The organism is Thauera sp. AutoDN2 (genome assembly GCF_051280715.1).
GTDB lineage: Bacteria > Pseudomonadota > Gammaproteobacteria > Burkholderiales > Rhodocyclaceae > Thauera.
This window is the reverse complement of the sequence record NZ_JBNCAR010000005.1, coordinates 1-56,516: the sequence shown is the minus strand read 5'-3', so window position 1 is coordinate 56,516 and position 56,516 is coordinate 1. Positions and strand designations below refer to the sequence as shown.

56 protein-coding genes and 2 pseudogenes (1 of these 58 running past the window's edge) are annotated in these 56,516 nt (G+C 64.1%); 49 read left to right on the top strand and 9 right to left on the bottom strand.

The genetic code is table 11. The features are described 5' to 3' along the window. Positions 1-876, bottom strand: partial view of a PHA/PHB synthase family protein gene (locus ACPT9U_RS04770; RefSeq protein ID WP_435750074.1) — the 5' portion only. 885 nt of this gene lie to the left of the window's left edge; only the first 876 of its 1,761 coding nucleotides appear in the window; it begins with the start codon at positions 874-876; the stop codon falls past the left edge of the window. Positions 877-1,212: 336 nt separating this feature from the next. Here ACPT9U_RS04770 and ACPT9U_RS04765 point away from each other — a divergent pair, with 336 nt between their 5' ends. The 17 genes and pseudogenes from ACPT9U_RS04765 (at position 1,213) to ACPT9U_RS04685 (ending at position 16,363) form a co-directional block, all read left to right on the top strand. Next, positions 1,213-1,821 (top strand): TetR/AcrR family transcriptional regulator, encoded by a 609-nt coding sequence (locus ACPT9U_RS04765; RefSeq protein ID WP_435750073.1) that lies wholly within the window; start codon positions 1,213-1,215, stop codon positions 1,819-1,821. 187 nt (positions 1,822-2,008) lie between these two features. Further along, a complete protein-coding gene (locus tag ACPT9U_RS04760; protein WP_435750072.1) occupies positions 2,009-2,434 on the top strand; it encodes a hypothetical protein in 426 nt (141 codons plus the stop codon). A gap of 27 nt (positions 2,435-2,461) precedes the next feature. Further along, on the top strand, positions 2,462-3,496 hold the full coding sequence (hlyD, locus tag ACPT9U_RS04755; RefSeq protein ID WP_435750071.1) for a secretion protein HlyD: 1,035 nt from the start codon (positions 2,462-2,464) through the stop codon (positions 3,494-3,496). Position 3,497: 1 nt separating this feature from the next. Then, on the top strand, positions 3,498-5,270 hold the full coding sequence (locus ACPT9U_RS04750) for an ATP-binding cassette domain-containing protein (protein WP_435750070.1): 1,773 nt from the start codon (positions 3,498-3,500) through the stop codon (positions 5,268-5,270). After that, positions 5,267-6,436 (top strand): ABC transporter permease, encoded by a 1,170-nt coding sequence (locus ACPT9U_RS04745; protein ID WP_435750069.1) that lies wholly within the window; start codon positions 5,267-5,269, stop codon positions 6,434-6,436. The genes ACPT9U_RS04750 and ACPT9U_RS04745 overlap by 4 nt, the downstream gene beginning before the upstream one ends. Positions 6,437-6,440: 4 nt before the next feature. Beyond that, positions 6,441-7,559, top strand: coding sequence for an ABC transporter permease (locus ACPT9U_RS04740; RefSeq protein ID WP_435750068.1), 1,119 nt, complete (start codon positions 6,441-6,443; stop codon positions 7,557-7,559). Continuing rightward, a complete protein-coding gene (locus ACPT9U_RS04735) occupies positions 7,556-9,094 on the top strand; it encodes an efflux transporter outer membrane subunit (protein ID WP_435750067.1) in 1,539 nt (512 codons plus the stop codon). Before ACPT9U_RS04740 ends, ACPT9U_RS04735 begins: the two co-directional genes overlap by 4 nt. Before the next feature lie 20 nt (positions 9,095-9,114). Then, positions 9,115-9,324: a YgaP family membrane protein gene (locus tag ACPT9U_RS04730; RefSeq protein WP_435750066.1), complete on the top strand. Its 210-nt coding sequence runs from the start codon at positions 9,115-9,117 to the stop codon at positions 9,322-9,324. A 188-nt stretch (positions 9,325-9,512) separates the two neighbouring features. Next, positions 9,513-9,853, top strand: a pseudogene (locus ACPT9U_RS04725) (ATP-binding cassette domain-containing protein); the annotation flags it as partial. Between the two features lie 25 nt (positions 9,854-9,878). Further along, positions 9,879-10,469: a TetR family transcriptional regulator C-terminal domain-containing protein gene (locus ACPT9U_RS04720; RefSeq protein ID WP_435750065.1), complete on the top strand. Its 591-nt coding sequence runs from the start codon at positions 9,879-9,881 to the stop codon at positions 10,467-10,469. Positions 10,470-10,503: 34 nt separating this feature from the next. After that, positions 10,504-10,935: a hypothetical protein gene (locus ACPT9U_RS04715; RefSeq protein ID WP_435750064.1), complete on the top strand. Its 432-nt coding sequence runs from the start codon at positions 10,504-10,506 to the stop codon at positions 10,933-10,935. Then, positions 10,932-11,792, top strand: coding sequence for a hypothetical protein (locus ACPT9U_RS04710; protein ID WP_435750063.1), 861 nt, complete (start codon positions 10,932-10,934; stop codon positions 11,790-11,792). Before ACPT9U_RS04715 ends, ACPT9U_RS04710 begins: the two co-directional genes overlap by 4 nt. 66 nt (positions 11,793-11,858) lie before the next feature. Continuing rightward, positions 11,859-12,353: a type 1 glutamine amidotransferase gene (locus tag ACPT9U_RS04705; protein ID WP_435750062.1), complete on the top strand. Its 495-nt coding sequence runs from the start codon at positions 11,859-11,861 to the stop codon at positions 12,351-12,353. Next, positions 12,350-13,786, top strand: a complete 1,437-nt coding sequence (locus ACPT9U_RS04700) for an MBL fold metallo-hydrolase RNA specificity domain-containing protein (protein ID WP_435750060.1) — start codon at positions 12,350-12,352, stop codon at positions 13,784-13,786. The genes ACPT9U_RS04705 and ACPT9U_RS04700 overlap by 4 nt, the downstream gene beginning before the upstream one ends. Next, entirely contained in the window at positions 13,773-14,645 is an 873-nt protein-coding gene (locus ACPT9U_RS04695; protein ID WP_435750059.1) for a TIGR00730 family Rossman fold protein, read from the top strand. The genes ACPT9U_RS04700 and ACPT9U_RS04695 overlap by 14 nt, the downstream gene beginning before the upstream one ends. A gap of 77 nt (positions 14,646-14,722) precedes the next feature. After that, a complete protein-coding gene (locus ACPT9U_RS04690) occupies positions 14,723-15,841 on the top strand; it encodes a lipid A deacylase LpxR family protein (RefSeq protein ID WP_435750058.1) in 1,119 nt (372 codons plus the stop codon). Between the two features lie 60 nt (positions 15,842-15,901). Continuing rightward, entirely contained in the window at positions 15,902-16,363 is a 462-nt protein-coding gene (locus ACPT9U_RS04685) for a cytochrome c (protein WP_435750057.1), read from the top strand. On the opposite strand, the gene ACPT9U_RS04680 is transcribed toward ACPT9U_RS04685, so the two are convergent. The 7 genes from ACPT9U_RS04680 to ACPT9U_RS04650 are packed head-to-tail and all read right to left on the bottom strand — an operon-like array spanning position 16,360 to position 22,288. Continuing rightward, positions 16,360-16,737, bottom strand: a complete 378-nt coding sequence (locus tag ACPT9U_RS04680) for a LysR family transcriptional regulator (protein WP_435750056.1) — start codon at positions 16,735-16,737, stop codon at positions 16,360-16,362. The two genes, ACPT9U_RS04685 and ACPT9U_RS04680, sit on opposite strands and share 4 nt — an antisense overlap. A 14-nt stretch (positions 16,738-16,751) precedes the next feature. Beyond that, positions 16,752-18,023, bottom strand: a complete 1,272-nt coding sequence (gene glyA / locus ACPT9U_RS04675) for a serine hydroxymethyltransferase (RefSeq protein ID WP_435750055.1) — start codon at positions 18,021-18,023, stop codon at positions 16,752-16,754. 12 nt (positions 18,024-18,035) lie between these two features. Further along, on the bottom strand, positions 18,036-18,893 hold the full coding sequence (gene trpA, locus ACPT9U_RS04670; protein ID WP_435750054.1) for a tryptophan synthase subunit alpha: 858 nt from the start codon (positions 18,891-18,893) through the stop codon (positions 18,036-18,038). Continuing rightward, positions 18,890-20,125, bottom strand: a complete 1,236-nt coding sequence (gene trpB / locus ACPT9U_RS04665; RefSeq protein WP_435750053.1) for a tryptophan synthase subunit beta — start codon at positions 20,123-20,125, stop codon at positions 18,890-18,892. Before trpB ends, trpA begins: the two co-directional genes overlap by 4 nt. Beyond that, entirely contained in the window at positions 20,122-20,295 is a 174-nt protein-coding gene (locus ACPT9U_RS04660; RefSeq protein WP_435750052.1) for a hypothetical protein, read from the bottom strand. Before ACPT9U_RS04660 ends, trpB begins: the two co-directional genes overlap by 4 nt. 2 nt (positions 20,296-20,297) lie before the next feature. Continuing rightward, entirely contained in the window at positions 20,298-21,104 is an 807-nt protein-coding gene (locus ACPT9U_RS04655) for a YggS family pyridoxal phosphate-dependent enzyme (RefSeq protein ID WP_435750051.1), read from the bottom strand. After that, positions 21,104-22,288 carry a benzoate/H(+) symporter BenE family transporter gene (locus ACPT9U_RS04650; RefSeq protein WP_435750050.1) on the bottom strand — a complete coding sequence of 395 codons (1,185 nt, stop codon included), beginning with the start codon at positions 22,286-22,288 and terminating at the stop codon, positions 21,104-21,106. Before ACPT9U_RS04650 ends, ACPT9U_RS04655 begins: the two co-directional genes overlap by 1 nt. A gap of 95 nt (positions 22,289-22,383) precedes the next feature. Between ACPT9U_RS04650 and ACPT9U_RS04645 the strand changes: the two genes are divergently transcribed. From ACPT9U_RS04645 to ACPT9U_RS04520, 26 genes are all read left to right on the top strand, one after another. Next, positions 22,384-23,949: a PLP-dependent aminotransferase family protein gene (locus ACPT9U_RS04645; protein WP_435750049.1), complete on the top strand. Its 1,566-nt coding sequence runs from the start codon at positions 22,384-22,386 to the stop codon at positions 23,947-23,949. A gap of 360 nt (positions 23,950-24,309) precedes the next feature. Next, positions 24,310-25,221 (top strand): LysR family transcriptional regulator, encoded by a 912-nt coding sequence (locus ACPT9U_RS04640; RefSeq protein ID WP_435750047.1) that lies wholly within the window; start codon positions 24,310-24,312, stop codon positions 25,219-25,221. Between the two features lie 552 nt (positions 25,222-25,773). After that, positions 25,774-26,529: a hypothetical protein gene (locus ACPT9U_RS04635; protein ID WP_040435547.1), complete on the top strand. Its 756-nt coding sequence runs from the start codon at positions 25,774-25,776 to the stop codon at positions 26,527-26,529. 124 nt (positions 26,530-26,653) lie between these two features. After that, the gene (locus ACPT9U_RS04630; RefSeq protein WP_004255100.1) at positions 26,654-26,872 is read left to right on the top strand and encodes an AlpA family transcriptional regulator; all 219 of its coding nucleotides are present in this window, start codon (positions 26,654-26,656) and stop codon (positions 26,870-26,872) included. 40 nt (positions 26,873-26,912) lie between these two features. Then, entirely contained in the window at positions 26,913-27,779 is an 867-nt protein-coding gene (locus ACPT9U_RS04625; RefSeq protein WP_435750046.1) for a ParA family protein, read from the top strand. After that, positions 27,763-27,999, top strand: a complete 237-nt coding sequence (locus tag ACPT9U_RS04620) for a hypothetical protein (protein ID WP_012584779.1) — start codon at positions 27,763-27,765, stop codon at positions 27,997-27,999. The genes ACPT9U_RS04625 and ACPT9U_RS04620 overlap by 17 nt, the downstream gene beginning before the upstream one ends. Beyond that, complete coding sequence (locus tag ACPT9U_RS04615; protein WP_435750045.1) at positions 27,992-29,632, top strand: ParB family protein; 1,641 nt, start codon at positions 27,992-27,994, stop codon at positions 29,630-29,632. Before ACPT9U_RS04620 ends, ACPT9U_RS04615 begins: the two co-directional genes overlap by 8 nt. A gap of 17 nt (positions 29,633-29,649) precedes the next feature. Next, entirely contained in the window at positions 29,650-30,210 is a 561-nt protein-coding gene (locus ACPT9U_RS04610; protein WP_324569155.1) for a DUF2857 domain-containing protein, read from the top strand. Between the two features lie 3 nt (positions 30,211-30,213). Next, entirely contained in the window at positions 30,214-31,398 is a 1,185-nt protein-coding gene (locus tag ACPT9U_RS04605; protein ID WP_435750044.1) for an STY4528 family pathogenicity island replication protein, read from the top strand. Between the two features lie 238 nt (positions 31,399-31,636). After that, positions 31,637-32,389, top strand: coding sequence for an OST-HTH/LOTUS domain-containing protein (locus ACPT9U_RS04600; protein WP_435750043.1), 753 nt, complete (start codon positions 31,637-31,639; stop codon positions 32,387-32,389). A gap of 188 nt (positions 32,390-32,577) precedes the next feature. Continuing rightward, the gene (locus tag ACPT9U_RS04595; protein ID WP_424938778.1) at positions 32,578-33,366 is read left to right on the top strand and encodes a PFL_4669 family integrating conjugative element protein; all 789 of its coding nucleotides are present in this window, start codon (positions 32,578-32,580) and stop codon (positions 33,364-33,366) included. Beyond that, positions 33,363-33,911, top strand: coding sequence for a DUF3158 family protein (locus ACPT9U_RS04590; protein ID WP_435750042.1), 549 nt, complete (start codon positions 33,363-33,365; stop codon positions 33,909-33,911). Before ACPT9U_RS04595 ends, ACPT9U_RS04590 begins: the two co-directional genes overlap by 4 nt. After that, complete coding sequence (locus ACPT9U_RS04585) at positions 33,908-34,291, top strand: single-stranded DNA-binding protein (RefSeq protein WP_004362284.1); 384 nt, start codon at positions 33,908-33,910, stop codon at positions 34,289-34,291. Before ACPT9U_RS04590 ends, ACPT9U_RS04585 begins: the two co-directional genes overlap by 4 nt. Positions 34,292-34,585: 294 nt before the next feature. Further along, complete coding sequence (locus ACPT9U_RS04580; RefSeq protein ID WP_435750041.1) at positions 34,586-36,580, top strand: DNA topoisomerase III; 1,995 nt, start codon at positions 34,586-34,588, stop codon at positions 36,578-36,580. A gap of 780 nt (positions 36,581-37,360) precedes the next feature. Next, positions 37,361-37,597: a hypothetical protein gene (locus ACPT9U_RS04575; protein ID WP_010792170.1), complete on the top strand. Its 237-nt coding sequence runs from the start codon at positions 37,361-37,363 to the stop codon at positions 37,595-37,597. Positions 37,598-37,622: 25 nt separating this feature from the next. Continuing rightward, positions 37,623-38,015 (top strand): hypothetical protein, encoded by a 393-nt coding sequence (locus tag ACPT9U_RS04570; protein ID WP_435750040.1) that lies wholly within the window; start codon positions 37,623-37,625, stop codon positions 38,013-38,015. 250 nt (positions 38,016-38,265) lie between these two features. Then, positions 38,266-38,982, top strand: a complete 717-nt coding sequence (locus tag ACPT9U_RS04565; RefSeq protein WP_435750039.1) for an ABC transporter substrate-binding protein — start codon at positions 38,266-38,268, stop codon at positions 38,980-38,982. A 290-nt stretch (positions 38,983-39,272) separates the two neighbouring features. Further along, positions 39,273-40,070 carry a GTPase gene (locus ACPT9U_RS04560; protein WP_435750038.1) on the top strand — a complete coding sequence of 266 codons (798 nt, stop codon included), beginning with the start codon at positions 39,273-39,275 and terminating at the stop codon, positions 40,068-40,070. A gap of 66 nt (positions 40,071-40,136) precedes the next feature. After that, positions 40,137-40,502 carry a DUF3085 domain-containing protein gene (locus ACPT9U_RS04555; protein WP_435750037.1) on the top strand — a complete coding sequence of 122 codons (366 nt, stop codon included), beginning with the start codon at positions 40,137-40,139 and terminating at the stop codon, positions 40,500-40,502. Between the two features lie 344 nt (positions 40,503-40,846). Beyond that, a complete protein-coding gene (locus ACPT9U_RS04550) occupies positions 40,847-41,398 on the top strand; it encodes an STY4534 family ICE replication protein (RefSeq protein ID WP_435750036.1) in 552 nt (183 codons plus the stop codon). A gap of 55 nt (positions 41,399-41,453) precedes the next feature. After that, the gene (locus tag ACPT9U_RS04545) at positions 41,454-42,065 is read left to right on the top strand and encodes a DUF3275 family protein (RefSeq protein WP_033990364.1); all 612 of its coding nucleotides are present in this window, start codon (positions 41,454-41,456) and stop codon (positions 42,063-42,065) included. A gap of 89 nt (positions 42,066-42,154) precedes the next feature. Then, a complete protein-coding gene (locus ACPT9U_RS04540) occupies positions 42,155-42,520 on the top strand; it encodes a hypothetical protein (protein WP_435750035.1) in 366 nt (121 codons plus the stop codon). Positions 42,521-42,604: 84 nt separating this feature from the next. Further along, a complete protein-coding gene (locus tag ACPT9U_RS04535) occupies positions 42,605-43,255 on the top strand; it encodes a hypothetical protein (RefSeq protein WP_279870458.1) in 651 nt (216 codons plus the stop codon). A gap of 65 nt (positions 43,256-43,320) precedes the next feature. Further along, positions 43,321-44,430, top strand: a complete 1,110-nt coding sequence (locus tag ACPT9U_RS04530; RefSeq protein ID WP_435750034.1) for a DUF6094 domain-containing protein — start codon at positions 43,321-43,323, stop codon at positions 44,428-44,430. Between the two features lie 101 nt (positions 44,431-44,531). Then, positions 44,532-44,837: a hypothetical protein gene (locus ACPT9U_RS04525; RefSeq protein ID WP_435750033.1), complete on the top strand. Its 306-nt coding sequence runs from the start codon at positions 44,532-44,534 to the stop codon at positions 44,835-44,837. Between the two features lie 110 nt (positions 44,838-44,947). After that, the gene (locus ACPT9U_RS04520) at positions 44,948-47,218 is read left to right on the top strand and encodes a helicase-related protein (protein ID WP_435750031.1); all 2,271 of its coding nucleotides are present in this window, start codon (positions 44,948-44,950) and stop codon (positions 47,216-47,218) included. 212 nt (positions 47,219-47,430) lie between these two features. On the opposite strand, the gene ACPT9U_RS04515 is transcribed toward ACPT9U_RS04520, so the two are convergent. Next, positions 47,431-47,904: a very short patch repair endonuclease gene (locus ACPT9U_RS04515; RefSeq protein WP_435750030.1), complete on the bottom strand. Its 474-nt coding sequence runs from the start codon at positions 47,902-47,904 to the stop codon at positions 47,431-47,433. A 104-nt stretch (positions 47,905-48,008) separates the two neighbouring features. Here ACPT9U_RS04515 and ACPT9U_RS04510 point away from each other — a divergent pair, with 104 nt between their 5' ends. From ACPT9U_RS04510 to ACPT9U_RS04485, 6 genes and pseudogenes are all read left to right on the top strand, one after another. After that, positions 48,009-48,230 carry a hypothetical protein gene (locus tag ACPT9U_RS04510; RefSeq protein ID WP_435750029.1) on the top strand — a complete coding sequence of 74 codons (222 nt, stop codon included), beginning with the start codon at positions 48,009-48,011 and terminating at the stop codon, positions 48,228-48,230. A gap of 20 nt (positions 48,231-48,250) precedes the next feature. After that, positions 48,251-49,285 (top strand): DNA cytosine methyltransferase, encoded by a 1,035-nt coding sequence (locus ACPT9U_RS04505; RefSeq protein WP_043743331.1) that lies wholly within the window; start codon positions 48,251-48,253, stop codon positions 49,283-49,285. Between the two features lie 22 nt (positions 49,286-49,307). Beyond that, on the top strand, positions 49,308-51,077 hold the full coding sequence (locus ACPT9U_RS04500; RefSeq protein ID WP_435750028.1) for an ATP-dependent nuclease: 1,770 nt from the start codon (positions 49,308-49,310) through the stop codon (positions 51,075-51,077). Between the two features lie 47 nt (positions 51,078-51,124). Continuing rightward, complete coding sequence (locus ACPT9U_RS04495) at positions 51,125-52,351, top strand: hypothetical protein (protein WP_435750027.1); 1,227 nt, start codon at positions 51,125-51,127, stop codon at positions 52,349-52,351. Between the two features lie 46 nt (positions 52,352-52,397). Next, entirely contained in the window at positions 52,398-56,084 is a 3,687-nt protein-coding gene (locus ACPT9U_RS04490) for an ORC-CDC6 family AAA ATPase (RefSeq protein WP_435750026.1), read from the top strand. Between the two features lie 103 nt (positions 56,085-56,187). Then, positions 56,188-56,361, top strand: a pseudogene (locus tag ACPT9U_RS04485) (hypothetical protein); the annotation flags it as partial. Positions 56,362-56,516 lie beyond the last annotated feature (155 nt).

Sequence of the window (56,516 nt, the reverse complement as noted above, 5' to 3'; positions counted from 1 at the left end):
CTCCAGGCCGAGGTCGCGATCGGCCGCGGTCGGGTTCTTCCATGAAAGGATGAACACCGTATGCCCCTGGTCGACCAGGTACTTCACCATCGAGTTGTGCGGTGACAGGTCGAGGATGTAGTACTTCATGATCCAGGAGGGCACGATCAGCACCGGCTCGGCATACACATCGGGGGTCGTGGGTGTGTACTGGATCAGCTCGATCAGGTGGTTGCGAAACACCACCTTTCCTGGCGTGACCGCCACGTCCTGGCCGACTTTGAAGCCTTCGACACCGGCCGGTTCATCGTCAAGCGCAAAGCGCTGTGCATCGTCGAGGAAGTTCATCGCGCCGCGCCACAGGTTGGCGCCGCCGCTGGTTCTGATGGCTTCCAGCACTTCCGGGTTGGTCCAGATGAAATTCGATGGCGACCACATGTCCAGCCACTGCCGCCCGGCGAAAGTGACCATGTTCTCGTGATGGCGCGACACGCCGCGCACGCCGGTGGTGGCGTTGTGCCACCACTGCTGCTGCAGCAAAAAGCCCTGGTGGATCACGTTGAACGGCCATTGCTGCCAGGCCGGCGCCTCGAAGCGCCGATCCTGCTCCAACGGCTCGATGCACGTGGGGCAGCCGCGGGCACTTGCAACGTGCGCGACGTAACGCGCCAAGCGTCGCTGCTTGTGCAACCCCTTTTCGATCAGGCTGCGCTGCTTGCCCGGTGAAAGGCTCAGGTGCAGCGCCCAGTCGTACCAAGCCAGCAAACCCGCCGCCGGTGACAACCCGCCAGTGCCGCGTGCCCGGCACGCGTTCGCAAGCGTATCCAGGACATCGGGGCGACAGACGACTTCGGACGGTGCCGGCGCGGGCTTGTCAGGTATGGCAAGGGTGTCCACCTTTGATCTTCCCATGTTGTAAGTAACCTATTACTATCATAATGCCTACGGGAAAAGATGCAAGGCCTTGCAGAACGCCTGGGGGAATTTCCGCCTTCGCTCGAACGAAATCGCTTCTTTTGTTCTGACTGGGGTGGCCGACCTGCCGACCGATTACTCATGAGCCGCATAAGAAGTTCGTTCGCTTCCTGGGTCTCGTCAGCTCACTTGGCCACGACCCATGGATGGGGCGGGAACCATCCTTTCCCGTGCAATGAACCGTATTCCCGATCTTGCGACGCGGACGTTTTGCATGTTAGGCTAGTAATAGGTCACTTACTTTAAGGAGTCTGATCGGTGAGCGAACGTCCTCAACATCTGTCCGCTGAAGAGCGGCGTGCTGCCACAGTGCAAGCGGTGGTGGACTTGGCCGCGGAGCAAAACCCGGCCGAGATCACGACCACGGCCATCGCTGATCGAATGGGTTTGACGCAGGGCGCGCTGTTTCGCCACTTCCCCACCAAGGACGCGATCCTGGAGGCAACGATGACCTGGGTCGGTGAGCGTCTGCTGGTGCGCGTGGACAAGGCGGCCGAAGGCGCCGCGTCGCCTGCCGCGGCGCTCGAAGCCATGTTCATGACGCACATCGACTTCGTGGCAAAGCATCCCGGCGTGCCTCGCATGCTGTTCGGAGAACTGCAGCGCTCTGGCGAGACGCTCGCCAAGCGGATGGTGCAGACCTTGCTCCGTCAATACGAACAGCGCCTGCGTCGCCTGATGGAAGCCGGCAAGGCGCAGGGCGACCTGGATGCGGAACTGGACGTAGATGCCGCCGCCGTGTTGTTCATCGGCACGATCCAGGGACTGGTCATGCAGTCGCTGTTGGCCGGCAAGGTCAGTCGCATCCGTCGTGACGCGCCAGCCGTGTTTGCCATCTATCTCCGTGGCATCACGCACACCCGATGAAACGCCGTCCATCCTGCCGCCACGCAGTTGCTCGGTCAGCCGAGAGGCACACCACGGTCATGCGATCGCGTCGCGCCTCCAGCGCGAATCCGCGTCATTCAACACTCAGCCCGACCGCCCGGCGGAATGCACACGCGCGCCGCGACGACGGCGAAGGCCTGGGAGTTTCCCCGATCAAGCAAAGGCCATGAAGATGACCACTCATCCACAACGCAGCATCTGGCACTGGCTGATCTCCCTGCTCGCGATCGGCTTCGGCCTGCTCACTATTCGGGAGGGTGGCGCCGTTCTGTTTGTCGACGGCGCAGCGCGCCAAGCCGCCGGCCACTATGTGCCTTTCGTGCTCTGGTTCAATTTTCTGGCCGGGTTCGCCTACATCGTCGCCGGCGTCGGCTTGTGGATGCGCCGGAGCTGGGCCGCGTGGTTGGCGATTGTCATCACGGTGGGGACCGCACTCGTGTTCCTGGCTTTCGGAGTGCATGTGGCTCTGGGTGGCGCCTGGGAGCGGCGCACGGTGGTCGCCATGACGCTGCGCACGTTGGTGTGGGCTGGCATAGCGGCCATAGCCTGGCGCCGGTCAGCGGCGAATGCGCCGGTCGCACGCGAGCACTGAGCACCTTTATCCAGCGGAAACCCATCGATGACAACTCCAAACCTCTTCAGAAAAACCCGTTGGGTCGTGATCGCCGTCGTCGTGCTCGCTCTTGGCGGCGCACTGGCGTTCTGGCTGTCGCGCGACCATGGACAACAAGATGCATTGCGCCTCTACGGCAACGTCGACATCCGCGAGGTGCAACTGGCCTTCCGTCAGCCCGGGCGCGTGATGCAAATGGCTTTCGATGAGGGCGATACCGTCAGCGCCGGCGAGCGCCTGGCGGCGCTCGATGCGCAACCCTATCGGGAAGCCCTTGCAGCAGCGCAGGCCCAGGTGCAGGTGGCGCAGGCGGAACTGACCAAGCTGCGCCGCGGCCTGCGACCGCAGGAAATCACCCAGACGCGCGAGGCCCTCAGGCAGGCCCAGGCGCTCGCCACCGAAACCGAGCGCAATTTCAAGCGCCAGAGTGGCCTGCTGGCATCGGGCGCCAGCAGCCAGCGCACGGTCGATGCCGCCCGCACGGCGCGAGACCAGGCAGCCGCTGGCGTCGAAGCAGCGAAGGCGGCCCTGTCGCAAGCATCCGAAGGCTTTCGCAAGGAAGACATCGCCGCGGCAGAAGCTCGCCTTGCTGCCGCACAGGCTGCCGCAGCGCAAGCCACGACAGCCTTGGCGGACACCGAATTGGTGGCGCCCAGTAGTGGCACCGTCATCGCACGGGTGCGTGAGCCCGGCAGCATGGTTGCAAGCCAGAGCGCGGTCTACAGCCTGAGCCTGGATAAGCCGGTTTACGTGCGCGCCTACGTGGGCGAGTCGGACTTGGGGCGCATCGCGCCCGGTACTGTGGTACGCGTCAAAAGCGATTCATCAGAGAAGGTCTATCGCGGCCAGATCGGCTTCATCTCGCCGCGCGCCGAGTTCACCCCCAAGACGGTGGAGACGACGGACTTGCGCACGGATCTGGTGTACCGCCTGCGCATCGTCATCGACGAAGCCGACAGCGATAGTGCCTTGCGCCAGGGCATGCCGGTGACGATCGAGGTCGATGCGAAAGCCGGCACCAGTATCCCGGGGGAGCGTTGAGATGCAGGCAAGCCCTGCCATCGCCGCCGTGCCTGCTGGTGCGGGCGAAGACGCTGCCGTCGTCATCGAAGGCGTGGACAAGCATTTCGGCGACGTAAAGGCGCTGAGGGGCTTGAGCGCGCGCATCCACTATGGGCGGCTGACCGGTCTGGTCGGCCCCGATGGCGCTGGCAAGACCACGCTGATGCGGATTCTGACCGGCCTCCTGGTGCCGAACGCCGGCCACGTCACCTTGGCAGGCTATGACGTGGTCAAGGACAACGACGCCATTCATGTCGCCAGCGGCTACATGCCGCAACGCTTTGGCCTGTACGAAGACCTGTCGGTGATGGAGAACATGCGCCTGTATGCGCAGTTGCGCGGCATGGATGCGGACCGCAACGCCGATCTGTTTGCCGAGCTGCTGGACTTCACGCGGCTCGGACCCTTCACCAAACGCCTGGCCGGAAAGCTCTCCGGCGGCATGAAGCAGAAGCTGGGCCTTGCCTGTGCGCTCATGGCGCGGCCCAAGGTGCTGCTGCTGGACGAGCCCGGCGTGGGCGTCGACCCGGTCAGCCGCCAGGACTTGTGGCGCATGGTGCAGGCGCTGACCGACGAGGGCATGGCTGTGGTCTGGTCCACCGCCTATCTCGACGAAGCCGAGCGCTGTGAGAGCGTGCTGCTGCTGAACCAAGGGCAGCTCCTGTTCGATGGCCCGCCGCAGAAGCTGACCGCGCAGCTCGAAGGCCGCAGTTTCCGTCTGGAAGACGTCGGTGCCGAGCGCCGAGCGGTCCTGACCCAAGCACTCGACCTGCCCAGCGTGAGCGATGGCGTGATCCAGGGCGCCGGCGTGCGCGTGGTGTTGCGCGAGGGCGCTCAAGCGGAGCAGCTCCAGGCCCTGTCCGATCAGGCGCAGGTGGGGCTGGCGCAGGTGCCTGCGCGCTTCGAAGACGCCTTCATCGATCTGCTCGGTGGCGGCCCTGGCGGCACTTCGATGTTGGCCGAGCGTCTGCCGCCGGTTGAGCTGGGTTCCGACGTTGCCGTGTCGTGCCGAAACCTCACCAAGCGCTTCGGCGAGTTCACCGCCACCGACAACGTCAGCTTCGAGGTGCAAAAGGGCGAAATCTTCGGCCTGCTCGGCCCCAACGGCGCCGGCAAGTCCACCACCTTCAAGATGTTGTGCGGCCTGTTGAAACCCACTGCTGGCGAAGCACATGTGGTGGGCCATGACCTGCGCCGCGCCACCGGCGCAGCCAAGAGCCGGCTCGGCTACATGGCGCAGAAGTTTTCGCTCTATGGATTGCTGTCGGTGCAGCAGAACCTGGAATTCTCGGCCGGCGTCTACGGACTGGAAGGCAACACCCGGCGTGAGCGCATCGCCGAGATGATCGAAACCTTCGATCTGGGCGACTGGCTGTCCGCCACGCCCGATTCCCTGCCACTGGGACACAAGCAGCGCCTGGCATTAGCCTGCTCGCTCATGCACAGGCCCCCGGTGCTGTTTCTGGATGAACCCACTTCAGGGGTGGATCCCATCACCCGGCGCGAATTCTGGACCCACATCAACGGCCTGGCCCGCAGGGGCGTGACCATCATGGTCACCACCCACTTCATGGACGAGGCCGAATACTGCGACCGCGTGGCCATGCTGTCGCGTGCGCAACTGATTGCGCTGGATACGCCCGATGCGCTCAAACGCTCGGCGATCAGCCCCGAACGACCCGACCCGACGATGGAGGACGCCTTCATTCACCTGGTGGAGTCGGCGGACCGCGAGCTGGAGGCCGCCATATGAACGGCACCACAAAGCACAAAGACGGGAAAGGACCACAGCAGACCGACCTGCGCCATTTTGATCTGCGGCGCTTGATCGCCCTGGTCACCAAGGAAAGCTACCAAGCGCTGCGCGACCCCTCGACGCTGCTGATCGCGTTCGTGCTGCCGGTGGTGTTGCTGCTGCTGTTCGCCTATGCGGTGTCGCTGGATGCGAAGGATGTCCGTGTCGGCGTGGTGCTGGAGTCGCCCGGTGCTGCAGCGCAGGAGCTTGCGGCGGCCTTTGCCGGCACAAAGTTCCTGGATGCCCACTTCGCCCATGACCGGCGCGAAGTGGCCGACCAGCTGGTCTCCGGCGACCTGCGCGGCTACGTGGTGATTCCGCAGGATTTCGAGCAGCGTCTGGCCCAGCGTGGCAGCGAGCCGCTGGTGCAGATCGTCACCGATGGCTCCTACCCCAATACCGCCAACTACGTCGAGAACTACGCCCGCGGCGTGGTCCAGTCCTGGCGCGCCGGGCTCGATGTCGCGGCGCCCGCGCAGGCCGTCATGCTGGAACCGCGCTACTGGTTCAACCCCGAGCTGGAAAGTCGCCGCGCACTGATTCCCGGCGCCATCGCTATCGTCATGACCATCATCGGCACCATGCTGACTGCGTTGGTGGTGGCGCGCGAATGGGAGCGCGGCACCATGGAGGCGGTGCTGTCCACGCCCGCCTCGGTAGCCGAAATCCTGATTGGCAAGCTGCTGCCGTACTTCGTGCTCGGCATGCTGTCCACGCTGGGCGCGGCAGCGCTGGCGGTGTTCGTGTTCGGCGTCCCGATGCGTGGCTCCTTGCTGTCCCTGTTGCTCTTGTCGGCGGTGTTCATGGTGCCGGCACTGGGCCAGGGCCTACTGATTTCTTCCTTGGCACGCAACCAGTTCCTGGCCGCACAGATCGCGCTGTTCACGGGCTTTCTACCGGCTTTCATGCTGTCGGGCTTTCTGTATGAGATCGACGCGATGCCCGCGCCAATCCAGGCCATCACCCGAGTGGTTCCGGCGCGCTATTTCGTCGATTCGCTCAAGACCGTGTTCCTGGCCGGCGACATCTGGGCCGTGTTCCTGCCCAACCTGGCGGCCATGGCGGCGATCGGGGTGCTGTTCTTCGTGATCGCCAAGCGCGCCACGCGCAAGAACCTGGAGTGAGGCGATGTTGACTTCCGCGTTCTCGTTCACCCGCCTGCGCGCCCAGTTCATCAAGGAAGTGCTCAGCGTCCTGCGCGACCCTCGCAGCCGCATGGTGGTGTTCGTGCCGCCGATCCTGCAGTTGCTGGTGTTCGCCTTTGCCGCGACGCTGGAAGTGCGCAACGTCGATATCGCCGTCTACGACCAGGATGCGGGGCGCTGGTCGCACGAGTTGGTACAGCGTCTGGACAGCGCCCGCTTCATCACCCACGTCCGGCATGTCGACAGCCAGCAGCAGCTGCACGAGCTGATCGACCGTGGCGAGGTGATTGCCGCGCTTGCCATCCCGGTGGATTTTTCGCGCTCCATCGCCGCCGGCGAAAGTGGCCGCGCGCAGGTACTGGTCGATGGACGGCGCAGCAACTCCGGGCAGATCACCGTGGCCTATCTGTCCACCATCGCCGCCGAGGTCGGTGCCGAGGTCGTGCCCGACGCCCAGACACCGACGCCCGTGGTCGTGCGCCACTGGTTCAACCCGAATCTGGTCTACCGCTGGTTCATCGTGCCCGGCCTGACGGGCATCCTGGCGCTGTTCAGCGCGCTGCTCATCACCTCGCTGTCGATTGCACGCGAACGTGAACTCGGCACCTTCGACCAGTTGCTGGTGTCGCCCACCTCGACGCCCGAGATCATCATATCCAAGTCACTGCCGGCGCTCGCAATTGGCACCGCGCTCGGCCTGTTCATGATCAGCGCGGGTGTATTCCTGTTCGGCATCCCGTTTACGGGCTCGTTTGCACTCCTGCTCGCCAGTCTGGTGCTGTTCATCCTGTCGGTGGTCGGCATCGGCCTGATGATTTCCGCGGTCAGCATGACGCAGCAGCAGGCCATCCTGGGCGCGTTCGCCATCGGCGTGCCGGCGGTTCTGATGTCAGGCTTTGCGACGCCTGTGGAAAACATGCCCGTCGTCCTGCAATGGCTGGCTCAGGCCATTCCGCTGACCCACTTCCTCATCATCGTCGAAGGCAGCTTTCTCAAGGCCATGCCGTCCGGTGACATTCTCGCCAGCCTGTGGCCGCTGGCGGTCATCGCCCTCGCCACGCTGACGATGGCCACCGTATTCGTCCGAGGACGCCTGCAATGAAATCCAAAACCCGCACTCCCTTTCTTCACGCAACCGTCACCGGCCTGACCCCTGGACGCTTGCGTCCGCTCGCGTTGGCCCTGTCCTGCGTGCTGCTGACTTCCTGCGCAAGCGTGGGCCCCGACTACCGCGAGCCGCCGCCGGTCGACGTCGGCAGCGGCTGGAGCTTGCCGTTGGCAAGCGAATCCCAGTCCGCAGACTTGAGCCAATGGTGGTCTGCACTGGACGATCCAGTCCTCGATCGTCTGATGGCCACGGCGCTGGCACAGAACCTGGATCTGCGCCAGGCTGCCGCACGCATCGATGAGGCACGCGCCCTGCGCGATCGTGTGGCCGGCGACCGGCTTCCGACCGTCGGCACTGGAGCCAGCGTCAACCGGCGCCGTCAAAGCGAGAACGGCCCCTTGCCCGTAGGCTCCATCCCCGGTCTTGAAGCCACGCAGACCATCTACGACGCGGGCTTCGACGCGGCCTGGGAGGCCGACTTGTTCGGGGCCAAGCGGCGTGCCCTGGAAGGGGCCAGCGCCCGCCTGCAGGCGACCGAAGCCGAGGCACAGGGCGTACGCATGCGTATCGTGGCCGAGGTCGCGCGCACCTGGTTCACCGCCGTCGGCGCCCGCTACGAGTTGCACGCACAACAGGCCACACTGGATACGCTGCAGCAGACCTTGGAACTGGTGCTCCTGCGGCATGCGATGGGCGACGCGTCGGCCGCCGACGTGGAGGCGGCGTACGCCCAATGGACAGCAGTCAACGCGCTCATCCCGGATATCCAGGCGCGTCAGCGCGCCGCGGTACTCAGCCTGGGCGTACTGCTGGGCGCACCGCCGGAGCGGGAGCTCGCACTCCTTGATGGCCCCTTGACGCCGAGCACGCTGCGGGCACTGCCGGTGGGCGAGCGCGCAGATATGCTGCGCCGACGTCCTGACGTACTGGCTGCGGAACGTCGCCTGGCAGCGAGTTCTGCCGACATTGGCGTGGCCACGGCCGAACTGTTCCCCAAACTCTCCATCGGTGTCGGCGGCGGGTTCCAAGCGCTCAGTACGGGCGATTGGTTCGATGCATCCAGCTCGCGTTTTTCCATCCTGCCGCTGATTTCCTGGCGCCTGTTCGACGGTGGCCGTGTGCGAGCCGAAATTCGGGCGCGCGAGGCGGCCGAGCGGCAGGCCGCGCTGGCCTATGAGCAGGCGGTGCTGACGGCGCTGGGCGACGCCGAGCGCGCGCTGGGCGACTACCACGGCGGGCTGGACACACTGGAGCGCCGCGGCATGGCACTGGATGCCGCGCGCACAAGCTACGGCCACGCCAAGACGCGCTACGCGGCCGGCGACATTGCGCTGGTCGAACTGCTGGCAGCCCAGCGCAGCCTGCACGAGGCCGAAACCGCAGCCGCGCGGGCACATACCAACGCTGCCGTGCAACTGGTGGCGCTGTACAAGGCCCTTGGTGGCGGCTGGGACGTATCCACGGCGGCATCGACCGCAACCCATCCGCTCAGTGGCGCTGCCGCCCCCGTCGCGTTTTCAAGCCGCTGACGCAACATAAGGAGACCGTCATGCAAATCAACGTTGGAAGTCTCGATCGCATTGTGCGCATCGTCATCGGACTGGTTCTCCTCAGCCTCCCATTGTGGCTGGACTCATCCTGGCGTTGGCTGGGACTCATTGGAATCATGCCACTCCTCACCGGCCTGGCAGGCCGCTGTCCAGGCTACCGCCTGTTCGGCCTGAGCACCTGCCCGGTGCAAAAGAAGAAGCTGGAGTGAAGCTCTCATGAAGCTGAGTTTTCTGGGTGCGGCACGCGAAGTCACGGGCTCGTGTTTTCTGGTGGAAAGTGCCAACGCCCGCCTCCTGGTGGAATGCGGCATGGTGCAAGGCGGGCGAGAGGCACCGACGCGTAACCGCAAGCCATTCGAGTTCGATCCGGCATCCGTCGCGAATGGGGAGTCGGGAGTCGCGCGCGAAGGCGCTGGAACTGCTTACGGCGCTCGATGTGCAACACCGGGCTCGCGCCATGCCCTCGCACTCTCCGGTGGCGAGCAGCAACGGGTCGCCATCGCATGCGGATTGGTCAATCGCCCGCCGGTGATCCTGGCCGATGAGCGCACCGCGCCTCTCGACAGCGAGCGCGCCATGGCTGTGATCCGCATCCTCAATGACATGGCCCGGAAGTTCGAGACCGCCATCATCGTCGTCACCTATGACGAAAAGATCATCCCCACATTCAAGCGCATCTACCACATCCGCGACGGCGTGACCCATGGAGAGGCCGGTGAAGGGCGGGGGTTTGAATGACCTTGCAGATTAAGGACGAGGCACCATGACGGACGACAGCATGAATCGTTTCGAGCAGGAGCATCTCAAGCGGTGGTGGGAAACCACGCGCCACTACCTGTTCGCGGATATGAAAAGTCTGCTTGGAACCGCCGCCGCGGCCGAGGATCGATGGTCGCCTCCGCAGACGGACAGCCGCGGTGGCCGGAAAAGGTTTATTGCCAGAGTGAGAGGCCGGCTCTTGCGCTCAGTCAAACGCGGGGGGAAAGGCGACCCCCTGTGGGAACTGGAGAGCGCATTCCAACAGCAGATCACGTTCATCGCCAAGCACCCTGACGTCCCCTGGCGCCTGTTGTCATGGTTAACAAAAGAGGGCGATCCCAGTCTTCAGCGGCGCGTACGGATGCTCATCGATTACTACGTCGCCCGCTTGGCCCAAATCATCGCTCGCGCCAAGCAGCAGGGCCTAGTCAGAGCCGACATCAAACCACATGCCGTGGCAATTTCCCTTGTTGGCGTCATTCAAGGACTGGTGCTCAGAACCCACGCCGCGCCACATCCGAGGGAGTGGTTCTTGCGGGAGTCCGCCGAGGCTTTCGCCCTTTATCGGGCTGCACTGGCTGTTCCTTCGAAATGAAAGCAGGCGGGAAATTCCCGGGAAGGGGGAAAACATGAGGGTACCCATGCAGAGAAAAGGATTCCGTATCTGGGCAATTTCCCTGGTCGCTGTCGGCTTCGGCCTGCTGACCATCAAGGAGGGCGGCGCGATCCTGTTCGGTGGCGAAGCGGCGCAAGCCTCTGCCGGGAACTACGTGCCGTTCGTGCTCTGGTTCAACTTTCTGGCCGGCTTCGCCTACGTCATCGCTGGCGCTGGATTGTGGCTGCGGCATCGCTGGGCGGTGTGGCTGGCCGTCGTTATCGCCGCAGCGACTGCGTTTGCCCTTGCGGCATTCGGCGCGCACGTCTATGCCGACGGGGCCTATGAAATGCGCACGGTCATCGCGATGAGCTTCCGCACGCTGATGTGGGTGGCGATCGCAGCCATTTCCTGGCGCGGCCTGTCGCGCGGGAAACCCGCCATAACGGCGAGAGATATGAAATGAATCTGAAGAAGCGTCTCGCCACCGCGCCGTGGCTCGGTTTGGCATTGGCTGCCAGCGCCATGGCCGCGCCGCCTTCCCCGGCGCAAGGCCATGTCGGCGATAGCGTTACGAGCCTCGTCACGGGGGTGGTACAGGAGGATGGGGACGTATCCGCATCTCAGGCGATCCGTGACGCGCAATCGCAATGCGAGTCGGCTGGTGCGGCTCACTGGGCGCTGTATCAGCGTCTTATAGATCGGAGTGCGCTTGCATCGCCGCCCAGGCCGGATTACTCCGGCGACTGGCTCCTGAACACCAAGGCCAGCGACGACCCGCGGGAAAAGGCCAAGGAGGCCGCTCAGGCGTCAAGACAGGCCAGAAGCGGAGGGCGTGGGATGGGCGGCGGCTCCGGAGGAATGGGCCGGGGTGGTGGACGCCAGGGCCGCGGGGGTGGCATGGGTGGAAGTGGTGGCCTGTCCTCCGGGGAACTGTCCGCGCTGCTGGCCCCTGCGCAAGAGCTTCATGTCATCCATCAGGATCCGATGCTGCTGATCGCCGACGAGAGCGATCGACGTCAGCGCCTCTTCACCGATTTTCGCGGCGCCAGCGTTTCCGCCAGCGGCGGGCTGCAGCAGCGGGTAGCCGTCGCGGGCTGGGAAGGCACCGTGTTGGTGGTCGAGACGACGACACTCGGAAAGAAATTCGTCCAGAGCTACCAGATCGATGGCGGGACTGGACAACTCGTCATCTCCTCCGTGGCGCAGGTTTCGGAAGGGCAGTCGGTTTCATACCGCCTCGTATATGACCGGCTCAAACCCGATCTAAGTGAGAAACAGGCGCGCCGGAACATCAGCGCTGGACAAGGAGGAACGCGATGAACATACATTACCTGCAGCACGTGCCGCTCGAAGGGCTCGGAAGCATCGAGGAGTGGATTCGGCGCGGTGGGCACGCGGTTCGGCATCTGCCTCGGGGCGCAGTTGGTCGCCGATGTGCTTGGCGCAAGGGTCTACGCCAACGCCGACAGGGAGATCGGCTGGTTTCCGGTCGAAAAGACGGAGGCCGCCTCTGGCGACGGTCTGTTGGAAGCCTTCCCACGGCAAATCGATGTGTTCCACTGGCATGGCGACACCTACGACATTCCGACCGGCGCGGTGCATGCCGCTCGCAGCGCCGGCTGCGCGAACCAGGCCTTCGTTTACGACGGGCTGGTGGTCGGCTTGCAGTTTCACCTGGAAACAACCCTGGGCACCGCACAACAGCTAATCGCTCACGGCGCCAACGAACTCGTCCAAGGCCGCTACATCCAGACGCCGCAGCAAATGCTTGCGGACGCAAGCCGGTTCAACTCCATCAATCGTGTCATGCATGACCTGCTCGACAGGCTGGCGACAGACAGCCCGGAACGGATCGCACCAGCAGGTGGGGAGACTAGATGAACATCACCTTTCTCGGCGCGGCGCGCGAGGTAACTGGCTCGTGCTACCTGGTGGAGACCGCAGACGCGCGCTTCCTGGTGGACTGCGGCATGGTGCAGGGCGGGCGCGAGGCACCGGCGCGCAACCGCAAGCCGTTCGCATTCGACCCGGAATCCATCGATTTCGTGTTGCTCACTCATGCGCACATCGACCACAGCGGCCTGCTGCCCAAGCTCACCCGTGCGGGCTTCCAGGGGCCGATCTATACCACCGCCGCGACCGCCGATCTGCTCCAGGTGATGCTGCCCGACAGCGCACATATCCAGGAGGGCGATGCTGAGCGGGCCAAGCGTTACGCTAGGTCGGAACCTGGTAGGAGCGCGGAGCTGACCCCTCTGTACACGCTGGAGGATGCGCGGGACTGTCTGCGTCAAGTGCGGTCGACCGCCTATGACCAGGAATTTACACCTCATACCGGAGCGCGCTGCCGCTTCCGCGACGCAGGCCACATCCTCGGATCGGCCATCATCGAAGTTTGGCTCAGTGAAGACGGCAAGACGACCAAGCTCGTCTTCAGCGGCGATCTTGGCCAGCCGGGGCGTCCTATCCTGCGCGATCCGACGCCCATTGAGGACGCGGACATTCTGATCATGGAGTCCACCTACGGTGATCGCGCGCACAAGGACATGGCATCGAGCGAGAGCGAACTGATCGAGATCGTCGACCGCACTTTGCACGAACGGGGAGGCAACGTGATCGTGCCCGCGTTCGCGGTCGGTCGCACCCAGGAGGTCTTGTATCACCTGCACCGCCTCACCCGCGAAGGCCGGTTGCGCAATCTGAAGGTTTTCGTCGATTCGCCCATGGCTACCGAAGCCACGCGCATCACCCGCCGGCATCTGGAACTGTTCGACGATGCGGCGAAACACCTCGCGGGCTGGCACGCCCTGGGCAGGGACCTGCCCTATCTGCATTTCACTGCGAGCGCCGACGAGTCCAGGGCTCTGAACCAGATCCGCTCGGGCGCCATCATCATTTCCGCGAGCGGCATGTGCGACGCCGGGCGCATCAAGCACCATCTCCGCCACAACCTGCCGCGGCGCGAATGCGGCGTGCTGATCACGGGATTCCAGGCGCAAGGCACCCTCGGTAGGCGTCTGGTTGATGGCGCGACACGGGTGCGCATCTTTGGCGAAGACACCCCCGTGCGCGCGGCGATCCACACCGTGGGCGGACTGTCGGCACATGCTGACCAGCCCGCATTGCTGGGATGGTCAGCCAACTTCCGCAAGCCGCCAGCCCGGACTTTCGTGGTGCATGGCGAGGCCAGCGCCGCGCTCGCATTCGCCGAGCGGCTGCGCGCCGAACGTGGCTGGGACGTAGCAGTGCCGGAGCCCGGTACGCGCGTGCGATGGGTCGGCCGGGCTGGAGGTGGTGGACATGACCGATGCTGACCAACGCAAGGCGCTTCGCGAGGCGATCATGAACGGGCCGGCGTATCGGCTGGTACACGAGGACGTCGAATTTCTCGCCCACGACGACTTGCGTCCGCTGCGTCTGCAACTGGAACTGCTCAAGCCCGAACATGAACTGCGCGCGCAAGGGATCGGCTCAACCGTCGTCGTCTTCGGTAGCGCGCGTGTCGTTTCCCACGAGGAGGCGCAAGCAGAGCTTGCCGATTTCGAGGCGCGCATGGCGGCCGGTCAGTCCGACCCGCTGCAGGCACGCGATCTTGCTACGGCCAGGCGCCAGCTGGCCCATGCGCGCTACTACGAAGAGGCGCGGCGCTTTACGCACTTGGTCTCGTCCCGTTTCCAGCAGGAAGAACGGCGCGATTTCGTGGTTGTGACTGGGGGCGGCCCCGGCATCATGGAAGCGGCCAACCGCGGCGCCTTCGAGGCCGGTGCGCGCTCCATCGGACTCAATGTCACCCTGCCGCATGAACAGGAGCCCAATCCCTTCATCAGCCCCGAGCTTGCATTCCGGTTCCGCTATTTCGCCCTGCGCAAAATGCACTTCCTGCTGCGTGCGCGGGCGTTGGTCGCCTTCCCGGGCGGATACGGCACGCTCGACGAACTGTTCGAGGTGTTAACTCTGGTGCAGACGGGCAAGATGGCTCGCATTCCCATCGTGCTGGTTGGCAGAGAATTCTGGCGCCGCGCAGTCGACTTCGACTATCTCGTGGAGGAGGGCTTCATCAGCGCGCAGGACGTGCGGCTGTCCACGTGCGTGGATGCCGCAGAAGAAATCGTGGAGGTCCTGGAAGCCTTCTATGGCGGCAAACCGCCGGCCCCCGAGGGGGCGCAGGGGTGAGAAGGTCCGCGCCCCGTTCGCCCTCCGCGAACTCGTTTGTCCGGCATGGCCTGGGACGAACCGCACTGGTGTTGGCGATGAGTGTTCTCTTTCCCTCGCCGGCCCTGGCGCAAGCCGCTAATAAAGGCGCTGCTGGCGCCGGAGATTGCGCAGCGGAACAAACACTCAAATTCCGCGGCGGCACGGCAAGGCTGGAAAACGACCTGTTTACCGGCACCGACCAAAACTACACGAATGGCGTGGCGTTCACCCTGATTTCGCACGACATCCCGGGCAGGTTGCGGCCCGAGTGCTTCCCGGCGCCGATCCGACTGCACGCGCAACTCATCCAATTCATGAACCCCGGATTCTGGGCCGATGCGGATAATTCCGCAGATACGCAGAACGTGGTGGTCAGATTCGGCCAGTCCATGTACACGCCGGAGGATTACACCAGAACAGACTTGATCCCCAACGATCGGCCCTACGCGGGATTGCTCTACATGGGATTGGCGTGGAACCGGCGAAAACACGAACCCGAGTCGAGTCGTGAAATGCTTGACACGCGCGAGATCACTCTCGGCGTGATCGGCCCCTGGTCGCTGGCCGAACAGTCTCAGGACCTTGTGCACCGGGTACGCGGCATTGAGCGCTTTCGCGGCTGGGACAACCAGTTGCGCAACGAGCCGGCGTTTCAGATGGCCATGGAGCGCAAGTTCAAGGCGTACACGGAGGGTGCTGTTCGGCCTGGATGGGGCAGCGACGTGATCGGCGGCTATGCATTGCGGGTTGGAAACATCGAAACCGCCGCCAGTACCGGCGTGGAGTTTCGCGCAGGCTGGAACATACCGAACGACTTCGGCAGCTACCCGATCCGCCCTGGCGCGGAGAACCGCCCGCCCTCTGGTGTTGCCAATCTGCGCACGACAACGCCGCAATCGGTCCTGGCACCCAAACCTGGGGCACATGTCTTCCTGAACCTGGAGGGTAAAGCCGTCGTCTGGGACTTCTCGCTTGACGGAAACATGTTCCGGCATAGCCATCATGTCAGCCGGCGGTCTTGGGTCGCGCAAGCAGCTCTCGGCATCAGCAGCCAATGGATCGTTGCTGGACGTGGCGTGCGGCTCGCCGTGATGCGCGTTTGGAGAACCCGCGAGTTCGACCAGCAGGCGGGCCATCACGCATTCGGATCGATCGCGCTGAGCCTCGAATTTTGAAGACAGCTGCAACCATTCGTCAGACCCAAAGCATTCGTCACAACATCAATGGAGAAATTCGTGAGCCAGCCCTTGAAACCCAGATCGTTCTTCACCGTCTCGCTGTCCGTGATCTTGGCAACCTTTGCCACGGCACTCGGTGCGCAGTCCGTAGAGGCGGCAAAGCCAATGGCGCTTCGTACCATAATGGAAAGACTCGGCCGGGACATGCAAGCCGTCACGGGCGCGATCTCCAAAGAAGACTGGCCACTGGTCGCCGAGTTGGCACCAAGAATCGCCAAGCATGCCGAGCCGCCCATGTCGGAAAAGATGCGCATCCTTGCCTGGCTTGGGGCAGACGCTGGAAAGTTTCGGGATCTTGATGGTCAGGTGCATGACGCCGCGACCGCCATGGGTGAGGCGGCTAAGCGGAGTGACGGCCAAGCAGTCATCGCGGCTTTCTCCAAGACCCAGCAAAGCTGCCTAGCCTGCCACCAGAGTTACCGTCGCTCGTTCGTGGACAAGTTCTATGGAAGTCGCTAGCAAGGGATGGCTAAACCTGTTGACGGAAGATTAGCCTCTATCCAATCGACATGCCTCGACGAATTCCGAGTTCCCAGGAAGCCGATCCTTTGTGAATGGTCGCAGCGAGTTGCCGTCCCAAACCGCTCCTCGATCACCGGCTTCCACGGCACCAGGCTGAACCCCAAGCCGTCATCGAGCATCGCGTAGCGCCCGCTGGCGAGGATGACGCTGCGCCAGTAGATGCGGACGAACAATTGTTCGCTCAAGTCTTCTTCCAGTTCTTTGATGTTGCGTGATAAGGGGGACTGCTCCATGTGCAGACGCTCCGCAGTGCGAGCGAAGTGCAGCCCTTCGGCCACGGCCAAGAAGCGACGCAGATGTCGCAGCTCCATGTGCCGGTCGTCCGCTATTGGTACACAGGATGCTGGCGGCACAAAGCGACCACCTGTTCCCGCACCCGATCACGAGCCGTCGTCAGCGCACTGCGACCGGCCTCCAGGGCATCCAGCACATCGCATACCCAGCCCGCCAGTTGTTCGCACTCGGCCACGCCAAAGTCTCGTGTAGTCACTGCCGGCGTGCCGATGCGCAACCCCGAGGTCACAAAAGGCGAGCGTGGATCGTTGGGCACCGAGTTCTTGTTCGCGGTGATGTAGGCGTCGCTCAATGCGGCGTCCGCGTCCTTTCCGGTGTAGGGCTTGGCGGACAGGTCGATCAGCATCAGGTGGTTGTCGGTGCCGCCGGAGACGATCTCGTAGCCGCGCTGCTGGAGCACCGCGGCCATTGCGCGGGCGTTGGTCACCACCTGGCGCTGATAAGTCTTGAACTCGGGCCGTAGCGCTTCCTTGAAGGCCACCGCCTTGGCGGCGATGACGTGCATCAATGGACCGCCCTGGATGCCGGGGAACACCGCGGAATTGAGCTTCTTGTAGAAGTCCTCGTCCTGCCCCTTGGCGAGGATGATACCGCCGCGCGGGCCGCGCAGGGTCTTGTGGGTGGTGCTGGTCACCACATGGGCGTGGGGCAGCGGATCCGGATACTCGCGCGCCGCCACCAGCCCGGCGACGTGAGCCATGTCCACCCAGAAGAAGGCACCCACCTTGTCGGCGATGGCGCGCATGCGCGCCCAGTCCTTGTGGCACGAATAGGCGGAGAAGCCACCGATCAGCATCTTGGGCCGGGTTTCCAGCGCGATGCGCTCCATCTCGTCGTAGTCGATCAGGCCAGTCTCGGGGTCGAGCCCATAGGGCACGATCCTGTAGTGGCGGCCGGAGAAGTTGGACGGATTGCCGTGGGTCAAGTGGCCGCCCTGGGCCAGGTTCATGCCCATCACGGTGTCGCCGGGATTGGTCAGCGCCAGAAACACCGCCGCGTTGGCCTGGGCTCCGGCATGGGGTTGAACGTTGGCATAGTCGCAGTCGAACAGCGACTTGACCCGCTCGATGGCCAGGCGCTCGGCCACGTCCACATACTCGCAGCCACTGTAGTAACGCTTGCCAGGGTAGCCTTCGGCGTACTTGTTGGTGAATACCGAGTTCTGGATGGCCATCACCAGCGGGCTGGCGTAGTTCTCGGAGGCGATCAGTTCGACGTGATCTTCCTGGCGGCGTTCTTCGTGCAGGACGGCTTCTGCCAGCTCGGGGTCGAAGTCGGTAAGGGTGAGAGAGGTGTCATACATTGGGCTTCGTCCTTATGACTTGGAATATTCGGGTTTGAAGGCTTGATCCTGCTCTGGTACATCCCTGTCCAGTTGCCGGCGCACATCGCGGATCAGGTCACTGGCCGCTCCCAGGGCCTCGGCCCCTGGCTTGCCGGCCAGGCTTTCGATGAGCCAGGAGCCAATCACGATGGCATCGGCCACCTGGGCGATTTCCCTGGCCGTGCCGGCATCGCGGATGCCGAACCCGACGCCGACGGGAATGCGCACGTGCTGGCGGATGCGCGCCAGCGTGTCGCGCACCTGAGCAATGTCCAACGCCGTGGTGCCGGTGACACCCTTGACGGAGACGCAGTAGACATAGCCGCCAGCACGTTCGGCGACTTGCCGGATGCGCCGTTCGGTGGAGGTCGGCGCGAGCAGGAAGATCAGGTCGATGCCATGGCAACGCAGTTGCGCGGCGAAGTCACCGGAGACTTCCGGCGGGTAATCGACCACCAGCACGCCATCCACACCAGCGGCGGCAGCGTCCGCAGCGAAGGCGCCCGGCTGGCGCAGCAGGTCGTAGCGTTCGATGGGGTTGGCATAGCCCATCAGCACCACCGGCGTGTCGGTGTCCGACTCGCGGAAACGCCGCACCTGATCGAGCACCTGCGGCAGGCCGATGCCCTGGCGCAGGGCGTTTTCGCTGGCGGCCTGGATGGTCGGGCCATCTGCCGACGGGTCGGAGAACGGCACGCCCAGTTCGATGACATCGGCGCCGGCTTCGACCATCACGTGCATCAGCGCCGGGGTGATGCATGCGTCGGGGTAGCCGGCCGTGAGATAGGGAATCAGCGCCTTGCGACCCTGCTGTTGCAGATGCAAAAAGGTGATGTCGAGCCGGTTCATGCCCGATCTCCCGTGACATTCGTCTGGGCCATCACCGTCTCCATATCCTTGTCGCCCCGGCCGGACAGGTTGACCAGAATGGCCTGCTCACTGGGCAGGGTGGCCGCCAGGTTGATCGCGTGGGCGACGGCGTGGCTGGCCTCCAGCGCGGGAATGATGCCCTCCACACGGCTGAGCCGATGGAAAGCGGTCAGCGCCTCGTCGTCGGTAGCGCCGACGTACTCGGCGCGGCCAATCTCGTGCAGCCAGGCGTGCTCCGGTCCGACCCCGGGGTAGTCCAGCCCGGCGCTGATGCTGTGGGTCTCCTGCACCTGACCGTTGTCGTCCTGAAGGATGAGCGAGCGGTTGCCGTGCAGCACGCCGGGACTGCCGCGCTGGATCGACGCGGCATGCCGGCCGGTGTCCAGCCCGAGCCCTGCCGCCTCGACGCCGATCAGGCGTACGCCTTGGTGTTCGATGTACGGGTGGAAGATGCCGATGGCGTTGCTGCCACCACCGACGCAGGCGATCACCGCGTCTGGGTATTGCTTCACCATGCCCAGGCGCTTGAACAGTGCCGGCATCTGGGTCAGGCATTCCCTGCCGATCACGCTCTGGAAGTCCCGAACCATCGTTGGGTACGGGTGCATGCCGGCCACCGAGCCGATCAGGTAGAAGGTGTAATCGACGTTGGTGACCCAATCGCGGATCGCGTCGTTCATGGCGTCCTTCAGGGTGCGCGAGCCGGAGGTCACTGGCACCACCGTTGCGCCCAGAAGCGCCATGCGCTGGACGTTGGGGCGCTGTCGCCCGATGTCCTCGCTGCCCATGTAGATCACGCATTCCAGGCCGTAGCGAGCGCAGATCGTCGCGGTAGCAACGCCGTGCTGGCCCGCACCGGTCTCGGCAATGATGCGCCGCTTGCCCATGCGTCGCGCCAGCATGGCCTGGCCGATCACGTTGTTGATCTTGTGCGCGCCGGTGTGGTTTAGGTCTTCGCGCTTGAGGAAGATGCGTGCGCCACCCGTTTCCTCACTGAGACGCCGGGCGTAATACATCGGCGAGGGGCGGCCGACGTAATCGGCCAGTTCTTCCTCGAACTCGGCGATGAAGGCGGGATCGTCGCGGTAGCGCCGATAGGCCGCGTGCAGTTCCTCGACAGCCTGCGCCAGCGTCTCGCTGATGAAGCTCCCGCCGAAGCGGCCGAAGAAGCCTTCAAGGTCGGGTTGGTCGTAGATCGGCTTCTGCCTCATGTCGCCGGTTCCATCTGCGCAGCCGCTTCAGCCGTTGCCGTATCCTCTGTGCGCAAGTCATCGGTGGCGGCACCCAGATGGCGCACGGCATAACCACGTGCCGCGAGCAGCGGCTCCAACGTGCCGAGGTCTTCAAAATCCAGATGGCGGATGGCAATGGCGGTTTTCATGGTTATGGTTCCTCTGTGCTGGTTTCACCGGGCCAGTAATGGCTGTCCGGCAGGGGGCGTGCGCCGAAGATGGCCTGGCCGATGCGCACCACCGTGGCGCCTTCCTCGACGGCGATCTCGAAATCGCCAGACATGCCCATCGACAATTCGTCCAGCCCGCAGAAGTGCGTGCTCTGCCGCAGCCGGTCGCGCAGGGTGCGCAGCAGTACGAAGCATTGGCGCACCCGTTCGGCCTCGCTGGAGAACAGTGCCAGCGTCATCAGCCCGCGCACGCGCAGCGCCGTGAACGCAGGCAGCTTCTGGATGAAGGCCGGCACGTCCTCGGGAGCCAGGCCGTACTTGCTGGCCTCACCGGAGGTGTTGACCTGCACGAACACATCCAGCGAGCGCCCTTCGACTTGCAGACGGCGGTCCAGCGCCTCGGCCACGCGCAGGCTGTCCAACGCCTGGAACTCGGCGGCGAAGCGCGCAACCAACTTGGCCTTGTTGGATTGCAGGTGGCCAATGATCGACCAGCGCAGATCGGTCAGATCCTGCATGGCTTCCCATTTGCGGTAAGCCTCCTGCACCTTGTTTTCGCCGAGCATCCGGCAATCCGCCGCATGGGCCATGCGCAGGCTGGCCTCGGGTTTGGTCTTGCTAACGGGCAGCAAACGTACCGTTGCGAAATCGCGGCCGACGCGGTGACAGGCGGCCCTGATGCGCGCCTGTACCGCAGCCAGGTTGCGCTGGAACTCCTCGACCGTCGTGGCCTCGGGGTAACGGCCGTGCTTGTCGTGACGGGTCAGTGTGTCGGAAGGCACTGACATCAACCCGCCTCCTGGTTGACCGGCGTTGGCGCAATAGCGGATTTCGGCGTCCGCTGCGGCAGCCGGCCATGCAGCACCGCATAGGCCACCAGCCCGATCACGAGCCCCCAGAACGCACCGCCGATGCCCAGTAGGGTGATGTTGGCGGCGGCCGCCAGAAAGGTGATCAGCGAGGCTTCACGGGCCTTGGGATCGGCCATCGCACCGGCGAGGCTGCCGCCGATAGTGCCCAGCAGCGCCAGCCCTGCCAGGGTGGTGATGAAGGTCGTCGGGAAGGCCATGAAGACCGCCGCCAGCGTCACCCCAAACACACCGACCAAAATGTAGAACACGCCTGCGGCAATGCCGGCGATCCAGCGTTTGGACGGGTCCTCGTGCGCCTCGCGGCCGGTGCAGATGGCGGCCGTGATCGCGGCGATGTTGAAGGCATGCGAACCAAATGGCGCCATCAGCAGGGAACCGAGCCCGGTAACCGTCACGATGGGGTTGGCGCTGGTTCTGAAGCCGTCATTGCGCAGCACCAGCATGCCAGGCATGTACTGGCCGGTCAGGGTAATCAGGAACAAAGGCAACGCGACGCTCAGCAAGGCGTTGAGCGAAAACGCGGGCATGGTGAAGATCGGCGCGGCCAGCTTCAGGGTCAGCCCCGACAGATCGACGCGATCCTGAATCAGCAGAACGGCCAGCCCCAGCACCAGGATGCCCACCACCGCATAGCGGGCGGAGAATCGCTTGAACACCACGTAGGCAACAATCAGCAGCCCCGCCAGCAGCGGGTCGATGCTCATGCCGCCGAAGGCCCCGATGCCGAACTGGAGCAGGATGCCGGCCAGCAGCCCGGCCGCCACGCCCGGCGGGATCAGGCGGATGACGCGCTCGAACCAACCCGACAGCCCCAGCACCACGAAGGCGGCCGCCGAGATCAGGTAGGCACCCGCTGCTTCGGCATAGGGCGTTGTCGCCAGTGCCGTGACCAGAAACGCCGCTGCCGGCGTGGACCAGGCGGTGATGATCGGCTCACGGGAAATCCAGCTCAGGATGATCCCCGTCACGCCCACGCCGATGGAAATCGACCACACCCATGAGGCCGTCAACTCCGGGCTGAGGCCGGCCACCCTGGCGGCCTGGAACACCAGAATGAAGGTACCCCCGTAGTTAACGATGACTGAGATCAGACCGGCCACGACAGGATGGGTGAGATCGTTCCAGCGAATGGATGAAGGTGAAGGGACTGATGACATGACCTGACGGCGACTCCTGACAAAGGGGGGAGCGGGTTGTGAAACGTATTTATAGCTTTAAAATGGCTTGGGATTCCCCGCCAATTTTTAAAAGAGATCCAGACCAATTGTTCAAGCACGCCCAACTTGAATCCGTCAAAGCATGGATCGGCGACCCTGCGCATGGCGCCTTGCCCCTGCATGCGCGCATCCAGCGGGCCATCCGGCAACTAATCCTCGACGGCGTGCTCGATGTCGGCAGACCATTGCCCGCCTCACGCACCTTGGCGAGGTCACTGGGGGTTTCCCGCGATACGGTCGAGTCGGCCTACAGCCAGTTGCATGCGGAAGGCTTTATCGATCGGCGCGTGGGCAGCGGCAGCTTCGTGTCGGAGCGCGCGCAGCACCTGCCGGGAGGTGGCAAGGTGCAGCGCGCGGGGGATCGCAAGGCAACACTGCGCCTTAGCCAGCGCGGCAGCGCCATGTTCCAGAGCGGCGGCGTGCGCGACTTCCTGATGCCGCGCCCGTTCGCCCCCGGCGTGCCGGAAACGCGTAGCTTTCCGCTCCAGATCTGGGAGCGGCTGGAGCGGCAGGTGTTGAAGGAATACGGCACTCTGGCGCTGCTGCACAGCCCGCCGCAGGGCATGGAGCCGTTGCGGCGCGCAATCGCCGATTACGTCAATCTCGAACGTGGCGCGCGCGCCACGCCCGAGCGCGTGCTGGTGTTGACCAGTTCCCAGCAGGCCATGACTCTATGCGCCACGGTGCTGCTCGATGCCGGCGACCGGATCTTTATCGAAGACCCCGCGTACCACGGCGCGCGCAAGGCGTTTGAAGCCGCCGGGCTGGAATGCGTACCCGTACCGCTGGATGAAGACGGCCTGCGGGTGGAACACCTGGGCCAAGTGGCGGCAACGCCCGATGAAAGGGCCACGGCGGTGTCCCTGACGCCATCGCACCAGTTCCCGACCGGAGCGACAATGGCACTGGATCGGCGGCTGGCCGTCATCGAATGGGCCAGGCGGCACCGCAACTGGATCATCGAAGACGACTACGACAGCGAGTTCCATTACGAAGGCAAACCCACGGCCTGCGTGCAGGGGCTCGACCCGCACGAACGAACGATCTACATCGGCACCTTCACGAAATCGCTGTTTCCCGGCCTGCGCATCGGCTATATGGTGCTGCCGCCGCCGCTGGTGGCGCCCATGACCGTGGCCCGCACCCTGCTGGATGGACACAGCGCGCCGATTCCGCAACTCACGCTGGCGCGCTTCATCCAAGGTGGCCACTTCGGCGCCCATGTACGCACCATGCGCGCAGTCTATGCCGAACGGCGCGACATGCTGGCACGCCTGGTGCGCAAGCACTTGGCCGACTTCGTGGAACCACGGGTGCCGGCCGGGGGCATGCAGATGCCCTGCGTGTTCATCCGCGACATCCCTGAGCGCGAGGCCGTGGAATCGGCACGCCGGGCCGGCATTGACCTGCTGGGGCTAACGGCGCTGCATGCGTCAAACCGGCACAAGGCCGGTTTCCTCATGGGGTTCGCCGCCCATGCACCTCACGAACTGGAGATAGCCGTCAAGAAGCTGGCGAACGTGCTGCGTGCATTGTGTCGCTGATCACCATGAGAAGCATATGCGCTACTCGCCAGCGCCTGCCACTGTCTGAAGCGGCCCTCGTCCTGGAAATCAACTGCACCGGTTAACCGGTTAACCCCGCTCGCGTGGCGAACTCCACTTCCGCGGGTCGCTGCGGCCACCGAAGACCAAAGCGAGGCGCTTTGGCGCAAGTGCTCTAGTCTCGACAACCTCTAGCCATGACCGCCGCCCGCGTTCTAGCAGCGCTGCAATAAATCCGGACACTACGCCCGCGTGCAGCGAGCCGGCGATGGCAGGTGCTGCAAGACATGCCGGTCTCTTCTCCGCACCCATGCAGCTCTCTACGATCATAAGGACTGGTCATGTCACGAGGGACTGCGCATGAATTTACGTCATCTTCGCTGCTTCATTGCTGTAGCCGAGGAACTGCACTTCGGCCGAGCCGCTCGGCGGCTGCACATAGAACAATCTCCTCTATCACGCACGATCCGCAAGTTGGAGACAACTCTAGGCGTGACGTTGCTCAGTCGCACGCCGCGGGGCGCAACCCTGACCTGGGCAGGGCGAGTCTTCCTGGAGGATGCCCGCCGCGTCATGTTGAGCGTTGAGCAGGCAGTGGCCAGCGCGAAGGCTGCTGCCTCCGGTTTTCAGGGCATTTTGCGCATCGCGCTGTCGAGAGACATGGGGCGGGCGAGGCTATCAGCACTGCTTGCGCTGTGTCGCGAAGAGTCGCCGCAGGTAAACATCCGGCTCTCCGAAGTACCGCTGACCGAACTCGTGCAGGGGCTGAACGCGGATCTGTTTGACGCCGGCTTTGCAATGGTCAATGAAGTGGAGGACGGGATCATTGCTCAGCCGTTGTGGGCCGACCCCTTGGTAGTGATCCTGCCCGCACGGCACCCGCTTGTAGCCTTCAAGGAAGTGCCGTTGCAGGAAGTGGTGAGCTATCCGCTGGTACTTTGTGATCCACGGGCATGCCAAGGTTGCGATCAGCAGAGCGAACGACTGTTCCGCTCTGTCGATGTCCAACCGATTGTGGCCGAGTATGCCGCTTCTCACGGGCTGATGCTGACGCTGGTGGCCGCAGGGTACGGGCTAGGTTTTTCCACTGCCGCGCACTTGGCAACTTGCCAGCCGGTGGATGTTGTTGTCCGCCCGTTGGCCGGTCAGAGCGCATCGATAACCACCTATCTGTTACGAACCGAGGGTGGCATGACGGAGCCGTTGCAGCGGTTCATCGAACGCGCCGAACGTGTATGTCATCAGGACGCAAGCACATCACGCGCGATCTGACGCGGATCTATCGGAAGGTGCGCGGCTAGTTTTCTCGGATTGCGCGATTCATTTTTGGCCTTGCGGCTGACCCGATCTGCATGGCTCATGCGCTGTACTGATTCCAGTTTCGACGCAATTGCTGCGCCCTTCCGTACTCCAGCACCCGCCTGCGGGCTCGCCGCCGCGGTCATTTCACTGACGCGGAACGCATGAGCTTTTGCTGGTTGCAAACCGGCTCATCCTGTTGACGCATTGGCACTTTACGCCGTTGGAATTCCTACGGAAAACTTTGACCAGGTTTCGGGTAAAGCGCGGCACCCTTGCTTGATTCCAGGGTTGCGCGATCACCTAGCCGCGTGCCGGTCCAAAGACAAAGCGCCCGCATTATGGTTGAGGAGTGTCAAGCGTAGCAAGATGTAGTTTGCCCTTGGCCGGCCGTCAGCGCCGATGCAACGCCTCCTTCCACGATGCCGGCCGGCCCTGCGCTTCATCCGGATTTCTGGGCAATCGCCTCGCCCACTTGGGCTGTGCGCGTCTGCCGCAGTTCGATCCGACGATGGGACGCGCGACATGGAGAAATCGAGTTGCCTTGCCTTTGGCGCCAGGATCTACTACCGCCCGATCGAGGCGGCCGTCCGTTGGGCGGGTCTGTTGCGCTTTGAGCCGCGGATTCTGGAAACGCTCGGGCCACGTGCCATGCCTGAGCCGAACGACTTTCCGCGCTGGCCCTTGCTGCGCCTTTTCTCCGAGCGCATCTTCGACGCACTGGCACACGATGAACTGTCTTACGGCAAGGCAGGCATGGCGCAGGAACCTCAGCGCCCCGCACTCGACGATCCTGCGTTGATCGTGCGCCACGTCGACCTGAAGGCGTGGATGTCGCATTACTACCCCGGCGAGCGGCCTCCGTTCCTGTTCGACGGCATCGAGCGCGAACTGCATCCTGCGGTGAGCGTCGCCATGCTGAACGTGTTGCTGGCCGATCGCGAGGCCGCCAAGCTGCAGCTTGCCGAACTCGCACAACTACATGCGGCGCTGAAGGCACAGCACGAAGCGTTGGCGAAGGAGCATGCCATTAGCATTCGTGAGGGCGATACGAGTGAACCGGGCCTGCGCAGCGAATCGACTTACCTGAATATCATTGGCGGCCTGCTGACATTGCTGTTGGGCAAGTCCCCCGCGGGCTCTGCCTACTCGTCCTTCCGCAACATGGATGCGGTGATCAGTGCACTACTGGCCCACCATGAAGGGCGGCCCGGCATCAGCGAGCGAACGCTGTGGAGCAAGCTGGCACAGGCGCGTCGCCACCTGGAGGCATCGCGCTGAGCCTGTAACAGCAGACTGCAATTGCAGTTGTGTGTTCTGCAGTTGCAGTGAATCTCGCAGCAGCAGCATATGGAATGCGAGGCACTTTCTGAACAACGCCATCGAGCGTCAAGGAGTGCCTCTCATGTCTTCGCAGACCATCGCGCCGGCCTTGCCGCCCGAGCACCGCATCCTGCGCCGCGCCGAGGTCGAAGCCAAGACCGGCTTCAAGCGCGCGCACATCTACAGCCTGATGAAGGAAGGCAAGTTCCCCAAGGCGCTGCGCCTGGGCGTGCGCGCGGTGGGCTGGGACTCGGTGGAGATCGAACAGTGGATCGCCGATCGCCTCAAAGAACGCGCCTGACGCTTCTTCTCGGTTCATGCCATTCGACGAGGAGAAGCCCATGCAGGTGGTGTCCATCATTTCGACCAAGGGCGGCGTGGGCAAGACCACGACGGCGGCCAACCTGGGCGGCTTCATCGCCGATGCCGGGCTGCGCGTGCTGCTGCTGGACCTGGACGTGCAGCCCACGCTGTCGAGCTACTTCACGCTGGACGTGCGCGCGCCCGGCGGCATCTACGAGATGCTGGCCTTCAACGAGCGGCGCATCGAGCAACTGGTGTCGCGCACCGCGATCGCGGGCCTGGACCTGGTGCTCTCCAACGACGACCGCGGCGAACTGAACACGCTGCTGCTGCACGCACCGGATGGGCGCCTGCGACTGCGCCATTTGCTTCCCGTCTTCCGCACGCACTATGACTTGGTGTTGATCGACACGCAGGGCGCGCGCAGTGTGCTGCTGGAGATGGCGGTGCTGGCGTCCGACCTGGCACTGTCGCCGGTGACGCCGGAGATTCTGGCCGCGCGCGAACTGCGCCGCGGCACCCTGCAACTGATCGAGGACATCGCGCCGTATCGGCACCTGGGCATCGAGCCGCCACCGCTGCGCCTGCTCATCAATCGTGTGCATCCGGTGTCGTCGAACGCGCGGCTGGTCCAGCAGGCGCTGCGACAGGTGTTCCAGGAACAGGCCGGCGTGCAGGTGCTGGGCACCGACGTGCCGGCCATCGAAGCCTATCCGCGCGCTGCGACACGAGGATTGCCGGTGCACCGGGTGGAGTACCGGCAGCCGGCGGGGCGCACGGCGCCCGCGGCGCTGGAGACCATGCGCACGCTGGCCGGCGAGCTGTTCCCCACGTGGCGGGAGCGCTTCGCGCTGGTCACCGGCCGGGCCGATGCGGGAGGGGCCGGCCATGGCGAGCGCGCATGAACTGGCGCGCGGCCGCGAACGGCTGCGCGCGCTGATCGAGTTCGCGCTGGGCGAAGGCTGGCGCGTGGTGCGCACGTCCGGCGGGCACCTGAAATTCACGAAGCAAGGCTGCGCGTCGATCTACACCAGCTCGACGGCGAGCGACCACCGTGCTGACCGCAATGCCCGCGCGCAACTTCGCCGCGCCGACCGGCAGGCGCAGGAGAACGGCCGTGGCTGAGCTGACGCCGCAGGACATGGCTGCCAAGCTGTTGGCCACCGGCTTCGAGCGCAGCGGCCCTTCGGCCGCGACCTTGAGCGACCCCATCGCCGACACGCCGATGGTGGTGACGCTGGACCAGTTGCGGCCCTACGACCACGACCCGCGCGTGACACGCAACCCGGCCTATGCGGAGATCAAGGCGTCCATCCGCGAACGCGGGTTGGACGCGCCCCCTGCGATCACGCGCAGGCCGGGCGAGGCGCACTACATCATTCGCAACGGCGGCAACACGCGGCTGGCGATCCTGCGCGAGTTGTGGAGCGAGACCAAGGAGGAGCGCTTCTTCCGCATTGCGTGCCTGTTCCGCCCGTGGCCGGCGCGCGGCGAAATCGTGGCGCTGACCGGGCATCTGGCCGAGAACGAGCTGCGCGGCGGGCTGACCTTCATCGAGCGGGCGTTGGGCATCGAGAAGGCGCGCGAGTTCTACGAGCAGGAAAACGGCCAGGCGCTGTCGCAGAGCGAACTCGCGCGGCGACTGACTGCCGACGGCTATCCGGTGCCGCAGTCACACATCAGCCGCATGAACGATGCGGTGCGCTATCTGCTGCCGGCGATCCCGACGCTGTTATACAGCGGATTGGGCCGGCATCAGGTGGACCGGCTCGCGGTGCTGCGCAAGGCGTGCGAGCGCACCTGGCAACGGCGTGCGCTGGGCCGCACCGTGGCCGTGGACTTCGCCACCTTGTTTCAGGACGTGCTGACGCAGTTCGACACTCAGCCGGACGACTTCTCGCCGCAGCGGGTGCAGGACGAGCTCGTGGGCCAGATGGCCGAGCTGCTGGAGGCGGACTACGACACGCTGGCGCTGGAGATCAACGACAGCGAAAGCCGCCAGCGTGCGCTGACCAGCGAACCGGCGGCGCCTGTCGTGCCTGCGGCACCGCCCTCGCCGGTCTCCGCGCCTCGGCAGCCACGCGCCTCGTCTGTGCCGCGCGACACCACGCCGGTCGCGCCTCCGGCGCCAGCAGCGACACTGCCTGCATCGCTCGAAGCGCCGGAGGAACAGCACGGGCAACGCGACGAGCGTCTGCAAGGGCACATCGTGACGCCGGCACCGACCACCGAGCGCCTGCAGTCCATCCAACGGATGGTCGCGGACCAGCTCGGCGACAAGCTGCCCGACTTCGAGGCCGACGCGCTGCGTGCGATCCCCGTGCAGGCTGGCGGGCTCTATCCCATCTCGGATGTCTGGTACATCGAGCCGGGGCTGGACGCGCCGGATCGCCTGCGCGTGCACATCGCGCAATTCGCGCGCGAGATCGCCGGGGACGCAGCGGTAGCCGACCACATCGAGGCCAGCGACGGCGGCATCGGCTTCGTCTGCGTGGCGCCGGCCGTGGGCCAGGCGAGGGCGCTGCCGGCGTTCGCGCGGGCGGTGCTGACCCTGCTGCATGCGCTGAGTGCGGCGCCGCCCGCCGCGAACGGATTGGACCGCGCGCGGCTCGCCGACGAGCTGGCGGCGCTGCTCCATGGCCATGGCGGCTCGGCCACACGCCTGAGCGATGCTGCGCTGGTGAAGCTGTTCCGTCTGCTGCGCCTGGCGCGCCGGCTGCTGGACCTGCAAGCCGGCGAAGCGGGCCAGGAAGCCTGAGCGCAGGAGGCTCCCGCATGTCGGCACCGCACCCGCTCAACCAGGCCGTGATCGCCCAGGCCCTGCATGACCTGCGCAACGGCCAGTTGCGCCGCTGCAAGGCCATGGGCTTCGGCGAGGAGGAGCTGGATGCGCTGAAGCACCCCGAACTCGTGAGCATGCTGGTGAATGCCACGGTGTCGTGGTGTTCGGTGTCGGTGAACCGGGAGGTGTTGAAGCGGCTGCTGAGCCAGGTGCACGACGTGGAGCGGGAGATCGCCACGGTGGACCGCATGCTGCGCCTGGGGGCGAGCACGGAGATGGTCAGCAAGTTCTACGGCCTCACGCATCAGGAAGTGGCGCTGCGCCGCGACATCCTCGGGCTGCCCAAGCGCAAGGGCCGGCATCCGGTGCTCGACGAGGCGCAGGACGTGGCCTTGTGGGAGCGCTGGAAGGCCGGCGTTACCGAGCGCCATATCGCCCTGACCGACGACATGGCGATGCTGGCGCTGACCATGGACCTGGCCGAGGCGCTGAGCCTGCCGATGTCGGTGGTGTGGGCGGCGATACGCAACTGGATCGACCAGGGGCTGGTGTAGGCCATGACCACGGGCGGCGCACCACGGCGCGAAGGCCCCGTTGCGCTGTCCGCGCTCTTCGACGAGGCCCTGCAGCACCTGCAGCCGGCGCAGGGAACAGCGCCGGCCGCCGACGGTTTCCTCTACAGCGGCAACCGCCATGAGAGCGTGCCGCGCCGACTGTTCCTCGACCGGCGCCTGACCCCGCTGGAGCGAAACGCCTGGCAGGTGTTCCGCCTGCAGCTCAACGACGACGGCGTGACCGCCTTTCCCACCTACGACCAATTGCGCCCCTACTTGGCCTCGATGCCCTGCGCAGCACAAGCCTCGCACGAGACCGTGGCGCGCGCCCTGACGCTGTTGCGGCTGACGCGCTGGCTGAGCCTGGTGCGACGACGGCGCGACCCGAAGACCGGCCGCATTCAAGGCAACCTCTACGTGCTGCACGACGAACCGCTGTCGCCCTTCGAGGCGATGCAGCTCGATGCCGACTACCTCGGCCTGGTCAGCCAGGCGCTGACCCATGCCGCCAAGGCGGTACAGATCGTGGGCATGAACACGCTCAAGGAGATTGCCGAAGACCCGCTGCTCAGCGGCCGCACGCTGCCGACCCGCTTGCAGGTGCTGGCGCAGCGCATGGCGCGGCATGGCTGGACGACGCCAGGTTATCCACAGGAGGGTGCCGACCACGAATCCGAAGAAGGCCAGGAAGCCCTTCTTCGGAATGCTGCGCGCCCGTCTTCGGAATCCGAAGCAGGGCCGAAACCCGCGCCGGACGGCTCTCTTCGGATTCCGAAGGAGGACCGTACAGTACGTAATGATCGTATAAATGAAGTACGTACAGTACCGCGCGTGAGGGCCTTGCAGAACCTGCGGCTGCCCGAGCGTTTCCTGCGCTTGAAGGATGAGCAGCAGGCCGGCGCGCTGGTGGCCCTGCAGCAGGTGGACGAAGCGCAGCGGCAGGCCGTTCTCGACGAGTGGGCGGCACGCTGCCACAACAGCGCGGTGCGCAACCCGGCCGGCTACCTGTTTGGCATCATCCAGAAGGCGATCCGCGGAGAGTTCAAGGCGTGGGCCGGAGAAAGTGCATCGACGCCGCCAGCGCCCCCGTCACCTGCGCCCTCGTCACCGCCGGCATCCCGTGCGGCTGACCCCGAGGTCGCACGAGCCTACCTGGCTCAGCTCCGAGAAGCCTTGCGTGATCGCTGATGTTGACTATCCCCAGGGGATAGCTGGAACAGACATCTTTCCGCCGCGCTCGATTGTCGACCGCCGAATGACAGGCGAAACTGTCGCCTGTAAATCAGACGAGGACAGCCACGCCCGAGCCCGGCCGACGATGGACATGACGACTTCCCCCGCCACAAACGCACTGCAACCACTACAGCGAGACGTTCAGCGCTTGCTGGGCAGATGCCTGTTGCGCCTTCAACAATACGAGCGCCTCATGAAAGCCATCGTGGCCCACCACGAGATTTCAGGCCCGGCGCATTCGCTGGAGTCCATTCGCGCAGCGCGGATTGAAGATGCCGCGACCAAGACCCTGGGCACGTTGGTCGGACAACTGTTTGGTTCGTATGTCGTCACCGATGGAAATGGTGGCGAGGAACGCGACGACGATCTTCCCGGCGACGTGGTTTCCTTTCGCACGCGCGTGCAACTGAGCCTGTCTGCGCAGGACTACGCCAAGACCCAGGCCGACCTCAAAGACCTGGTATCGCTGCGCAACACACTGGTGCACCACTTCATCGACCAGCACGATCTATGGACCGTGGACGGGTGTCGCGCTGCACAGGACGAACTCGGTTCCGCCTACACGCGCGTCGATCAACACTTCGAGCAGCTGCGCGGCTGGGCCGAGCACATGGATCAGGCGCGGCGCCTGGCAGCGGAATTCGTCCAGTCGGACGTGTTCCACGACCTGGTGGTCAATGGCATCGCGCCGGACGGCACGGTGGACTGGTCGGCCGCCGGCATCGTTCGTGCGCTGCGCGAGGCCGCTGCGCAGTTGGCCGTCGAGGGCTGGACACCCATTGTCGCCGCTGGCCGCTGGATCGCGGACCGGCATCCCGAGCAGCTTCCAGCCAAGTACGGCTGCAGCAGTTGGCGGCAGGTGGTGCACGAGTGCCGCCTGTTCGAGCTTCGCTACCGTGAGGTGGAGGGGCAACGGGCCGCCTGGTACAGACCTCGCGAAGCATAGCCCCGCAACGCGGTCTCACCTCCGCGCGAGCCGCGAACACATCCGCCGAGCTATCCCCAGGGGATAGCCGGCACACACAGCCTTCCGCGCGGAACAAACCGGGCGCGCATGGGCTGCGGTTTGTTGACTGACAGCCTTCCGGCCGATGCCGATGCTGGCGACTCGCCAATTCACCGCGAGTCGCTCCCATGGCCAACGAACGCACAGAACCCCTGCAACTGAATCTCGGATCGCTGCGCAGCGCGATGTCGCTGACGCTGCACACGCACCACGCTTCGCGCATCTGGCACGGCCGCGCGCCGACCGAGGGGCGCCCAGGCATCATCGGTCTCAACGGCTTCATCGGCGCCATGAACAAGATGAAGCGCGGCGCCGAGCAGGACGACCCGTACTCGGACTGGTGGATGCTGCGGATCGAGGACAAGCTCGCCGACACCAAGACCCGTCTGCAGACCCTGCGCGAACAGGTGGATCAGGCCTTGGCCGACGTGCCAGCGGCGCTGTCCCTGGGCGAGAACATGAACGTGCAGCCGGTGAAGCTGCCGCTGTTCGTGAACGCCCAGCTCGGCTTCATGGCGGTGTATCTGCTGGCCGACTACGACGACCTGGCACGCAAACTCATCCTGGCGCACCACACGGCGCTGATCGACCGCAGCACCTTGGAGCGCTGGCTGAACGATGGCGCGCACGCGCTGCGCAGCCTGTTCTCGCTGGCCCAGCAGTACCGCTACTCGGGCACGACGCGCGACGACTTCGCGGCGAAGAACGCGGCGGCGCGAGCGGCGCTGGAGAAGTTCGGCGAGTTGCCGCAGGACGTGCTGGAAGGCACGCGCCGCTCGCGCTTCGCGCCACCGATCGCGCGGCGGACGACCAAGCCCGGCACGCCGCCTGCAGCGCCCGCCATCGAGCCCGATGCGCCGGCTCACACAGATGGCACAGCCGATGGTGCGGCGGGCGATGAGGGTGCTGGCGCATGACAGCATCGCCCCCTATCAGCCACTCCACGCGCTTCGTGGCGCTGGAACAGGCGGACTTCCAGCGGCTGGAACACGCAGGCTACCTAAAAGGCCTTTTACAGCCTTTTAAGGGTAAGGGGAGTCTGGAGACCTGGGCCAGCCGGTGCGCAGCGCTGCGCGACGACGTGATTGGCCTGGCGCAGCGGCGCGTGCTGCCCCAGGCGCGCGCCTATCCATTCAGTCTGCTCGACGTGCAACTGGCCCAGCAGGCCACTGGCGCAGGGACGACCTTCCTGCGCTGGCGCAACCTCGACCGTTCCTCCATGGGCGTGGCTTTGTGGGAGGCCCTGCTGGCCAACCCCGCGACGCCGGCCTCGCTGATCGACGAGCTGTACGCGATCGAACTGCAGCGCATCGTGCTGAACATGCAGATCAGCCTGACCCACAGCATCGCTCGCCAAGCCATGGAATGCGCCAACAAGGCCGCGCAGGCCGAAGCGGCTTACCTGCGGCGCGTCCACGGGCATACCGCGTCCGTTCCACCCACCACCAAGGAGTCACCATGAGCACGCACTTCGTCGGCGAGGGCAACATCGGTTCTGCGCCGGACTACCGCGAATTTCCGAACGGCAACGACGAGCCACGCCGGCTGCTTCGCCTGAACGTCTACTTCGACAACCCGATCCCGAAGAAGGACGGCGAGTACGAAGATCGCGGCGGCTTCTGGGCGCCCGTGGAGCTGTGGCACCGCGACGCCGAGCACTGGAAGACGCTGTACCAGAAAGGCATGCGGGTGCTGGTCGAGGGCCGCACCGTGCGCGACGAATGGGAGGACGCCGACGAGAACGAGCGGGTGACGTTCAAGGTCGAGGCGCGGCGCGTGGGCATCCTGCCGTACCGCATCGAGTCGGTGGCGCTCAGCGCCAAGCCCGCCGGCGGACAGTAATTCGCCCATCGCCGTTCCCCCGAGGGCGGCTGTAGCAACCGTCATACGCCCGCGATGCACCAGCGAGCTATCCCCAGGGGATAGCTCCAAGGTCGTTCACAGAGTTCCAGCCGCCCTCCCGAAACGACGCTCTTGCTGTGCCGGCTCCTGCGGTCTATGCGCACCGCTCCGGCAACGGACCGCCTGCCGATCACAAAGCGGTGTCTGCATCAATCGGCTTCCTTGCTGCCGGCATCTCCTGGCCCCGCCAAGCTGACGCCCATCCGATGAACCGCACATTTTCAAGGAGGCTTCATGCGCGTGTTCCTGTGCGAGAAGCCGTCCCAGGGCAAGGACATCGCCCGTGTGCTGGGCGCCGGCCAACGCGGCAACGGCTGCTACAGCGGCGCGGGTGTCGTCGTGACCTGGTGCATCGGTCATCTGGTGGAGGCGGTTCCGCCCGAAGGCTACGGCGAGCAATACAAGCGCTGGGCCATCGAGCAACTGCCCATTCTTCCTGAGCGTTGGCGTGTCGAGCCCAAGGCGGCGACCGCAGCGCAATTCAAGGTGGTGCAGCAGCTCATCGCCAAGGCGGGCGAGCTGGTGATTGCGACCGACGCCGACCGCGAGGGCGAGATGATCGCCCGCGAGATCATCGACCTATGCGGCTACCGCGGGCCGATTCAGCGCCTGTGGCTGTCGGCGCTCAACGATGCGTCGATCCGCAAAGCGCTGGGTGCGCTCAAGCCGTCCGCCGAGACGCTGCCGCTGTATTTCTCCGCACTCGCCCGATCACGCGCCGACTGGCTGATCGGAATGAACCTGAGCCGCTTGTTCACACTGCTGGGGCGCAAGGCCGGCTATGCCGGCGTGCTGTCGGTGGGGCGCGTGCAGACGCCGACGCTGAAGTTGGTCGTCGATCGTGATCGCGAGATCGCGCGCTTCGTCAGCGTACCGTTCTGGGCCATCGAGGTTGCGCTTTCGCATGCAGGCCAGTCCTTCGTCGCAAGCTGGACGCCGCCGCAAGGCAGCACCGACGATGCGGGCCGTTGCCTGCAACAGGCGGTGGCGCTGCAGGCCGCCGAGCGCCTGCGCACGGCCGGCTTCGCCCAGGTGCTGTCGGTCGAAGCCGAGCGCGTTCGCGAAGGGCCGCCGCTGCCGTTCGACCTGGGAACGCTGCAGGAGGTGTGCTCCAAGCAGTTGGGCCTCGACGTGCAGGAGACGCTGGACATTGCCCAGGCGCTGTACGAGACGCACAAGGCGACAACGTATCCGCGCTCGGATTCGGGCTACCTGCCCGAGAGCATGCTGGCCGAGGTACCGACCGTACTCGACAGCCTGGTCAAGACCGACCCCAGCCTGCGGCCGCTGATCGAGCGCCTGGATCGCCAACAGCGCTCGCGTGCATGGAACGACGGCAAGGTGTCGGCTCACCACGGCATCATCCCGACGCTGGAGCCCGCCAACCTGTCGGCCATGAACGAGAAGGAACTGGCCGTCTACCGGCTGATCCGCGCTCATTACCTCGCGCAGTTCCTCCCGCACCATGAGTTCGACCGGACGGTAGCGCAGTTCTCGTGCGGCAGTCAGTCGCTGGCGGCCGTGGGCAAGCAGATTGCCGTCATCGGCTGGCGTGAGGTGCTGGCGACGCCGGGGCCGGACGATGCCGATGGCGAGGATGCGCAGCGCAGCCAGGTGCTGCCCGCCCTGCATGCGGGCCTGTCCTGCCCGGTCGGAAAGGTGGATCTCAAGGCGCTGAAGACGCTGCCGCCCAAACCCTACACACAGGGCGAGCTGATCAAGGCCATGAAGACCGTCGCCAAGTTCGTGACCGACCCGCGCCTGAAACAGAAGCTGCGAGATACCACCGGCATCGGCACCGAGGCGACACGCGCCAACATCATCAACGGTCTGATCGGTCGCGGCTACCTGGTCAAGAAAGGCCGCGCCGTCCGCGCTTCCGACGCGGCATTCACGCTCATCGACGCGGTGCCCTCGGCCATCGCCGACCCCGGCACCACGGCGGTGTGGGAGCAGGCGCTCGACATGATCGAGGCCGGCCAGATGGCGCTGGACACCTTCATCGAGAAGCAGTCCGTGTGGGTCGGCCAGCTCGTGCAGCAGTACCGCGGCGCGACGCTCTCGCTCAAGCTGCCGCCGGCGCCGGCCTGCCCGCAGTGCGGCGCACCGATGCAGCAGCGCACGGGCAAGAGCGGCGCGTTCTGGTCCTGCTCGCGCTACCCGGACTGCAAGGGCATGTTGCCGATCGAGTCCCCGACGGGCCGGCGCGCTGCCTCCAAGGCGTCCTGATCCTCGCTTCCTCCTTGCCGCGCCGGCCACTTCACTGGCGGCGAGGCAAACGTCCCGCACCGCGCGGGACTCCAAAGCGCGCGTCTCCTTCTGCAACGGTGTGCGCGCCCCGTCTGCCCGCCATCGGGCGACGGGGCGAGAAGGTCATTGCTCCACGAATCGCGCCCGCCGCCATTCCCTTGATCGGTGTGCCTTGCCTCGGTCACGAGGGGCTTCCTGACGCCTTGCCGCCGCGCGAGCCGTGAGGAGGCCCCTTGGGCCGAGGGTATTCCGTGCCGGTGCCCGCCGGCGGAACAACGGGCTCCCTTTGTGTGTGGATGCACGCCAGAGGTTTCCGGCCCCAGCCACGAAACGGGCCGGGTGCGATTGCTGACGCAGCGAACGGCTTTGACGACGGCCCGCGCTGACGCAGCCCACAGGTGGTTTTCCTTCCTCACCAGCCGAAGGCCCGCGTGGCCTTCGGCGCCCTGGTCCTTGCCTTGTCCCGTGACGCGGGGCTGCCCTAAAGCGGGCCGTCCGCGATTCGGTTTTCCCTGCGACGGCAGCCATGCTTCGCGCCCATCCTCACGCCATGCGTTGCTGACAGTCGTCAGCGGCATGCCCTGGCAGTCCCGGTCTTCAAGACTGCAACGCGGTTCGCCGCGTTGACCGATCCAGTCCGCTTCGCATCGCCCACCGCGGACGCTCGCCGGCCTGGCGACGATGCACTTTTCTCAACCACCCGAGGGGAACTCCATCCTCTACGGGATGCGTGCTCCTCGACCCACCAAGGAGCACGGCATGTCTGAACCTTCTGCATCTTCCTCTGCAACCGCAGTGCGCAGTGGAGCGCTGGCGCTGGCCTGGACCGGCAAGCGTTTGCCGCTACAGGTGCTGCGCAGCGCGGCCGGCCACTACATCGGCACGCAAGACGACGAAGGCCCGGTATCGCGGGAGTCCGTCGAGTATTTCCCGACCCACCTCGCAGCACAGCGCGCCCTGGATACCCATGCCTGGACACAGCGCGCTCACCCCTGATTCCCACCCTTCAAGGAGTTCTCTCATGAATCTGTCTTTACCCGAAGACGTGCTCGATCAGATGGCGCTGGAACAGGCGCACTTCGACGCTGCACCGCAGGCCTTCTTCGAGGCATGGAAGCGCGGCGCGCAGATCGCCGGCCACGAGTGGTTCGGCGACGGCACACACGAAGGTCTGCAGCGTGCCACCACCAAGTGGGACCTGCGGCCCAACATGCTGATGCTCAACGACGCCCTGGGCGTGCTGAGCAGCGGTCAACGCATGTTCCTGTCCGCGATGGTGAGCTTCTACAACTCCCGTGAGGGCGGTGCGATGCTCAAGCGTTGCGGCTTCGAGGGGCTGTCCGACTTCGGCGGTCTCGATCTGGAACGGCGCCAGGTCATCGCCGACCTCACGCTGCACTACAACGGCTGGTGAGCCGCGCCTGGCAACCCACCGTCCTTTCATCCCACCCCACGAGGGACATGCGTCCCCGTTCGGGGCCATGTCCCTCCTTCTTTTCGCAGGAGCGGCCATGTCCCGAATCAGCATCTTCCACTGATCTGCACCGCCCGCCACCAGGGCGGCCCGACGCCGCGGCCGGCTGACCGGCTGCCACTTCATCCACTCGCTGGGGTTCAATCCCCGGCAGGGGATTGCCTCGGCCATCCTCTGCTGGAGGAATCCCATGTCCCATTCCAAAAACCCCTTCGTCCGCGGCTACGATGGCCTGTCCGTGCAGCGGCTGCTGGCGATTTCCTACGACGACGACTGCCCGCTGAGCTATCTGGCGCTGCACGTCTCGCAGTCGCACCTGCCGGACAGCCAGGTCGAGCGCCATGCCTGCGTCTTCTGCGACGACTTCGCGCTGATCACGGAAGGCCAGAACGTGCCGCCCGAGCTGGACGCGCAGTGTCCCAGCCACGGCATCGCCCGAAACCTCGTCTACGCCGTCATGGCCGAAGAAGCCGGCAAGCCGCTGCACGTCGGCGACACCTACTCCGAGGAAGCCGCGCGCGAGGTGGTACGCCGCCTGCGCTTCGAGACCGGGTTCTACAGCCGTGCTTGGGAAATCAGTTCGGCGCACATCACCGAGGAAGCCGGCCGCTTCCTCGGCGAACTGGCGGACATCGCCACGCCGAGCGGTTTTCTGTTCGTCGCCTTCCGCATTCACTACAGCCCGGCGGTCGGCGTGAAGCTGATCGCCACGCCCTGGACGGATGCGAACCTGCAGCATGTCGAGGGCATCACCGCCGAAGAGCTGCGGCAGGAGCACCGGGCCAAGGGCGTGCCGGAGTCCCTCGTGGAAGTGTTGCACCTGGCTGCGCTCGCCGACGTTCGCATGTTGGTGTTCGATGCCGACGCGCCCGTGCTGGACGGGCTGACGCTCTACGACGACGAGTAACCCGCAACCCATTCGAGCCCCCACGTCGGGGCTCTTCTTTTTCGCGGAACGCGGTGCCAGCGCATTGCCGATTCCCAACGGACGGCCGTCGCCATGTGCCGCACGCTGGCCGCATGTTCGCTGGCGTTGCCGGCAGCATGCCCAGGCAGTCGAGACCTTCGAGACTGCGGCGCGGTTCGCCGTGCTGGTTGCTTCGTTCTCCGGGCGCACCCGCGTCCATCCACCTCACCCTCAAGGGACAGACCTCCCTTGCGGGCGGGAGTCCCTTGGTTGCCACAAGGAGTCTCCCCATGGATACCCAAACCATCCGCGCACAGATGCCGACGCTCGTTGTCGGTCATGTGCCTTCCAACGTCCGTTCGTTCAAGTTCAACATCTTCGACGGCCAGCCCAAGGTTTCGACGCTGGGCTTTCACATCGACCCGAAGCCTTTCGAGGGCAAGGTCATCGCCACCACCGACGAGGCCATCGTCGTCAAGACGGGACGGGCCGAGTTCGCGGTGCTCGATCGCACCCTCGTGACCGAAGTGCCCGACGAGGGCGCCAAGGTGCAGGTCGAACCCTATGTCAGACGCCGCTTCGACGGTCAGCGGGCGGACACGCCCGAGGAGCAGACCGAGTTCACCGCCGACGGCCAGCCCTACACGGTGAAGCGGTTCGTGCTCGGGTCCGCACCGGCGAAGCTGCCGATCCCCGAGCCGCGCTGCCCCGAGCTGCAGGAACTGGTCGACCAACTGGAGCAGTTGCCCGCTCCCGACGGTTTCCGGCGCATCACCCACATGCTGGTGGATGCCGGTGCGCGGGACATCACCTGGGTCGATCCGCTGCCTGCCGACATCATCCGCACGCCGCCGGCCATCGGTTTCACCGTCGCCACGACGAAGTTCCAGGGTCGCGTCACCGTGCTGTATGAGCGCGGCCTCGACCTCTACGCGGTGGAGCTGCACCGCGCCGGCGAGCTGGTCGAACGGGTCGATGAGGTGTTCTTCGACACCCTCGGCGAGACGCTGGAACGGCTCATTGACGACGGGAGCTGGAGACGCATCCGCGTGCAGTGCCTGTCGGGCCGCAAGGCTGTCCGGCACTGACCTCCCAGCAGCTTCCCGCCCTCGCGGCGGGAAGCCTCTCTTCCTGCCTCACTGGAGATCCCACCCATGACTGTTCGATTCAAAGGCACGGAGCTGCGGCCCGTGCTCGCCGAAGCGGTGGCGAATCAATGCCGCGTCATCCTGGTCAAGGATCAGGGCGTGTACTTCCTGGCCGAGCGCGGCGAGCGCCGACCCGATGGTCGCCAGAAGACCATCGCCTATGCCGCCGGCTGCAACCCGGATGTCGATGCGTTCGATGACTGGTGGGAGCTGGCGCGTGCCGAGTTTGGTGGCGACGACTTCGGCGAGTTCATCGATCCGCAGGAGGGCGTGTTTGCGCGCATCCTGCGCAGCGAGGACGACCTCGACGTGTCCGCCACCGCGACACACCTGTCGCTGCAGGCGGTTCCTCCCACGCCCAGCGGTAACTGACCACCCATCCCTGGCCCCCGCTCCGGGGGCCTCTTTCTTCCCGGCAATGCGGACAGCCGCGAGTGCCGATTGCCGCTCGCCTGCGCGCCATCCCGGCGCCACGCTTCCGGCCATGTTCCGCTGACGTCCGTCAGCGACATGCCCAGGCAGCCACGATCTTCAAGGCTGCGACGCGGTTCCGACCGCGTTGATCACTCCAGTTCGCACCGGCATCCATGCGCGAACGGCCATCGGTTCTCGATGGCGATGCCACCAAGCTGTTCCATCAACCCACGCGGGGGTTCCACACCTTCCCCGCCTTGGGTCGGGTGTGTCTCCGCCTCATTGTTCTCAGGAGATTCACCATGACCACTTCTACCGGAAAGTCCTACTTCGATCTGCACATCACCGGCCTCGGGTATCTCAATCGCATCCGCGAAGTGAAGCCCAAGAAAGGTGATGCGTTCCTGGCCTGCGACATCGCAGCCCTGAACGGTCCCAGCGATGACGTCTCGTATGTGCGTTTCGACACGCGCGTATCGGGATCGGAAGCGCAGCACCTGGTGCGCCGCTGCATTCAGGCGGTCGACGCCGAGAAGAAGGTGATGATCGGCTTCCGCATGGGCGACCTGTGGACCGACACCTTCACCTACTCCAAGGGCAAGCGTGCCGGCGAGCAGGGGGTGAGCCTCAAGGCCCGCCTGCTGTTCGTCAGTTGGATCAAGGTCGACGGCAAGCTCGTCTACAAGGCCGAACCCAAGCCGACCGAGACCGACGAGCGGGAGCCGGAAGTCCCTGTGACGTCCGACGCGCCCGCTGCGCAGCAAGCCTCGGCACCGGAGCCTTCCGAGCCCGTCGCCGATGCTGCCGACGACGCAGCCGATGCCCCCGCATTGGCCGTTGCCGAGTCGTTCTGATCCGCAAGGCCCCATCCCCGGGGCCTTGTCTTCTCTTCGTCAGCAGGAGACCTTCATGATCACCATCCCCGGCCAACTGGCCATCAAGACCATCCACGGCAGGAACGGCGACTTCAACGTCGGCCGCCTGGCGACCTCGATCGGCGAGTTCGTCGTGAAGAACGCCGAACTCGATCAGTACCGCGAGGGCAAGTACGACGGTGATTTCGTCATCGTCGAGATTCGCCCCTCCACGTACAACGCCAACGGCCGCATGGTCATCGAGATCCGCGCCCATCTGGGCGGGATGACGCTATCCAACATCGACGCCCTGAGCCGCGACGAGGCCCGCCGGCTGAGTCCGCAGGAAGTCGATCCGATCGACGAGGAAGCGCAGACGCCCGCGCCGGCATCGCCCCCGGCCAAGCCGAAGGCGAAGTCGCGCAGTCCGCGTGATCCCCTGGTCGATACCACGCCGTTCGGCAGCGAACCGGCTCCCGTGTCCGCTGCGGCCTCGGCCGAGGCAGACGACGCGGCGCTGTTCGGTGCCTTGTGGCCCCTGGGCGAGACCGTGAAGCTGGATGCGACCGTGGATCGTCGTGTGCTGCGTCAGCAGCGCGACCGTCTCGACAAGCTCGGCTACGAGTTCGCTCCGTTGTCCCAGGACTGGCACCTCAAAGCTGCCTGATCCATCCGCCGCCTTGCGCGGCATTCCGCCACCCGCCGGGGTTCTCCCCCGACGGGGAGGGCTCCGGCCTTTTCTTCAAGGAGACCCTCATGGGCTGGACCTTCGTTCGTCAGACGCGCGATCAGTTGATCCGCGAGCTGCTCGCTCCGCAGGCGTCCGAACGCGCTTGCTGCGAAGTCATCGACCACACGCTGGACGGCGACGTTCTGTGGACCGTGGTTCGCGTCACCGCCGGGCAGGCGGGCGTCATGGGCCTCGCGGCCGGTGAGTCCGTCTGCTACATCGGCTGCCATCTGCTGGAAAGCTCGGGCGGCGATTGGGGCTACAAGTCCCTCGATGAGTCCGTGCATCCGTACTACTACTCGTGCCCGCTGCGCTATCTCGACATGGCGCCGGTGCAAAGCTCCGAGTGGCGCGAGCGGGTTCACCGCTTCCACGCGGGGCGCGCTGTCTAGCGGCACGCATCTTCCTTCACCCAACCGGGGCGAGCATGGCCCCGGGGGCTGTGGTTGCTCCTTCATCTCCAAGAGGACATCACCATGCCTGCACCTTCTTCCGCGAAACCGCTGTACCGCATCGACGAATGCCCCGACCTCATGGCCGACGGTTGCGTCGGTGACGAGCAAGGCAATCTGGTCTTTCTCTCGATCTGGGCGCGCGACACCGCCGTTCAGGAGTTCCTCGCCCGCCTGACCCTCGGCCGGGATGAACAGGGACTGGACCAGTTCCACGTCATCACCGAGCAGGGCGCATCCATCCCGGTCTTCGTCGGCAACGTCGAGAACCTGGAAAAGCGCATCACCCGCGCCTATCGGCGAACGCTGTTCGGTTCGCTGACGAATGTGTGGCTGTTCGATCGTCGCTGCGTGAAGCCAGACAAGGCCAACGCCAGCGCGCTGGCGCTTCTGCCCAGGGATTCCGCTCACCGGCTCGACCGGCTGTGGACGCTGGTGCAGGACACCTGCCCGCTGCCACTGCTCGACCACTGGCGCGACACCGTGCTGGAACTGTTGCAGACACGGCGGATGCTGACCGGTCTTCCCTTGGCCCTCGGGCCGCTGGAAGGCCATCGGCTGGCCCTCGATGTCCCGGTGCTGACGAAGGCGTTGGGCGAGCTGATCCGCAACGGCACCCTCGGCGCCACGCAGTACGAACTGGCCGCGAACGCACCGCTTCGGCGTGTGGCGTGAGCCATCCCCACGGGCATGCGCGCCGCGCGTGCCCGCCTTCCCTCATCCATCACCAGGAGAAATCCATGGCACTCATGTTTCCGCGCCTGGCGCGCAATTTCATTCGTAACGGCTACTTCCCCACCGACGAGCCGACGCTGGAGCGGGCCTTGTCCGCACTGGCGCCGTCTCCCGGCTCCATGGCCATCCTCGATCCCTGCGCCGGCGAAGGCGTGGCGATCGCCGAAGCCGCCCACGCCCTCGGGCGCGAGCAGGTCCAGGCCTTCGCCGTCGAGTACGACGCCGAGCGTGCCCGCCACGCACGGCAACTGGTCGATCGCTGCATCCACGGTGACCTGATGGACACGCTGATCTCGCGCCAGTCCTTCGGGCTGCTGTGGCTGAACCCGCCGTATGGCGACCTGAGCAAGGACGTGAACGGCAACATCGGCTATCAGGGCCAGGGCCGTGCGCGGCTGGAAAAGCTGTTCTATCAGCGCGCGCTGCCGCTGCTGCAGTACGGTGGCGTGCTGGTCTTCATCGTGCCGTCCTACGTGCTCGACGCCGAGCTGGTCGGATGGCTGACGCGCCACTTCGCCGAACTGCGCATCTACCGTGCGGTGGAAACGCAGTTCAAGCAGGTGGTGATCTTCGGTCGCAGGATTCGTCAACGCGACCAGGCATCGGATTCGGTCAAAGCCGTGCGCGGTCTGCTGCTGCAGATCGGACAGGGCGACGCCGAAGCCGAGGAGCTGCCGCTCGAATGGCCGTTCCTGCCGTACACCGTCCCTGCCAGCCCGGCCGAGCCGGAGCACTTCTATCGCGTGACGATGGAGCCCGAGCAGTTCGCCGATGAAGTCGGCCGGCTGCAAGGACTCTGGCCGGCGCTCGATACCCACCTGGGCGCCGCGCAGCAATCGCTGCGTCCGCCCGCGCGGGCCTTGTCGCACTGGCATCTCGCCCTGGCCTTGGCCGCGGGCGGGATCTCCGGCGTGGTGACGTCCAAGAGCGGGCGCGTGCTCGTCGTCAAAGGTGATACCCACAAGGAGAAGACCCTCCAGACGGAATACACCGAACGCGACGACGGCTCCGTGGCCGAGACGCGCATCCTCACCGACAAGTTCGTGCCGGTCATTCGTGCATGGGACTTGACGCTGGGCTCGCCCACGTGGGGCGAAGTGCTGACCATCCGCTGATCGCTGTTCCCTGACGGTTCGCCGTCGCGTTCATCCACCCACCGGGGTCACGTCGCCCCGATGGGGTGCCGTGGCCCCTTCTTCCAAAAGGAGAAACCACCATGGCACTCGCAGTCCTCAACCTCGCGTCACAAGCACGCTTTTCGCCCGGGCAGGTGGTCATGACCGCCGGCGTCGACGAGCTGGTCCGACAGGGCCGGCTCAACCCCACGCCGTACCTGCGCCGCCATCTTCACGGCGACTGGGGCGACCTGTGCGACGGCGATCGACGGCAGAACGACGCCGCGCTGAAGTCCGGCGAGGATCGTCTGTTCTCGTCCTACCAGGTCACGCGCGACCTGAAGCTCTGGATCATCACCGAATGGGATCGCAGCGTCACCACGCTGCTGTTGCCCAGCGAATACTGATCCGCATCCAGCGGCACCTACACGTTACTTTGCCGCTTCTTTCTTCCCACCCAGGGGCATGTCACCGCCCCGTGGGGGAGGTGCATGCCCCATCTCCTTGGAGCATCACCATGTCCCTCGATCTCGAAACCGTTCCCGAAACCGCTGCGCAGGGCGACCTGCTCGAAGCGGCCGCTTCACCCCTCACGCTCAGCCTGCAGGACTTCGTATCGGAGTTCGGCGACGAGCTGCTCGATTCGCTCAACCGCGCCAATCCTCCGGTCTACACCGGCCAGGTGCGGGTGCATCGGCAACTGATCCTCGCCGCGCTCAAGCGCAAGCTGTTCCCGGCGCAAGCCGATGTGGTCCATGCCGTCACCGAGCTGTTGGTCGATCGTGGCGAACGCGCCGCGATCGTCAATGGCGAGATGGGCTGCGGCAAGACGACCGTCGGCATCGCCACGGCCGCCGTGCTCAACGCCGAAGGCTACCGCCGCACCCTGGTGCTCTCGCCACCCCACCTGGTCTACAAGTGGCGGCGCGAAATCCAGGAGACGGTGGCCGGTGCCAAGGTCTGGGTGCTCAATGGCCCGGACACGCTGGTCAAGCTGCTGAAACTGCGCGAGCAGTTGGGCGTGCCGGCGCAGGGCCAGGAGTTCTTCGTCCTGGGCCGCGTGCGGATGCGGATGGGGTTCCACTGGAAACCTGTCTTCGTTCGGCGGCGCGCGCCTCACGGCGACGTGGGGGCCTGCCCGGATTGCGGGCATGTCATCACCGACCTCGACGGCGAGCCGATCAACCCGGTCGAACTCGAAGCCGAGGAGTCCCGCCGCAAATGCAGCCACTGCCGTGCTCCGCTGTGGTCGTTGATCCGTCCCAGAGGCCTGTCCGCCAGCGACCAGTCCTCGACCGTGCTCAAGGCACTGAAGCGTATTCCAACCATCGGGGAAGTCACCGCGCAGAAGCTGATGCAAAAGTTCGGTGACGCCTTCCTCGCGTCGATGCTCGGGGACAACATCCACGAGTTCATCAACCTGATGGATGGCAACGGCGAGCTGGTCTTCTCGGATCGGCAAGCCCACCGGATGGAACGCGCGATGGCCAACATGGAGTTCGGCTTCGGCGAGGGCGGCTACCAGCCGTCCGAGTTCATCAAGAGGCAGCTTCCCCAAGGCACGTTCGACCTGCTCATCGCCGACGAGGCGCACGAGTACAAGAACGGCGGCTCCGCACAGGGCCAGGCCATGGGCGTGTTGGCGGCCAAGGCGCGCAAGACGCTATTGCTCACCGGCACACTGATGGGCGGCTACGGCGACGACCTGTTCCACCTGCTGTTCCGAGCCCTGCCGGGGCGGATGATCGAAGACGGCTACCGGCCGACGAAGAGCGGCAGCATGACGTCGGCCGCGATGGCGTTCATGCGCGATCACGGCGTGCTCAAGGACATCTATTCCGAGAGCATGGGCGCGGCGCACAAGACGGCCAAGGGCACCAAGGTATCGGTGCGCACGGTCAAGGCGCCGGGCTTCGGTCCGAAGGGCGTGCTGCGTTGCGTCCTACCGTTCACGGTCTTCCTCAAGTTGAAGGACATCGGTGGCAATGTGCTGCCGCCCTACGACGAGGAGTTCCGCGAAGTCGCGATGGACACGGCGCAGGCCGCGGCCTACCGCGATCTGGCGGGTCGGCTGACCCAGGAGCTGAAGCAGGCCCTGGCGAAGCGCGACACGACGCTGCTCGGTGTAGTCCTCAACGTGCTGCTGGCCTGGCCGGACTGCTGCTTCCGGTCGGAAACCGTGGTGCATCCGCGCACGCGCAACACCTTGGCGTTCGTTCCGGCTCAGTTCAACGAGCTGGAGGTGATGCCCAAGGAACGTGAGCTGATCGAGATCTGCAAGCAGGAGAAGGCAGAAGGGCGCAAGACCCTGGTCTATTCGGTCTACACCGGCACGCGCGACACCACGTCGCGTTTGAAGGTGCTGCTGGAGCAGGAAGGCTTCAAGGTGGCGGTACTGCGCGCAAGCGTGGAGGCCTCCCGCCGCGAGGACTGGATCGCCGAGCAGTTGGACCGAGGCATCGACGTGCTCATCACCAATCCCGAGCTGGTGAAAACCGGCCTGGACCTGCTGGAGTTCCCGACCATCGTGTTCCTCCAGAGCGGGTACAACGTGTATTCGCTGCAGCAGGCCGCCCGGCGCTCATGGCGCATCGGCCAGAAGGAGCCGGTGCGCGTGGTCTACCTCGGCTACGCCAACTCCTCGCAGATGACCTGCCTGGGGTTGATGGCCAAGAAGATCATGGTGTCGCAATCCACCTCGGGCGACGTGCCTGAATCGGGACTGGATGTCCTGAACCAGGATGGCGACTCGGTGGAGGTGGCGCTGGCGCGGCAGTTGATGCGCTGAGCTCTGCTCGGTCCTTGGCGGCCCCTCCGGGGGCCGTTTCCTTTTACTCATTCCGCGTTGCGATAGAAATGACGGACTCCAATGCCCTTTCCGGCTGCCTCTTTGAGAGACTTCAGCCCAAGCAGCCAGTTAAAGACTGCCCGGTTCTGGGCGCCGGTCAAATCCTTCTGCGGACCGAGTCGATCTTGTCGTGATCCCCATGGCTCTCCTTGTCAGCTGCTGCGTACTTTGCGACCCGCTTCGCGAAATATGCGAGCACCGTCCGCCCGAGACCGAGCAACCGCTGCTCGTATGCGATCTACGACGGTTGCCAGGTCGCCTTCCACTTCGTGTTCACAGTAGCGCAAAACCGTCCAGCCGAGCGCGCCAAGCGCGTTCTCCACCTCCCGATCACGCTGCCGGTTACGCGCAATCTTCTCAGACCAGAACGATGCTTTGGTGACCGGGGGCTTGTAGTGGTCTTGACAACCGTGCCAGAAGCAGCCGTCGACAAACACCGCGATCTCGCAGCCGACGAAGGCCAAGTCCGGCCGCCCCGGAACACTTGGACGCACCCTGTAACGCAGTCCGGCACGCCAGAGAGCGCGGCGCAGGACCATCTCCTGCCCCGTATCCGCCCCGCAGACGCGTGCCATATGTTCCGACTTGGTCAGCGGGTAGAGTTTACGTATTTTCTTCCGTTGCATCGCATCGACTTGGCGGCTTGAATCGGGTGCGGTCGACGCACATCATCTTTACATTTGCGTTACATTCCGATAGGATGCCACGCGATAGGCATGAGGGTCAATCAATGGGCGATGTCGAACGAAAGACCGAGACGGTGAACCTGCGGTTTTCTCCAAGGATGAAGGAGCTGCTGCGGATCGCGGCCGAGCGGGAGCACCGGACACTGTCGAACATGATCGAGACACTCGTGATCAATTACTGCGAGAGCAGGGGAATACCAGTGGAACCGGGCGCGAAAGGCGCCTCCCGAGCAAAAAAGAGAACTACAACCACGACAGACGAGTGATTCACACGGCAGCCGTCAAGATGAAAAAGAAGTCCAATATGCGCATGGCCATAGATTTATTTTCGGGTTGCGGCGGCCTGACCCAAGGCCTCCGTGATGCGGGCTTCACCGTGGGCGCGGCCGTGGAGATTGATGCACTCGCTGCGGAAACGTATGCCGCCAATCACCCCGAGGTGAGGCTTTTCAATGCCGATATCCGCAACATCTCGGCTTCCGAGATCTTGGACGCCTGCGGCATCGCGACGGGGGAACTCGACTTGCTGGCCGGCTGCCCCCCATGCCAGGGTTTTTCCCGCATCCGACTCAACAACAAGAGAGAGCGAATGGACGATCCCCGTAACCGGCTTATTGATGAGGTTCTCCGGGTGGTGGGCGAAATGCGGCCGAAAGTCGTGATGCTGGAGAATGTGCCCAATCTCTCACGCTATACCCGCTATCTGGATTTCAAGAGGGATCTGCGCAAGCTTGGTTACGAAATCTCCGATCAGATCCTTGATGTCGCTGATTTCGGTGTGCCCCAGCGTCGCAAGCGACTCGTTGTCCTCGCGTCACGGCTGGGTCGAATCTCACACATCGAACCGGTGAAAGGGCGTAAGACGGTAAGAGATACGATCGGAAAGCTGCCGGATCATATCCTGAAAAATGACCCTCTCCACAGCCTGGGTGAGCAGCGCAGCGAACGCGTGCGTCAGTTGATCAAGGCCATCCCGAAGGACGGCGGCAGCAGGACGGCTCTATCCCCAGGACTGGTCCTCAAATGCCACGAAAAACAGGACGGGTTCTACGACGTCTACGGTCGTATGCGATGGGACGACGTTGCGCCCACTATCACCGGCGGCTGCATCAACCCCTCGAAGGGGCGGTTTCTTCATCCCACGGAGGACCGCGCCATCACCCTTCGCGAGGCGGCGCTCCTGCAGAGCTTTCCGCCTGGCTATGTGTTCTCGCTGCGCCGGGGCAAGTACGCCGCCGCCGAGATGATCGGAAATGCCCTCCCTCCGCTTTTTTCGCGCATGCAGGCTGAGGCGATAAAGAGCCATTTGGCCGGGCAGTGACAGGCAACGACTCGGTGGCCGAATGTCAAAGAATGAAGAAATCATCGCGCTTGTCGATACGCTCAAGAACTTCGCCCCGGGCAAGCCGCTTAAGCACTACATAACTCACGCGACATTCCCCAGGTTCAAAAACATTGAGTCGGGAACACGGGTCGATTTCGAGTTCCCCCTCACCGCGCTTGTCGGCGCTAACGGGATCGGCAAGAGCTCGCTGCTACATGCGCTATGGGGGATGCCGTACGGACACTCGACGTCCAAATTCTGGTTCTCCACCGACTTAGATCCCATCGAGGATAGCAATAGGGACCCTCAGCGTTATTTCTACGGCTACTGGCACGAGGGCTTCGGCGGGGTTGTTGAAACTCGGAAAGCACGTATCGGGAAAAAGAAGGACTATTGGGAGCCATACCGTTGGAGCAAGAGCGACGGAATGGCACCCATGCCGGAGGGTGACTTCGAGGGGAAGGCAAAGGATCGCTGGAATCCTGTTCGAAGAAAGGTCGTCTACATCAATTTCAGGGCGTTGTTTGGTTCCTTCGACCGCTACTTTTACTTCGATGACGACCTTGGCGGAGGAAACAAGCGCGATGTGATGCTGCGAGCGGCGCGTCGACTCAAGACGGTGAAGGATGATATCAAGCAGTCGTACAAGATGGGGCGCCGCGAGCGAATATTCGAGAACCGCGTGCTTAAGCCTTATGAGCTCACCGAGGCATCCAGAATTCTCGGCCGTTCCTATGATTCAGCTCACCTCATTCGGCATTCCCTTTACCCCGGCAACAGAGGTAGAGATCTGAGCGTCGTTTTCAAACGCGGGGCGGAATACTCCGAAGCGTTTGCGGGGAGCGGCGAGATTGCTGCCGTGAGCGCGGTTGTCGACGTCCTGGCCGCAGATGAGTACTCACTTATTCTGCTCGATGAACCGGAAACGTCTCTCCACCCCGGAGCCCAGCGGTCTATGCTCAGATTTTTGCTGGATCAGATCAAGCTGAAGAAGCACCAGATAATTATCTCGACTCACTCGAGCGAGTTTTTAACCGGCCTACCGCATGAAGCAATCAAGGTGTTCGAGGATAACGGAAAAACCCAATCCCGCATTCTCCCCCGTAGCTCTCCCGCAGCGGCATTGAACCGCCTTGGAAGACCGCCGCAGAACAAGCGTCGAGTGCTTGTGGAGGATTCCTTGGCAGAGCAGCTTGTTCTCCATGCGGCCAAAGGCCTTGATCCCGGCGACCGCGAGACACTCGAGGTCAAGGTGGCTCCGGGTGGCGCCGAGTCCATTCTCAAGTACTTGGGGCCGGCTGCCATGGTTTCCGGTGATGAAGTTTTCGTCTTGCTCGACGGCGACCAGAAGAAAGTGAAGGAATTCAGCGATCCTGCCCAGATAGCGCCCGCCGAGCATGCGCAATTGGATAGCCGAATCAAGCAGGAGCTCGGATTTGAGCCTCAATACCATATCCAGGGCGGACGCGATGAGGCTGCTCACAAGAAAGCGAAAATCAAGGCCCAACTCAGCTATCTGGCTTGGCTACGCAAACATCTGGATTTTTTCCCTAGACAACTGCCGGAACACATAATTTTGGAGGCGTTTGAACCTACTCGACGCCATTCCGATGCGGGCTCGATCGACGCGAAGGCCGCACTCAAGAAGCTACTGTCCGGTAGTGCAGAGATTGAGCCTAGCGCCGAGGAGGTTACCACTCTTGCGCGATTCAAGATCGCCGAAATCCCGCAGGACAATGCCGACCTCACTACAATCCGCGAATGTCTGCAAAAATGGTTGCATGGCTGATCTCGTGAAAACAGAACAGAACCATATCGCTCAATAAGGAACCGACGATGGACGCCCCAGAGACCGATACCGGGTTCCTCGCTTCACTGTTCCAAGATCCTTCGGACGACGATATACGCACGGTAATTGCCATTATCGCCGCGCGCTTCCCGAACGATGGCGCCGTGGCGGCGGAGCTGGCGACGATCCTGGCTGCTTCAGGCGAATGCATAACCGTAGACGGGGCAGTTTCCGCCGACGTCGCATCCACGGGCGGTCCTGCGTCGCTAAGTACGCTTCTGACGCCGCTATATCTCCGTGCGGCAGGAGCGATCGTTCCGAAACTCGGCGTACCGGGTCGGCCAGCCGGTGGGATCGATTGCCTTGGTCAGATCCCCGGCTATCGGACTGAACTATCCGTTCGAGAGATACTTCAGATTATCGACGCTTCCGGATACGCCCACTTCCTCGCCAAGGGCCGGATGGCGCCGCTTGACGGGCGGATGTTCAAATTACGGCAGGCCATGAATGCGCAAACCATTCCGTCTTTGGTGGCCGGCAGTCTTTTGTCGAAGAAGCTTGCCGTCGGCGTCAAGCATGCAGGTCTCGACATCCGGGTCGCTCCTCATGGCAATTTTGGCAGCAACATAACCATCGCTGCAGCAAATGCACGGTTGTTTGTACAGGCTGCACGGACTCTCGGCATAAAGGCGTCACCGGTTCTGACCGATGCCCGGTACCCATACCAGCCCTATCTCGGAAGGCGGGAATCCCTGCTCGCGCTTGACGATGTCTTCCGTGGAACATGCTCCCCCTGGCTGGGAAGCCATGTCGAGACCTGCCGAACGCTCGCATTGGCCTGCCTTCCCGCCGACCTTCGCGCGAGGGTCGCAGAGGCATCCTTCGCAGCGCTCCGCCGGCACTTCGACGACAACCTCATCGCCCAAGGCGCAGATCCAGACGACTTCGATGCGCTTGTACGCGACACGAGAAAGGCCCACACCGGACATGTCCTGGCGGCACACGATGGATTCTGCTTCTACCACTTGGACCTGCTTCGCGACCGACTTGTCGAATGGCAGGGCATGTTCATATCGGAACAGGAACCTTTTCCGGATCCGGTTGGACTCGTTCTTCTCATCCCTCCGGGACAATGGGCTCCCGGCGGCACTCCGATCGCGACGGTTAGGGCGCCCGAATCATTGATGCCGGACGTTATTCACAGGCTCGACGAGGTAGTCGGCACTCCGAGCCGTCTCCCGCACGGACCCGATTTCGAGGCAATCAATGGCTAAATACTGCTGCTTCTTTTGTCCTTCAAAGGACTATGCGGAAAGGGAATTGGGTGACAAGTGCCCATCCTGCGGGCGCACCTACGGCCTCGTCCTGGACCATCCGCCGACCAAGATAGGCAACTACCGGATCACGAAGCATCTCGGAAGGGGATTCTACGGCGCCGCATACGTCGCGGAAGCCGGATTCGTCGGGAAGAAGTACGTCATCAAGATATCGCCTGTCGCCTTTTATAGTTTTGCGCCGTTCAAGAAGACACCGTTTCTAGACGAGGTCCGTTTGCACGCCGAGCTGGCGGCCAGCGCGACGCATGCAGTCGACATCATCGACGCGATCCCTGATGAGACCGTCGTCTTTACTGATGACGCCGCGACCAGTATCCCGTGCCACGTCACCGTGCTCGACTACGTCGAAGGCGATCTTCTAAAGGACTTCGTCAACAGCAGGACACCGCCCAGTGCCGCGTCGATCTGTCAGGTCGCAATCGATCTGTTGCAGCTTCGTGCCGAATTGGAGGCTAACAAACTTAACCACAACGACCTGCACTCCGAAAACCTCATCGTCGAGAGACTCCGCCCTGAATCGCGACGACCTGACGCGATTGATCCCATGCTGCAGGTCATGGCAATCGACCTCGGCAGTGTCTCCGACGAGAGCAAGAGTACCGACGACCGACAGGGGGATTTGGGGTTCATCGCAGAGCACGTCAACACCCTTCTCGCCGGGCTGCTCGCAAGGCCGGATCAAATGGAGGACCGGGATTTTCGGGTTGCGCTGGCGCTGCAAGGCATCATCGGCAATCTGCGCGCGGACCCCCAGAACCTTCGCCTTCCAAATCCGGCCGACATGGTCGCTCAGGTTCGAGAATCTTTCTACAGAGCATCACACCACTGGCGACCGTGGATGAATCCGCTCAGCTTGAAGGGATTCGCTGACCACTACAACGCCCAGACACTGGAATCGTGGGATGTCCCCAAGCTGCTGGTTGACCCGGCCAACCGCTGGCTGACCGAGATCACCCGCCCCGGCCCGCAGATCATCACCGGCATGCGGGGATGCGGCAAGACGATGCTGCTCCGCGCGCTGGACATCCACGCCCGCGCAACACAACGAAAGGACGAAACGGCCGAGGCGGTCATCCAGCGCATCCGGAATGATCGCTTTGTCGGACTCTTTGTTTCCGCCCAAAGGTTGCTGGATTTACGGGAGCAGTCGCTCCTCAAGCTTGAATATCGTCTAACTCGGCTCTTCGTCGCCTACGCTCTGCAGGCCGCCCGCGCACTGATGCACCTCCGTGATGTCGACTCAACAGCCATCGCACCCGGAGCACACACGCGTTTGGCTTCGGCCGTCGCTGATTACCTGGAGGGGGTCGATGACTTGCGAGACTCCATTTCCCTTGACGATCTCGAGCAACGATTGCAACGGATTGCCGTTCTCACAGTCAGCGGCGACGAGAAGCATCTTGTCAAGCAAGCCCCCGCCGAGGTGTTCAACCATCTGGCGAGCAGCCTTAGGGAATGCTCGGAGGTGTTTGAGTCTGCCTCGATCTTCTATCTCCTGGATGACGTATCAACTCGATATCTTGAGCTCGACAAGATCGAGGCGCTCCTTTCCGCGCTCCTTTTCCAGAGCCCGATCTGCGCGTTCAAGTTCACATCCGAATGGCAGACGATCGAACTCGGCCTCCGATCACCTGGAAGAAACCACCCGATTCGAATCGATCGCGACCTGACGGTGTTCGACCTTGGTGAGGATGTCTTCAAAACCATCAGTGCTCCCGGCTCCGCAGGCAAGGACTTCATTGCCAGGATTCTTCAATTGCGTGCCGACCTCCACGCACAGCATCCCAGGCAGCGGGATCCGCGGGTGATTCTCGGCGACGTACCCTTGGAACAGGTTGCCAGAGAGATCGCCTCCTCAACCGAAGGGGCGGGCCAGAAAAAGCGCGTATACAGGGGCCTGTCCTGCCTTACCAGTGTCTGCGTCGGTGACATCGGCGATGTCATCAAACTCTACGAAGAAATCCTTCGCCGAGGCAGTAACGCCAACGCATATCCCATTGAGGACCAAACCCAGTCCGAGTGCTTCCAAGAGATGAGTGCACGCCGGCTCTACGATCTCAACCGGCGCGCCACCTACTCAAGGAATCTCAAGAACCACGCCCTCGCGTTCGCACAAACGGCGCACGACCTGCTGGTGCGGTCATATCGCAATGCGCCGAAGGAAGGAAAATCGAAAGCACGCCTGAGGCAATACTCTTCGATCTACGTCAGGGTCACCGCCGAGGACGAGAACAGCCAGAAGCAGCAGATCGACAGACTTCGTGACCTCATCGATGCCGGCGTCTTCGTTTTCGCTGGCGGAGCGCCGCGCACCAAGACGAAGGACTCCGACCCGATCCTGCAGTTTATTCTGAGCTATCGAAAGATCTATGGCCTGGCCGCATTCATCGGCCTTGCCGACAGGGATCGCTTCGAGTTGTCCGGAGACGACTTGAGCAGGTGGCTAGAATTGGACGATGTGGCCGCCGCCAAGGAGATCCTGTTGCGCAACCAGATCAACGACGAAGTTGACGAAACCGGCGCCCTGGGCAGCGGCCAACCCAGCCAGGAATCCGAAGTCGCTATTCAGGAACAGCCTGTTGTAACTCCCCCCGCGCCGGTACAAGCTTCCGTCCGCAGGACGGCGCCAGGGCAAGCCGATCTGTTCGGCGCATTCGAGAGCGACACAAAGTCTCCGGATCAGAAGGCGTGGGCCGACAAGGTGTTGGTCTCGATCCGCCAAATTTCCGAGAACGAGCTTGCCACACTCCCGGTGAGTTCGGCCCTGGTGGGATTGGGGTTTGAAGACCGCACGCTTGCGTCGAACAGATTCCTCGCGGGAGCACTCAATCCGCAGACCGTACACGCGATTAGGTACCCGGTGGAAGGGCGTTCACAGGATATCCTCAATGCGTGGAGCAAATCGGGGACAACGGTGGTAGAGGCCGCTTATGACGAGGCGCTCGCCGCCCTCCCGCGTCTAGACGGCCTTGCGCTCGTGGACATATCCGGTCTCGCGAAGCCCTTGATCTTCAAGGCGGTCCGCAGTGAGCTGATCGCCAAAGGGCGAGTCCTCGTATGTCACGCGTCGGCCGAGCGACACTATCCGCTCCAAGAAGACCTCGAGAAACTATTCGCCGCCGAACGATCGGACGATCCTGTCGCCTTTCTTGACAGCCTGGCGGAGTTGTTGACTGGAGAAGACGGACCGTACAAGGACATCAAGCTGCTTAATGATGTCTCCGATCCGTCCCGAAACCGCGCCCTGCTTGCATTCGCATCGCCGAAGCACGAACGCCTCTTCTCCCTACTGGATCGCCGCGAGTTCGATCAAATCGAGATCGTCACTCCGGAGGGAGACCCACCGCACGCCAAGGTGGCCGCATACGCTGCGGAGTTCATTTGCCAGAATTATCCAAATGCATCCGTCACCAGATTCGGAAACGATGATCTGCTCGGGCTTGTCGAGTATCTCGACGCGAAGTATCTGGAAATCTACGGTACGGGCGGAGCCAACTTCGAACTTGGCCTGACGGGCACGAAAATGCAGGCGCTTGCTTCCGCCATACTGAGTTCGGTTCGAAAGGTTTCACAGACTTGGTATCTGAGTCCGAAGAGATTCGACGAGAAGCGGTTCTCGAGCGGCGTCGGTTCGATTCGGGTGTACGACATCCGAATTCCGGGGAAGTAATGCTCATGGTGAGAACTCCCACCTCGGGGCATCTTCGGATCGAACCTCTGCCCCGAAAAAAAACGAAGGGCATCGAGTACCGCCAGAACCCACGACAGCCATCGTGATCTACCTGGGCTATGCCAGCTCCTCGCAGATGACCTGCCTGGGGCTGATGGCCAGGAAGATCATGGTGTCGCAATCCACCTCGGGCGACGTGCCCGAATCCGGACTCGATGTCCTGAACCAGGATGGCGACTCGGTGGAGGTGGCACTGGCTCGGCAGTTGGTGCATTGAGCGTTGCTGGACTTGGCGGCCCCTTCGGGGGCCGCTCAGACTGCTGACAAAGCCCTGTAACCGGTCACTGAGCGGCGTTCTTTGCCCGCCCGCGCCCACGCGGAACAATCCCTCCCACATTCATCAGGGAGGAGCCGGCAGTGACCAGGGCGACA

Excerpts from the sequence above, each read along its gene's own strand:
- ACPT9U_RS04760 (WP_435750072.1), top strand. The coding sequence starts at position 2,009 with ATGAAGATGACCACTCATCCACAACGCAGCATCTGGCACTGGCTGATC.
- hlyD (WP_435750071.1), top strand. The coding sequence starts at position 2,462 with ATGACAACTCCAAACCTCTTCAGAAAAACCCGTTGGGTCGTGATCGCC.
- ACPT9U_RS04750 (WP_435750070.1), top strand. The coding sequence starts at position 3,498 with ATGCAGGCAAGCCCTGCCATCGCCGCCGTGCCTGCTGGTGCGGGCGAA.
- ACPT9U_RS04745 (WP_435750069.1), top strand. The coding sequence starts at position 5,267 with ATGAACGGCACCACAAAGCACAAAGACGGGAAAGGACCACAGCAGACC.
- ACPT9U_RS04740 (WP_435750068.1), top strand. The coding sequence starts at position 6,441 with ATGTTGACTTCCGCGTTCTCGTTCACCCGCCTGCGCGCCCAGTTCATC.
- ACPT9U_RS04735 (WP_435750067.1), top strand. The coding sequence starts at position 7,556 with ATGAAATCCAAAACCCGCACTCCCTTTCTTCACGCAACCGTCACCGGC.
- ACPT9U_RS04730 (WP_435750066.1), top strand. The coding sequence starts at position 9,115 with ATGCAAATCAACGTTGGAAGTCTCGATCGCATTGTGCGCATCGTCATC.
- ACPT9U_RS04720 (WP_435750065.1), top strand. The coding sequence starts at position 9,879 with ATGACGGACGACAGCATGAATCGTTTCGAGCAGGAGCATCTCAAGCGG.
- ACPT9U_RS04715 (WP_435750064.1), top strand. The coding sequence starts at position 10,504 with ATGAGGGTACCCATGCAGAGAAAAGGATTCCGTATCTGGGCAATTTCC.
- ACPT9U_RS04710 (WP_435750063.1), top strand. The coding sequence starts at position 10,932 with ATGAATCTGAAGAAGCGTCTCGCCACCGCGCCGTGGCTCGGTTTGGCA.
- ACPT9U_RS04700 (WP_435750060.1), top strand. The coding sequence starts at position 12,350 with ATGAACATCACCTTTCTCGGCGCGGCGCGCGAGGTAACTGGCTCGTGC.
- ACPT9U_RS04695 (WP_435750059.1), top strand. The coding sequence starts at position 13,773 with ATGACCGATGCTGACCAACGCAAGGCGCTTCGCGAGGCGATCATGAAC.
- ACPT9U_RS04690 (WP_435750058.1), top strand. The coding sequence starts at position 14,723 with ATGAGTGTTCTCTTTCCCTCGCCGGCCCTGGCGCAAGCCGCTAATAAA.
- ACPT9U_RS04680 (WP_435750056.1), bottom strand. The coding sequence starts at position 16,737 with ATGGAGCTGCGACATCTGCGTCGCTTCTTGGCCGTGGCCGAAGGGCTG.
- glyA (WP_435750055.1), bottom strand. The coding sequence starts at position 18,023 with ATGTATGACACCTCTCTCACCCTTACCGACTTCGACCCCGAGCTGGCA.
- trpA (WP_435750054.1), bottom strand. The coding sequence starts at position 18,893 with ATGAACCGGCTCGACATCACCTTTTTGCATCTGCAACAGCAGGGTCGC.
- trpB (WP_435750053.1), bottom strand. The coding sequence starts at position 20,125 with ATGAGGCAGAAGCCGATCTACGACCAACCCGACCTTGAAGGCTTCTTC.
- ACPT9U_RS04660 (WP_435750052.1), bottom strand. The coding sequence starts at position 20,295 with ATGAAAACCGCCATTGCCATCCGCCATCTGGATTTTGAAGACCTCGGC.
- ACPT9U_RS04655 (WP_435750051.1), bottom strand. The coding sequence starts at position 21,104 with ATGTCAGTGCCTTCCGACACACTGACCCGTCACGACAAGCACGGCCGT.
- ACPT9U_RS04640 (WP_435750047.1), top strand. The coding sequence starts at position 24,310 with ATGAATTTACGTCATCTTCGCTGCTTCATTGCTGTAGCCGAGGAACTG.
- ACPT9U_RS04635 (WP_040435547.1), top strand. The coding sequence starts at position 25,774 with ATGGAGAAATCGAGTTGCCTTGCCTTTGGCGCCAGGATCTACTACCGC.
- ACPT9U_RS04630 (WP_004255100.1), top strand. The coding sequence starts at position 26,654 with ATGTCTTCGCAGACCATCGCGCCGGCCTTGCCGCCCGAGCACCGCATC.
- ACPT9U_RS04625 (WP_435750046.1), top strand. The coding sequence starts at position 26,913 with ATGCAGGTGGTGTCCATCATTTCGACCAAGGGCGGCGTGGGCAAGACC.
- ACPT9U_RS04620 (WP_012584779.1), top strand. The coding sequence starts at position 27,763 with ATGGCGAGCGCGCATGAACTGGCGCGCGGCCGCGAACGGCTGCGCGCG.
- ACPT9U_RS04610 (WP_324569155.1), top strand. The coding sequence starts at position 29,650 with ATGTCGGCACCGCACCCGCTCAACCAGGCCGTGATCGCCCAGGCCCTG.
- ACPT9U_RS04605 (WP_435750044.1), top strand. The coding sequence starts at position 30,214 with ATGACCACGGGCGGCGCACCACGGCGCGAAGGCCCCGTTGCGCTGTCC.
- ACPT9U_RS04600 (WP_435750043.1), top strand. The coding sequence starts at position 31,637 with ATGAAAGCCATCGTGGCCCACCACGAGATTTCAGGCCCGGCGCATTCG.
- ACPT9U_RS04595 (WP_424938778.1), top strand. The coding sequence starts at position 32,578 with ATGGCCAACGAACGCACAGAACCCCTGCAACTGAATCTCGGATCGCTG.
- ACPT9U_RS04590 (WP_435750042.1), top strand. The coding sequence starts at position 33,363 with ATGACAGCATCGCCCCCTATCAGCCACTCCACGCGCTTCGTGGCGCTG.
- ACPT9U_RS04585 (WP_004362284.1), top strand. The coding sequence starts at position 33,908 with ATGAGCACGCACTTCGTCGGCGAGGGCAACATCGGTTCTGCGCCGGAC.
- ACPT9U_RS04580 (WP_435750041.1), top strand. The coding sequence starts at position 34,586 with ATGCGCGTGTTCCTGTGCGAGAAGCCGTCCCAGGGCAAGGACATCGCC.
- ACPT9U_RS04575 (WP_010792170.1), top strand. The coding sequence starts at position 37,361 with ATGTCTGAACCTTCTGCATCTTCCTCTGCAACCGCAGTGCGCAGTGGA.
- ACPT9U_RS04570 (WP_435750040.1), top strand. The coding sequence starts at position 37,623 with ATGAATCTGTCTTTACCCGAAGACGTGCTCGATCAGATGGCGCTGGAA.
- ACPT9U_RS04565 (WP_435750039.1), top strand. The coding sequence starts at position 38,266 with ATGTCCCATTCCAAAAACCCCTTCGTCCGCGGCTACGATGGCCTGTCC.
- ACPT9U_RS04560 (WP_435750038.1), top strand. The coding sequence starts at position 39,273 with ATGGATACCCAAACCATCCGCGCACAGATGCCGACGCTCGTTGTCGGT.
- ACPT9U_RS04555 (WP_435750037.1), top strand. The coding sequence starts at position 40,137 with ATGACTGTTCGATTCAAAGGCACGGAGCTGCGGCCCGTGCTCGCCGAA.
- ACPT9U_RS04550 (WP_435750036.1), top strand. The coding sequence starts at position 40,847 with ATGACCACTTCTACCGGAAAGTCCTACTTCGATCTGCACATCACCGGC.
- ACPT9U_RS04545 (WP_033990364.1), top strand. The coding sequence starts at position 41,454 with ATGATCACCATCCCCGGCCAACTGGCCATCAAGACCATCCACGGCAGG.
- ACPT9U_RS04540 (WP_435750035.1), top strand. The coding sequence starts at position 42,155 with ATGGGCTGGACCTTCGTTCGTCAGACGCGCGATCAGTTGATCCGCGAG.
- ACPT9U_RS04535 (WP_279870458.1), top strand. The coding sequence starts at position 42,605 with ATGCCTGCACCTTCTTCCGCGAAACCGCTGTACCGCATCGACGAATGC.
- ACPT9U_RS04530 (WP_435750034.1), top strand. The coding sequence starts at position 43,321 with ATGGCACTCATGTTTCCGCGCCTGGCGCGCAATTTCATTCGTAACGGC.
- ACPT9U_RS04525 (WP_435750033.1), top strand. The coding sequence starts at position 44,532 with ATGGCACTCGCAGTCCTCAACCTCGCGTCACAAGCACGCTTTTCGCCC.
- ACPT9U_RS04520 (WP_435750031.1), top strand. The coding sequence starts at position 44,948 with ATGTCCCTCGATCTCGAAACCGTTCCCGAAACCGCTGCGCAGGGCGAC.
- ACPT9U_RS04515 (WP_435750030.1), bottom strand. The coding sequence starts at position 47,904 with ATGCAACGGAAGAAAATACGTAAACTCTACCCGCTGACCAAGTCGGAA.
- ACPT9U_RS04510 (WP_435750029.1), top strand. The coding sequence starts at position 48,009 with ATGGGCGATGTCGAACGAAAGACCGAGACGGTGAACCTGCGGTTTTCT.
- ACPT9U_RS04505 (WP_043743331.1), top strand. The coding sequence starts at position 48,251 with ATGAAAAAGAAGTCCAATATGCGCATGGCCATAGATTTATTTTCGGGT.
- ACPT9U_RS04500 (WP_435750028.1), top strand. The coding sequence starts at position 49,308 with ATGTCAAAGAATGAAGAAATCATCGCGCTTGTCGATACGCTCAAGAAC.
- ACPT9U_RS04495 (WP_435750027.1), top strand. The coding sequence starts at position 51,125 with ATGGACGCCCCAGAGACCGATACCGGGTTCCTCGCTTCACTGTTCCAA.